Consider the following 57,313-nt stretch of genomic DNA (forward strand, 5'->3'; position numbering starts at 1 on the left):
TGTACGCGGCCATCATCGTCAAGCGGGTCGACGCGCAAACGCGCGCCAAGACCAGCCTCAACGAGCTGTTGCGCGACTGAACGCGCTTGGGGTGACGAGGCGGCACCACCATGGGTCCGATGGAGCAACTGCTGCGGCTGATGGCCGACAAAAAGGCCTCTGACATCTATTTGTCGGCCTCGGCGCCCGCGCTCATCAAGATCAACGGCGTGACCATGCCGGTCAACGCCCAGCCGCTGCCGGCCGACGGACCGTACCGGCTGCTGGCCGAGGTGGTGCGCTCCGACCAGTTGCAGGAATACGACCGCACGGGTGAGCTCAACATCGCCATCCCGATGGAGGGCGTGGGGCGCTTTCGTATCAGCGCGATGCGTCAGCGCGGCACCTGCGCGGTGGTGGTGCGCTTCATCAGCGGCCAGATTCCCAAGGTGAGCGAGCTTGGCATTCCGCCGGTGCTGACCCAGATGATCATGGCCAAGCGCGGCTTGATGCTGGTCGTCGGCGCCACCGGGTCGGGCAAAAGCACGACGCTGGCGGCCTTGCTGGACCACCGCAACGAGCACACCACGGGCCACATTCTGACGATCGAAGACCCGATCGAGTACCTGTTCAAAAACAAAAAATCGGTCGTCAACCAGCGCGAAGTCGGCACCGACACCGAATCGTTGCAGGTGGCGCTGAAAAACGCCCTGCGCCAAGCCCCCGACGTGATCCTGATCGGCGAGATCCGCGACCGGGAGACGATGTCGCAGGCGATCGCCTACGCCCAGTCGGGGCACCTGGTGCTGGCCACGCTGCACGCCAACAACAGCTACCAGGCGCTCAACCGCATCCTCAACTTCTACCCCGTCGAGGTGCGGCCGACGATGCTCAACGACCTGGCCTCGTCGCTCAAAGCCATCGTGTCGCAGCGGCTGCTGCGCACCGTGGACGGCGGGCGCGTGCCGGCCGTGGAGGTGATGGTCAACACGCGCCTGATCAGCGAGCTGATCGAAAAAGCCGACTTCTTCGGCGTGCGCGAAGCGTTGGAAAAATCGATGGCCGAAGAATCCCAGACCTTCGAAGCCGATTTGGCCCGGCTGATCCTGGCCGGCCGTATCACGCGCGAAGAAGGGCTGGCCTACGCCGACTCCCCCACCAATTTGCTGTGGCGGCTGCAAAACGACGACCGCGCCCGAGCGCTGGCGCAGACCGCCGCCGCGCCCAGCGAACCCGGCAAGGGCAGCGGCCCCTCGTTCGAGGGCTTTTTGCCCCCCAACCCCTGAGCGCGGACGCGCCGACCGCGGCCGCTGCGTACCCCCCATCCACCATGACCGACACCCTGCGCCTGGCTGAGGCCCTGATCCGTTGCCCCTCCGTCACCCCCGACGACGCTGGCTGCCAAGCCCTGATCGCTGAGCGTTTGCAGGCGCTCGGGTTTGCGTGCGAGACCATCGTCAGCGGGCCCGACGACTTCCGGGTCACCAACCTGTGGGCGCTGCGCCCCGGCGCCACGCCCAACGCGCCGGTGCTGGTGTTCGCGGGCCACACGGACGTCGTCCCCACGGGCCCGCGCGAGCGCTGGAGCAGCGACCCCTTCACCCCCACGGTGCGCGACGGCAAGCTGTACGGCCGTGGCGCGGCCGACATGAAGGGGTCGCTGGCGGCGATGGTGGTGGCCTGCGAGCGGCTGCTGGCGCAGCACCCCAACCCGCCGCTGGCGCTGGGCTTTTTGCTCACCAGCGACGAAGAGGGCCCGGCGCGTGACGGCACCGTCGTCGTGTGCGACGTGCTGCGCCAGCGCGGCCAGCGGCTGGACATGTGCATCGTGGGCGAGCCCACCAGTGTGCAGCGCACCGGGGACATGATCAAAAACGGCCGCCGGGGTACGATGAGCGGCCGTCTCACCGTCCACGGCGTTCAGGGCCACATCGCCTACCCCCACCTGGCGCGCAACCCCATTCACCTGCTGGCGCCGGCGTTGGCCGAGCTGGTCGCCACCCGCTGGGACGACGGCAACGACCACTTTCCCCCCACCACCTGGCAGGTCAGCAACATCCACGGTGGCACAGGCGCCACCAACGTCATCCCCGGCACCGTGGTGGTGGACTTCAACTTCCGCTTCAGCACCGAATCCACCCCCGCGGGCCTGCAAGCCCGGGTGCACGAGGTGCTGGCACGCCACGGCTTGCGCGCGGGCGAGGACTACACGCTCGAATGGACCGTGGGCGGGCTGCCCTTCCTGACCCCCACGGGGCCGCTGGTGGACGCGGTGCGCGCGGCCATCGCCGACGTCACGGGGCTCGCCACCGAACTGTCCACCAGCGGCGGCACCAGCGACGGGCGCTTCATCGCGCCGATTTGCCCGCAGGTCGTCGAGCTCGGCCCGCCCAACGCCAGCATCCACAAAATCGACGAGCACGTGGCGCTGGACGACCTGGAGACGCTGACCGCGGTCTACCTGCGGGTGATGCAACGGCTGGTGGGGCTGGCATGAGCGGTGGCATCACCCTCGCGGCGTTGCTGCAGCAGGCCGAGGCGCGCTTGCAGGCGGCCGGCGTCAGCTTCGGCCACGGCACCACCTGCGCGCGCGACGAAGCCGCCTGGCTGGTGCTGTGGCGGCTCGGCCTGCCGTTGGACCTCGACCTGGACGCCCACGGCCAGCGCCCGGTGACGCCCGAGCAGGCCGCTGCGGTGGCGGCGCTGATTGAGGAGCGCATCCGCACCCGCAAGCCCGCGGCGTACCTGACCGGCGAGGCGTGGCTGCAAGGTGTGCCCTTCGATGTGGACGAGCGCGTCATCGTGCCGCGCAGCCTGCTGGCCGAATTGATCGCCGCCGCGCCGCAGGCCGACGCGCTCGACCCTTGGCTGTCGCCCGACACGCGTCGGGTGTTGGACATGTGCACCGGCAACGGGTCGCTGGCGGTGTTGGCCGCGATGGCATGGCCCGACGTCACGGTGGACGCCAGCGACATCAGCACCGGCGCGCTGAGCGTGGCCGCCCGCAACGTCACGCGCCACGGGTTGCAGCATCGCATTCGGCTGTTGCACGCCGACGGGTGGCGGGGGCTTGAGGGGCGTTACGACCTGATCCTGTGCAACCCGCCCTATGTCAACCGCGCCAGCATGGCCGCGCTGCCCCCCGAGTACCGCGCCGAACCGGCGCTGGCGTTGGATGGCGGCGACGACGGCATGGACTTTGTGCGCCACCTGCTGGCCCACGCCGCGCAGCACATGACCGAGCATGGTGTGCTGGTGCTGGAAATCGGCCACGAACGCGCGCACTTCGAAGCCGCCTTCCCCACGCTGCCGGTGCACTGGCTGCACACCAGCGCGGGGCCCGACGCCGTGCTGCTCGTCACGCACGAGGCGCTCACCCTGGCGCAGCCCGACTTGCCGGCGGATCCGCGCGCGAGCACCCCATGATCACGCTGCGCAACGTCACGCTGCGCCGCGGCGCCAAGGTGGTGCTGGATGGCGTCGACCTGACCCTGCACGCGGGCGACAAGGTTGGCCTGGTGGGGCGCAACGGCACCGGCAAGTCCAGCCTGTTGGCGCTGCTGCGCGGCGAACTGCACGAGGACGCAGGTGAAGTCGCGCTGCCGCGCCACTGGCGCGTGGCCCACGTCGCGCAGGAGATTCCCGACAGCGAACAACCCGCGACCGACTTCGTGCTCGCGGGCGACACCCGGCTGGCCGAAGCCCAGGCCCAGCTTGCCCAAGCCGAAGCCGGTGGCGACGGCGAGGCCATCGCGCTGGCGCACACCGCGCTGGCCGACGCTGGCGCCCACGACGCCCGCGCCCGCGCCCAGAGCCTGCTGCTCGGGCTGGGTTTTGCCAGTGCCGAACTCGAGCGGCCGGTCAACCACTTCTCGGGGGGCTGGCGCATGCGGATGCAGCTGGCGCGGGCGTTGATGTGCCCGGCCGACCTGTTGCTGCTGGACGAACCCACCAACCACCTGGATCTGGACGCCTTGGTGTGGCTGGAAGGCTGGCTGCAGCGCTTCGAGGGCACGCTGCTCGTCATCAGCCACGACCGGGAATTCCTGGACGCCGTCACCCGCATCACGTTGCACCTGGAGCACGGCCGCCTGCAGCGCTACGGTGGCCACTACAGCCACTTCGAGGCCCAGCGCGCCCAGCACATGCAGCAGCAGCAAGCGGCGTGGGCGCGGCAGCAGGAGCGTGTGGCGCGGCTGCAGCGCTTCGTCGAGCGCTTCCGCGCCAAGGCCACCAAGGCACGGCAGGCGCAAAGCCGCCTCAAGGCCCTGGCGCGCATGGAGCGCGTGGCGCCGGTGCTGGCCGACAGTGCGGTGGCCTTTGAGTTTGCGGATCCCGGCGACATGCCCAACCCGATGCTGACGCTGCACGACGTCACCGTCGGTTACCGCGATGCGGCGAACCAGGCTTGCCCGATCGTCGAGGGCATCCGCGGCAGCGTGCTGCCCGGGCAGCGCATCGGCATCCTGGGCGCCAACGGACAGGGCAAATCCACGTTGGTCAAGACGCTGGCGGGCATGCTGCCACCGCTGGTCGGGCGCCTGCACGTGGGGCGCGGTCTGCGCATCGGCTACTTTGCCCAGCACGAGCTGGACGTGCTGCGCGCCGACGAAACCCCGCTGCAACACCTGCAGCGGCTGGCGCGCGACACCGAGGCCGCCGGCGCGTTGCTCAGCGGACAGAGCACGCGCGAGCAGGACCTGCGTACGTTTTTGGGCAGTCTGCAATTCGAAGGCGATGCCGCACTGCAACCCGTGGGGACGATGAGCGGTGGCGAAAGGGCGCGCCTGGCGTTGGCCTTGCTGATCTGGCAGCGCCCCCACCTGCTGCTGTTGGACGAGCCCACCAACCACCTCGACCTCGCCACGCGCGAAGCGCTGGCGCTGGCGCTGACCGGCTTTGAGGGCACGGTGCTGCTGGTCAGCCACGACCGGGCGCTGCTGCGCTCCGTGTGCGACACCTTTTGGCTCGTCGGCGGCGGTCGGCTGCAACCGTTCGACGGCGACCTGGACGACTACCAGCGCTACTTGCTGGAGCAGGCCCGACAGCGTCGCGAAGCGCTGGCGTCCTCCGCCGCGGCCTCGGCCAATCCTGCGACGCCCTCACCCACCCCGCAGCAGCGCCGACGTGAGCAGGCCCAACGCCGCCAGCACTTGGCCAACCAGCTGCGGCCCTACCAGCGCGAGCACGCGGCCCTGGAAGCGCGGCTCGACGCCCTCAGCGCCGAACAGGACGCGCTGCTGGCGCAGTTGGGTGCCGCCAGCGACGCCGCGACCCGGGCCGAAGCCGGGCGGCGACTGAAAGCCGTGCAGGCCGAGCTGGCCGAGGTTGAGCAACGCTGGCTGACGGTGGCCGAGGCGATCGAGGCGCTGCAACGCCAGGCCGCCGCCGACGCGGCGGCCCTACCCTGACCCTGCGATGGCTGACCCGCGCCCCACGCCCCTCGACGCACTGCCGCCCCTGCCAGCGGCTTTTGCCGACTTGCTCGACGCCTTGCTGCCTGCGGCGTGGCGCGACACCGTGCTGGCCAGCTACACCGAACCCAAGACGGTGGTGTGGCGCCTCAACCCCCTGCGCGGCCACGACCCGGCGCAGGTGCTCCCCGCCCTGGCGGCGCTGGCGCCGCGGCCGATCGACGCCGCGCTCGGGGTGTACGAGGTCGAGCCGCACTGGCGCAGCGCGTTGACCCACCACCCACTCGTCGAGCAGGGCGTGATCTATATTCAGGGGCTGGCCAGCATGGCGGCGGTGTGGGCGTTGCAACCCCAGCCGGGTGAGGAGGTGCTGGACCTGGCCGCCGCGCCCGGGGGCAAGACAGCGCTGATGGCGACGCTGATGGGCAACCAAGGCCGCATCGCGGCGGTGGAGCCGGTGCGGGCGCGCTTTCACCGCATGCGCGCCAACCTGCAGCGGCTGGGTGTGCGCTGCGCCCAGCCGTACCTGAAAGACGGCACGGTGGTGGGGCGGCTGGTGCCGCAGCGCTTCGCCCGCGTGCTGCTGGATGCGCCGTGCTCGTCGCAGGCGCAGTTCACGCGGCTCGACCCCACGTCGTGGCAGCATTGGAGCCCGCGCAAGGTGCGCGCCAGCGCCGCGCTGCAAGCGCGCTTGATCCACTCCGCAGCCGAGGCGCTGCGCCCCGGCGGGGTGTTGGTGTACAGCACCTGCTCACTGTCGCCCGAGGAAAACGAATGCATCGTCGACGGGCTGCTGCGGGCACGCGACGACATGACGTTGGAGCCGCTGCCGTGGCCGGTCGAATTGCCGGCGCTGCCCGGACTGACGGCTTGGCACGGCCAAACCTTGCACCCCGACCTGTCACTGGCGCGGCGTATCCTGCCCACGCGGCGCACCGACGCCTTCTTCATCGCCCGGCTGCGCAAGCGCGGTGCTTGACGGCCCCCATCAGCCGACACGGGTGCGTTGCCCCACGGCCAGCGCCGCCACCACCGCCAACAGCAGGGTGACCGCGCCGCCGGCCAACGTGGCCGCGTACCAGCCGTGGTCCATCAACAGCCCGAACACCAGCGGCGCCACGGCAAACCCGGTGTCCAGCCCCGAGTACACGGTACCGTACACGCGCCCCGTGGCGCCCTTGGGCGTGGCGCGACGGATCAGCAGGTCGCGGCTGGGGCCACCGATGCCCACCGCCAACCCCGTCACGGCCAACGCGGCCATCGACCCCACCCCACCCAACCAACCCGTGGCGGCCAGCAGCATCAGCAGGGCGCCCGCCGCCATGGTCAGGGCCACCACGCGGTCCACGGCCGCCGCACGCGCCGCCACCCAGCCCCCCACCGCCATGCCCACCGCGCCGGCCAGCATGTACGCCGTCACGGTCAACGTGGCCGTCGGCAGCGGCACCGCGTGCACCACCTGCAGGATCGACACCGCGTAGGTCTGCACCACCGCCAGCGTCATCGTGGACAGCAGAAAAAACCCAAAACACCACCACACCACCGGCAAGCGCAGAAACGCCAAGTCGTCGGCGACCCGGTGCTCAGCGCCGCGGCGCACCACGTCGGTGCGCAGGTGGTCGCGCTGCCACCACAGCACCCCCAGCACGACCACGTAGACCCCCGCCGCAGCCCAGTACGCGCTGCGCCATTGGTCCAGCGTGGCCACGCCAACCAAAAACACCGGCGCCAGCGCCCAACCCAGGTTGCCCGTGAGGCCATGCACGCTGTAAGCGTAGCCCAGCCGCGGCGCCGACACACGCTGGTTCAAGATGGAAAAGTCCACCGGGTGAAACGGCGCGTTGCCCACCCCTGCCAACACCGCCGCCACCAACAGCCCGGCGTACCCTTGGGCTTGGGCCGCCGCCAAGGCCGATCCGAGAAAACACACGATGGCCGCAAACAGCACCGGCCGTGCCCCGACCCGATCCACAACGAACCCGGACAGCGCCTGCCCCACGCCCGAGATGACGAAAAACACGCTCGTCAGCACCCCGACCTCGGCGTAGCTCAGCCCAAACTCGCGCATGAAGATGGGAAACAGCGGCGCCAGCAGCAGGTGCGAAAAATGCGACGTCGCGTGCGCCAGCCCGACGAGCGCCATCACGGTGGCGTCCCGTCCCCAAGGCACGGGCGCGGCGGCGCCGGGAACGGCGGCTGCGGCGGTGGTGGTCGTGTTCATGGGGTTGGATGCTACGCCATCGGACGCTGGCGTGTCGGCACCGTGGCGACAACGGGCACAATAGCCGGGCCATGAACATCGTGATCCTCGACGATTACCAAGACGCCGTGCGCAAACTGGCGTGCGCGCGCAAGCTCGACCCCTACCCGGCCAAGGTCTACACCAACAACGTCAAGGGGGTCGGGCAGCTGGCCGTGCGCTTGCGCGACGCCGACATCGTCGTGCTGATCCGCGAGCGCACCCACATCACGCGGGCGTTGCTGGAAAAGCTGCCGCGCTTGAAGTTGATCGCGCAAACCGGCGGCGTCGGCGCGCACATCGACGTGCAGGCGTGCACCGAGCACGGCGTTGCGGTGGCTGAAGGGGTGGGGGATCCCGTGGCCCCGGCCGAGCTGACGTGGGCCTTGATCATGGCCGCGATGCGCCGCATCCCGCAGTACGTCAGCCACCTCAAGCACGGGGCGTGGCAACAGTCAGGCCTCAAAGCCGCCTCGATGCCGCCCAACTTTGGTCTGGGCCAGGTGCTGCGTGGGCGCACGCTGGGCATCTGGGGCTACGGCCGCATCGGGCGCCTGGTGGCCGGGTACGGGCGTGCGTTTGGCATGCGGGTGTTGGTGTGGGGCAGCGAAGCCAGCCGCGCGCAGGCCCGTGCCGACGGTTGCGAGCCCGTGGACGACAAGGACAGCCTGTTCACGCACAGCGACGTGCTCAGCCTGCACCTGCGCCTGAGCGACGCCACCCGCGGCTGCGTGCGGTTGGACGACTTGTCGCGCATGAAACCGACCGCGCTGTTGGTCAACACGGCGCGCGCCGAGCTGATCGAGCCCGACGCGCTGGTGGCCGCGCTCAACCGCGGCCGGCCAGGCATGGCGGCGGTGGATGTGTTCGAGAGCGAACCGATTTTGCAGGGGCACGCGCTGCTGCGGCTGGAAAACTGCGTGTGCACGCCGCACATCGGCTTTGTCGAGCTGGACAGCTACGAAAAATATTTTTCCGCCGCGTTCGACAACGTGGTCAACTACATCAAGGGCACCCCGACCAACATCGTCAACCCGGGTGCGCTGCACGTGCGGCGCTGAGACCGAGCGCCGAGCGCTCAAGAGGCCGACTTGCCGTCGGGCGCCGCCGGGGCGCCAGGCGGCTGCCAGCCGCTGAAGTCGAAGTCGATGACGTGGTCGTCGTCGGCCGCCGGGGCAGTGCCCTCGGTCAACGGCAGCAGGGGCAGCAAGTCCAGCATGCCGTGCAGCGTGATCAAGTCGTCGAACGCCGCCACCGTGCGCACCTGCAACGGGCTGCCCGCGTCACCCGGCTGGGACGCCAACGCGGTTTCGATCAGATGCCGGGCCTCAGCCCCGGGCCAGTGCGCTTGCAGCGCTTGCAGCAGCGCGCCGTCGTCCAGCAACGTCGCGCGCCCGTCATCGGGCGCCAGCAGGCGGTGGTAGTGCTGCTCGTAGGTGACCTGGGCCAGACGCGCGTCCAGACCGTTGAGCTTGGCCACGTACCACCAACGCAAGTACGGTGCCTCGCTGGCCCCGGGGTGGGCCAGCACAAAGCTGCGCAGGGCCGCCACGGCATCCGCCGCTTGCCCAAGGTCTTCGAAAAACGTCACCCGTTCCCACAATTCATGCAACGCGGCGAAGTCCAGCGCCGCCGCCGGCGGCGCGGCCTCGGGGGTTGCGTGGCCGCCACCGATCGGCCCAGCGGCCACGCGCTGCACCGTGCCATCCGCTGCGGAGGGAAGCGATGTGGCGTCGGTGTCCCCAAAGACGCTGCCCCCGTCCCCCCCGAGCACGACCGATTCATCCGCCACCGGTTCGGCGGGCACGGGCGCGGGCGCGGGGCTGTTCACGACGCTTGGGGCTGGCGCAGCGGCGGCCGGCGGCGACGCCGCGGCCGGCGTGGCGGGGGCGGCCCACCACGGCACGGCCGCCAGCGTCGTGCCGCGGCGCCGGGCCCACCCCAGCGCGCCCAGCAGCAGACCCACCGCCCCCGCGACGGCGGGCCACAACCACACGGGCCAGCGCTCTTCGCGTGCCGCGGCAAGCTCGCGGTTTAGGCCTTCCACGGCCGCGAGCAGGCGCTGCTGCTCCTGCCGCAGACGTTCCAACTCCTGCTGCACCGCCGGGGGCACGGCCGTGGGTTCGGCCGCTGGCGGGGCGGCCGCCCCGCTGGTTGCCGGCACCCCGCCCTCAGCCGAGGCCCCGGGCGTCACGGGCCCGACGGCGGGCTGGGGCGCCACCTCAACGGGGTCGAGCTTGAGCCGTGGTCCGGACGGCGCGGCGGGCGGCTCGACCGCCGCGCGCACCCCACCGGCCGCCTGCGGCCGGGGCGCGGCGGCGGACACCGGCGGGGTTTTGCTGGCCAACCGGGTGACCCCTGGCGGACGCGCCGCGGGCGGTGGCAGCCGCACAGGCGTTTCGGGCTCGGTGGGCGCCGCCGCACTGTCCGCCCCTGGTCGCACCGCGCTGGCCGCCCGCACCGCCGGGGTCGGCGCGGGCGCCCCCGACGGCACTGCAGGTGCCGCGACCGCCGGTGCTGCGGCCGGCCGCAGCGGTTCCAGATCCGCCAGCAGCGTGTAGCTGCGCGCCAGTGCCCCTTGGCACCCCACGCGCACGTCCACACCGACGAACGGCTCGTTGACCGGCGCCCGCGCCCGCACCCGCAGGCCACTGCCGCGCGGATCGTCGCGCACCACGGTGAGGGTGACCTCACTCGCTGGCAACGCCGTGTCGCCGTAGCGCACCGTGGCCTGCGCGCACAGCGCCGCCGCGTCGTCGGCGCTGAGGCTGCTTTGCACCACAATATCCAGCGGACGCCCGATGATCACCGCGCCGCCCACCCCACCCAGCGACTGCGCCGCCACGCCCGCGGCCAGTGGCAGCAAGGCGGCGGCCGTCAGGCAGCCCCGGGTGCGGTTATGCTTGATGTCCATTGCGTTGATCTTCAGCGGACTCCGATGGCCAATTCTGGCATATCCGCGCCCACATCCCTTCGGTTCACCATGAGCACCCCCGACCAACGTCTCACTTTTCGCAACATCGGCATCGTCGGCACCGGCGCCATGGGGCGAGGCATCGCCCAAATCGCCGCCCAGGCGGGCGCCACGGTGCACATGCTCGACGCCCAACCCAGCGCCGTGGAGGCGGCCTGCCACGCGCTGCGCGACACCTGGGACAAGCTCGTGGCCAAGGGACGCTTGGAGGCCTCGGCAGCCGCCGCGTGCGCCCAACGTCTGGTGCCGGTGACCGAGGTGGCGCAACTGGCGCCGTGCGAGCTGGTCATCGAAGCCATCGTCGAGCGGCTCGACGCCAAGCAGGCGTTGTTCGCGCAGCTCGAAGACGTGGTCGCTCCCGACGCGGTGCTGGCCACCAACACCTCGTCGCTGTCGGTCACCGCGATCGGCAGCCGGCTGCGGGCGCCGCAACGGCTGGCCGGGTTTCACTTTTTCAACCCGGTGCCGCTGATGAAGGTGGTCGAGGTCGTGCGCGGACTCAAAACCGACGCGGGCGTGGCCGAGCGGCTGGCGGCGTTTGCGCGCGACATGGGCCACACGCCCGTGCTGGCGCAAGACACCCCCGGCTTCATCGTCAACCACGCCGGGCGCGGCTACATCACCGAAGCGCTGCGCATCGCCGGCGAGCGCGTGGCCGACTTCGCCACCATCGACCGCATCCTCAAGGACCAAATGGGCTTTCGCCTTGGGCCGTTCGAGCTGCTGGACCTGACCGCGCTGGACGTGTCGCAACCGGTGATGGAGTCGATTTACCACCAGTACTACGAGGAGCCGCGTTTTCGCCCCAGCGTGATCGCCGCGCAGCGCTTGGCCGGCGGTGTGCTGGGGCGCAAGGTGGGCGAGGGTTTTTACCGCTACGTCGATGGCCAGGCCCAAGTGCCGCCGGAGCCGCCGTTGCCCACGGTGACGTCGCTGCCGCCCGTGTGGGTGCCCGGGCGTGCCGCTCGCCGTGCCGAGCTGCTGCAGCTGCTCAACGATCTGGGGGCGACCATCGAGACCGCCGCGCAGCCTTCGGCCGACGCGCTGATCGTCGTGGCGCCGCTGGGGCATGACGTGACGACGGTGGCCGCCGTGGAACGGCTCGACCCCGGGCGCACCGTCGGCATCGACATGATGCTGCCCGATGGCGCGGTCAAGCGCCGCGTGCTGGCCACCAACCCGGCCACCCGCAGCGACATGCGCGCCGCCGCGCAGGCGCTGTTCGCGCGCGACGGCAAGGCGGTCAGCGTCATCCGCGACAGCGGCGGCTTCGTCACGCAGCGGGTCGTGGCCACCATCGTCAACATCGCCGCCGACATCTGCCAGCAAGGCATATGCACCCCCGCCGACCTGGAGACCGCAGTCACGCTGGGCCTGGGCTACCCTGCCGGGCCGCTGGCCATGGGCGACCGCGTGGGCGCGGCCAGCGTGCTGGAAATCCTGTTCAACCTGCAAACCGTGTATGGCGACATGCGCTACCGGCCTTCGCCGTGGCTGCGCCGGCGCGGTGCGCTGGGCCTGAGCCTGCTGCACACGGAGGATTGAGGGCATGACCGCCACGCTGCAAAGCCACACCCACGGCAACACGCTGCTGTTGACCATCGACAACCCGCAGCAGCGCAACGCGCTGGCCCCCGAAATCTACGTCGCCGGCATCGAAGCCCTGATCGCCGCCGAGCGCAACCAGGAGGTGCGCTCGGTCATCATCACCGGCGCTGGCGGCACGTTTTGCGCCGGTGGCAACCTGCAGCGCCTGCTGGCCAACCGACAACAGCCCCCCGAGGTGCAGGCCGAAAGCATCGACGCGCTGCACGGCTGGATCGAAGCCGTGCGCAGCTTTCCCAAACCCGTCATCGCGGCGGTGGAAGGCGCCTGCGCCGGAGCGGGGTTTTCGCTGGCGCTGGCGTGCGACCTGCTGGTGGCGGCGCGCAACGCGGTGTTCGTGATGGCCTATGTCAACGTCGGCCTGTCGCCCGACGGTGGGGCGACCTGGAGCCTGCTGCGTCAACTGCCACGCGCCACGGCGTTGCAGCTGCTGATGCTGGGCGAGCGCACCGACGCGGCCCGGCTGCACCAACTGGGCCTGGTCACCACGTTGACCGACCCTGGGGCGGCGCTGGCCGAGGCCTTGGCGCTGGCCGAACGCCTCAACGCGCAGGCGCCCAACGCGCTGGCCAGCATCAAAACGCTGGCCAACGACGCCTGGGATCACAGCCTGAGCCGCCACTTGCGGGACGAGCGCGAACACTTCGTGCGCAACCTGCACCACCCTAACGCGGGCGAGGGCATTCAGGCGTTCCTGGACAAACGCAAGCCCCAGTACCGATAAACCTTCCTCGGTCGCACAGGAGACAACCGATGCACGTGCAGTCGCTCACACGACAACCGCTGGATGAACCGATGCTGACAATGGAAGAACGCGAGGCGATCAACCACGGTCGCTGGTTTAGCAGCCTCTCACCTTCGTTGCGGCACGACATCCTGCGATGCGCCTTTGTCAAACGGTACCAAGACGGCGAGCTGATTTGCGCGCGCGGCGACCCGCCCTCGATGTGGAGCGCGGTCGCCAAGGGCGCGGTGCGGGTCAGCTCGACCTCGATCACCGGCAAACAGATCACGCTGACCTACGTGGAGCCGGGCGTGTGGTTTGGCGACGTGGCGATGTTCGATGGCGATGCGCGCACGCACGACGCCTACGCGCATGGCGCCACCACCCTACTGTGTGTGGCGCGCAGCGACTTTCGCAAAATCCTGGACCAGCACGTCGAGCTGTACGAAGCGCTGCTGCGTCTGCACGCACGGCGCATCCGCACGCTGTTTGGCCTGGTCGAAGACCTCAACACCTTGCCGCTGCGTGCGCGCCTGGCCAAGCAACTGCTGCACCTGGCGCGGTCGTACGGGGTGCCGTGCCTGGCGCACGGCGACGAAACCCGCATCGGGCTGCACCTGGCGCAAGAGGAATTGGCGCAACTGCTGGGCGCGTCGCGCCAGCGCGTCAACCAGGAACTCAAGACGATGGAGCGCGAAGGGGCCATTCGCATCGAGCCCGGCGGGCTGGTGGTGCGCGACCGCGGCCTGCTGATGCGCATCGTCGAAGCCGAACCTTGAACCTGGGCGTGGCGGTGCGGCCGCGCCCCGCCACGCGATGACCACCGACACCCCCTCCCCCACCGGCACCCCCGCCGCCCACGCGCTGGATGTGGCCGCGCTGCAGGCATGGCTGCAGCAGCACCTGCCGGGCTTCACCGGCCCGTTGCGCGTCGACAAATTCCCCGGCGGGCAATCCAACCCCACCTACCGCCTGACCACGCCGCAGCGCACCTACGTGATGCGCGCCAAGCCCGGCCCGGTGGCCAAGCTGCTGCCTTCGGCGCACGCCATCGAGCGCGAATTCCGCGTCATGCAGGCGCTGGCGGCCACCGCCGTGCCGGTGCCACGCATGCTGCTGCTGTGCGAGGACGAAGCGGTCATCGGTCGCGCCTTTTACGTGATGGAGCACGTTGAGGGCCGGGTGCTGTGGGACCAGTCGCTGCCCGGGATGGACCCCGAGCAGCGGCGCGCGCACTACCTGGCAATGAACCGCGTGCTGGCCGCGCTGCACACCGTGGACGTGCACGCCGTGGGCCTGGACGACTACGGCAAACCGGGCAACTACTTCGAGCGCCAGATCGCGCGCTGGAGCAAGCAGTACGTCGCCTCCATCACCGACCCGATCCCCGAGATGGACGCGTTGATGGCGTGGCTGCCCGCCCACCTGCCGGATCTGGCGCGCGACGAACGCCTGGTCAGCATCGTGCACGGCGACTACCGGCTCGACAACCTGATGTTCCACCCCACCGAGCCCCGCATCGTCGCCGTGCTGGACTGGGAGCTGTCGACGCTGGGCCACCCGTTGGCGGACTTCAGCTACCACTGCATGTCGTGGCACATCGAGCCGGGGGCGTTTCGCGGCATCGCCGGGCTGGACCTGGCGGCGCTGGGCATCCCGTCCGAAGACGAGTACATCGAACGCTATTGCGACGCCACCGGCTTGGCCACGCCGGCGCAACTGCGCCAAGCCTGGCCGTTTTTGATGGCCTACAACGCCTTTCGGCTGGCCGCCATCCTGCAAGGCATTGCCAAACGCGTCGAGCTGGGCACCGCCTCCAGCGCCCAGGCGCGCGCCAGCGCCGCCGGTGCGCGCCCCATGGCGCAGCTGGCGTGGCGTTTTGCCCAACAAGCCACCTGAACACCCCAACCGCCGGAGAACCGCCATGGACTTTGCCTACAGCCCCCGCGTGCAAGCCCTGCGCGAACGCCTGATGGCGTTCATGGACGAGCACATCTACCCCAACGAGGAACGCTTCGAGGCCGAGGTCGAGGCCAACCGCGCCGCCGGCAACGCCTGGGTGCCTACGCGCTTGATCGAAGAGCTCAAACCCAAGGCGCGCGCGGCGGGGCTGTGGAACCTGTTTTTGCCCAACTCGCCCAGGGCGCCGCAGGGCCTGAGCAACCTGGAGTACGCGCCGCTGTGCGAAATCATGGGGCGCGTGCCGTGGGCCGCCGAGGTGTTCAACTGCTCCGCCCCCGACACCGGCAACATGGAGACGCTGGAGCGCTACGCCAGCGAGGCGATCAAGGATCGCTGGCTCGAGCCGCTGCTGCGTGGCGAGATCCGCTCGGCGTTTTTGATGACCGAACCGGAGGTCGCCTCGTCCGACGCCACCAACATCCAGTGTCGCATCGAGCGCGACGGCGACCATTACGTCATCAACGGGCGCAAGTGGTGGTCGTCTGGCGCCGGCGACCCGCGCTGTGCGGTGTACATCGTGATGGGCAAGACCAACCCCGACGCGCCGCGTCACGCCCAGCAGTCGATGATCGTGGTGCCGGCCGACACCCCCGGCATCCGCGTGGTGCGCGCGCTGTCGGTGTTCGGCTACGACGACGCCCCGCACGGCCACATGGAAGTGGAGCTGACCAACGTGCGCGTGCCGGTGGACCATATCCTGCTGGGCGAGGGCCGTGGCTTCGAGATCGCGCAGGGACGCCTGGGCCCCGGGCGCATCCACCACTGCATGCGATCCATCGGCGCGGCCGAGCGCGCCTTGGAGCTGATGTGCCAGCGCCTCAACAGCCGCGTGGCGTTTGGCAAGCCCATCGCCGCGCAAACCATCTGGCACGAGCGTATCGCCGAGGCGCGCTGCATGATCGAGCAGGCCCGGCTGCTGGTGCTCAAAGCCGCCTACATGATGGACACCGTCGGCAACAAAGCGGCCAAGGCCGAAATCGCGATGATCAAGGTCGTGGCCCCCAACGTGGCGTGCAAGGTCATCGATTGGGCCATCCAGGCCTGGGGAGGCGCGGGTGTGTCGCAGGTCACGCCGTTGGCGCGCAGCTACGCCCATCAGCGCACGCTGCGCTTGGCCGACGGCCCCGACGAGGTGCACCGCAACGCCATCGCCAAGCTGGAACTGGCCAAACACCTGGTCCGCGCGCCCGAGGTGGAGATGCCGATCACGCGCGGCTGTTGACACGGCCGGCGGCGTGCGCGCCCACGGTCGGCGCGCCGCCGCCCACCTCAAAGGTTGCTTGAGGCCCGCACCTCGGCCAGCGTGGTCAGCCCCATCAGCACCTTTTCGATGCCATCCTGGCGTAGCGTGCGCATGCCTTCGCGGATGGCCTGGGTCTGGATCAGGGCCGGCTGCGCACGGGTCTGCACCAGGTGACGCACCTCGGCGCTGGTGGCCAGCAGCTCGTGCAGCGGCAGCCGGCCTCGGTAGCCGGTTTCACCGCACTCGCGACACCCGGGCGCGTGCGACAGCATCAAAGCCCCATCGCGGCTGAAATGTTCCTGCCAATGCGCCAGCAGGCGCGTTTCGTCGCGCAGCGGGTGGTCCGGCGGCAGCTGGGCCTGGTAGTCGCGCATCAGTTCGTGCAACCGCGCCTCTGGAACCGGCTCGTGCTGCACACACGCCGGGCACAGCCGTCGCACCAGGCGTTGCGCCAAAATGCCTTGCAGCGAATCGGCAAACGAAAACGGATCGACCCCCAGGTCGTGCAGGCGCAAAATCGTCTCCGCCGCCGAGTTGGTGTGCAGCGTCGACATCACGAAATGCCCGGTCAGCGACGCCTCGATGGCCATCTCGGCCGTTTCCGGGTCGCGGATTTCGCCCACCATGATGACGTCCGGGTCCGCCCGCAACAGCGCGCGCAGCGCCGCCGCAAACGTCCAGCCGATCTTGGGGTTGACCTGGATCTGGCGCAAACCGCGCTGGGTGATTTCCACCGGGTCTTCGGCGGTCCAGATTTTGCGGTTGGGGGTGTTAAGGCGCTGCAACGCGGCATGCAGGGTGGTCGTCTTGCCCGAGCCGGTGGGCCCCGCACACAGAAACAGCCCGTACGGGCGCGTCAAGATCTCTTCGATGACGCTCAGGTTGCGCGCACTCAGGTGCAACCCCGTCAACGGCAGCGTGGCGGTGGACTGCAGCAGGCGTATCACCACGTCCTCCAGGCCGCTGCTGGTCGGGATGGTGGCCACGCGCAGCTCGATCGGCAGGCCACCAAAACGCATGAAGTGGATCTTGCCGTCCTGGGGCTTGCGCCGCTCCGAGATGTCGAGGTCGCTCATCACCTTGATGCGCGCCACCAGCGCGTTGCGGTAACTGGCCGGCAACTCCAGGTAGGGCCGCAACTCGCCATCCACCCGGAAACGAATGATCACATGGTCGCGCCCGGGGTAAGGCTCGATGTGGATGTCGGAGGCCCGCTGGTGGAAGGCTTCGATGATCATCGAATTGACCAGCCGCACCAGCGTGTTGTCCGATTGTTCGATCGGGCGCTCGGCGCTGTCGTCCTCACCCGCACCGCTGACCAGCTCGGCCGCGAGCTGCCAGGCCTCGACCGCGCGCTCGGCCGCGGTGGCTTCCGTACCCTGACCGGCGGGCGCCTTGGCTTCCCGCGCGGGCCCGAGACCCGCCTGGCGATAGACTTGGGCGATGCGCTCCGGCAAGTCCACCGCGCTGCCCACGACCGGCAACACCTTGCGCTGCGCCGTGAACTCCAGCTCGTCGATGGCCTTGAATTGCAGCGGGTCGGCCATCGCCACCACCAGCGAGTTGCCCACCAGGGCCAGCGGCAGCACCCGCAGCCGGCTGGCCAGCGCCGCCGGAACCAAACGCAACGCCTCCGGATCCACGGGGTAGTGCCGCACGTCGACGAACGGATAGCCCATCTTGCGCGCCAGGGCGACGCGCAAATCTTCCGGCTGGATCAACCCCATCTCGACCAGCGTTTGCCCCAGGGGTGTCCCCTTGGCCTTTTGCTGTTGCAAAGCGCGCTGCAGTTGTTCGGCCGTGATCTTGCCCAGGCCGATCAGCGCCTCGCCGATGGGCACGGGCTTGAGCGTGGCCTGGCGCTGCAACGCCTCTTGCAATTGCTGTGGGGTCTGCACCGTGACCGCCACGGGTTCGGTCACCGCGGCGTCGCTGGCGTCGGCGTCCTGCAGCAAACTGGCACCAAAATCGGAGTCGGCCAGCAACCCACCGTCACCACGCTGCAGTTGGTAGTTGGTGATGGCGCTGCGCGGGATGAAGACCCGCTCGGGATCACCCTCGCGCGCCGGTTTGGGGAAAATCCACAGCCCGTCGGTGGTGCGCCGGCAGTCGTAACACAGGCCGGCGTACACGGAGCCGTCGCGCAGCTGCACCGCAAAGGACTGCAACGCTTCGTCGCCAAACCCGGACAGCGGGCCTGTTGGCGCGGCGATCGGGTCGATGCGCAACCGTTTGATCTGGTTGAACCGCAACGCCAGCGCCTTGGCGTGTCCATCGGGCAGCAACTTCAGCCCGCCGTTGCCGAATTCGAGCACGAAACCCGGCACCACGCGCTCGTTCCACCCTTCCACGACGCCGTGCAGCGCCCGCTCGCCCACACGGTAGGTTTCGTCGGTGGTGCGCCCGGGCACCGTGTAATGCGTCGCTGCCGTCATGTCGCTCCTCCCAACCCGAAGCGTTTGCGGGCCTCGGCCCGCGCCACCGTCAAATCCCGATGATCCACTGAATCACATTTTTAGCCACAAACCCCAACATGCCTAGCGACAGCACCAAAAACAGGATGAAGGTGCCAAACTTGCCCGCCTTGGATTCGCGCGCCAAGTTGAACACGATGAACAGCATGTACAGGATGAACGCGCCGACGCCAAACGTCAAGCCGAACTGCGCCACCTGCGCCTCTGTGTAACCAAACAGCGTACCTTCCATCATGCCCTCGGCGCGCGCACGGGGGTGATGAGACCGGCGCGTTCGAAATCCCGGTAAGCGTGCCAACTGGCGTAGGCCAGCAGCGGCACCACAACGATCAAACCGACCATGGCCAGCGCCATGCCCAAGCCCACCAGCACGGCAATCACCACCGCCCACAGCCCCATGACGACAGGCTGCGCGCCCACCGCGCGCCAGCTCTCGCCCACGGCGCGCCACAGTGGCGTGTGGGTGTCCACCATCATCGGCAGTGCCATCACGCTGGAGGCAAACACCGGTGCGGCCAGCCACGCGCCCAGCAGCAACCAGACTTCGAACAGCCCGATGTCGGGGGCCAGCACCACATGGCGCACGAAATCCAGCGGCCGCTCGATGGGCACGGGCGCCCACAACGTGATCAGCGCCGCCGAGGTCAACACCCAGCCGGTGCCGGCCAACGCCAACAGCAGGCCAAAGGTGATCAGGCGCCGGTCACCCGACGCCCACAGGGCCATCACCTCTTGGCAGCACACCTTTTGGCCACGTTCCAGGTACCAACTGACGGCGTACAGCCCCGAAGCCAGCACTGGCGCGATGATCAAAAACCCGGAAAACGCCCCCGCCAGCAGCCAGAACCGGTCGCGCAGCGCCACCAGCACGATGATGCCAAACAGCGCCATCAGCGACCCGTGCAGCACACCAGGCAGCGGGTTGGCCGCGTAGTCACGGGCGCCGCGTTGCAGCCAACGCAGCGGCGACCACAGGTCGATCGTCACTTCGGGGCCGGGCATGGCCGTGTGCGCATCATGGGGCATGGGTCGGGGTCTCCTCGTCGTAGGGCATCGTGGGCCGGTCGTGGCCCTGCATTGGATCACAAGACGGCCGTCGTGACCTCGCCGTCCTGCTCGGGGGCCAGCGCGCTGGCCAGCAGCGTGCGCGTGTACGGATCGCGCGGGGCGCGCAACACCTGCTCGGCGTCGCCCGCTTCGAGCACCTGGCCGGCGCGCATCACCAGCACCTCGTGGGCCAGCGCCTGCACCACCTCGACGTCGTGGGTGATCAGCAGGTACGCCAGGCCTTGCTCGCGTTGCAGCCGCAACAGCAACTGCAACACCTGCTGCTGCACCGTCACGTCCAGGGCGCTGGTCGGCTCATCCAGCACCAGCACGCGTGGCCGCACCACCAGCGCGCGCGCCAGGGCGATGCGCTGGCGTTGCCCACCGGACAACGCGTGCGGGTAGCGCTGCAACCAGGCCGCCGCCTCGTGCGGCGGCGTGTCGGCGTCGAACAGCCCGACCTCGCGCAACGCCTGCACGACCCGCCTCTGGCGCTGCCCGGCGTCGAGCTGCGGCTCGTGCACGCGCAACCCCTCTTCGACGATTTGCTGCAACGTCAACCGCGGCGACAGCGAGGAGAACGGGTCCTGAAACACGACTTGAATGTGGCGGCGCAGCGCCCGGTCGGCGGCGTCCCCCTGCCAGCGCTGCCCCAGCACCCGGATGTCACCTTCGGCAGGCAACAACCCGAGCGCCGCCAGCGCCAGCGTCGATTTGCCGCTGCCCGACTCCCCCAGCACCGCCAGCGTGCGCCCGCCGCGCAGCGTGGCGCTGACGCCACGCACCGCCTCAAACCAACCGCGCTGCCACCAGCCACGCCAACCGGGCTTGGACACGGGGTAGCGCACCCGCACGTCGTGCAGGGTCAGCACCGGCGCATCGTCGTCGGCCGCGGGCCGCAGCCGGGCGGGATCGCGCCGCGGTCGGCTGGCCAGCAGGCGTTGGGTGTAGGGGTGCGCCGGCGCCGTCATCAGTTGGCCGGTCGGGCCGCTTTCGACCACCTGGCCCTGCTGCATCACCACCACGCGGTCGGCAAAACGACGCACCAGGTGCAGGTCGTGCGTGATCAACAGCACCGCCAGCCCGTGACGGCGACGCAGCTCGTGCAGCAGTTGCAGCATCTGCACGCGCAGGCTGGCGTCCAGCGCCGTCGTAGGCTCATCGGCCACCAGCACGCGCGGCTGCAACGCCAGCGCCTGCGCGATCAGCGCACGTTGGCGCTGCCCGCCGCTCAACTGGTGCGGGTATTGGCGGGCGCGCCGCGCCGGGTCGTCCAGCCCCACCTCGGCCAGCACCTGCTCGGCGCGCGCCCAGGCGCTGCGCGCGTCCAGGCCGCGCTTGGCCCGCAGGGCCTCGGCGATCTGCTCGCCCACCGTGTACAGGGGGTTGAGCGCGGTCATCGGCTCCTGAAATACGTACGCCACCGCCTCGCCCCGCAAGGCCCGCAGACGTCGCTCAGGCACGGCCAGCACCTGCTCACCCTGCAGCCACACCTGTCCCTGCACGCGCACTTCGGGCAGCAGCCGCATCAGCGCCAGCGCGGTGACGGTCTTGCCCGACCCCGACTCACCCACCAGCGCCAGGGTTTCGCCGCTGGCCAGCTCGAACGACACGTCCCGCACCACCACCCGGTCACCGAAGGCGACCGACAGGTCGCGCACCTGCAGCAGCGGGGTGGGGTTCGTCACAGGTGCCATCGTCAGTCGGCCTTGCGGGGGTCGAGCGCGTCGCGCAGCGCGTCGCCCATGAAGGTCAGCAGCGTCAGCGTCAGGGTCAGCACGCCAAAGGTGGACAGCGAAATCCACCACGCGTCGATGTTGGCCTTGCCCTGCGCCAGCAACTCGCCCAGGCTGGGGGTGCCCGGCGGCACGCCCAGACCAAGAAAATCGAGCGAGGTCAATGCCAGGATGGCCGCGCTCATGCGAAACGGCAAAAACGTCACCACGGGCGTGAGGCTGTTGGGCAGGATATGGCGCCAGATGATGGCGCCGTGCCCCAGCCCCATGGCCCGCGCTGCGCGCACGTAGTCGAGCTGGCGGTTGCGCAAAAATTCGGCGCGCACGTAGTCGGCCAGGCCCATCCATCCAAACAAGCTCAGCAGCACCAGCAGCAGCGCCACGCTGGGAGCAAACAGCGCGCTGAAGATGATGAGCAGGTACAGCTCGGGCATCGACGACCAGATTTCGATCAGGCGCTGCAACGTCAGGTCGATGCGTCCGCCGAAGTACCCCTGCACCGCGCCGGCCAGCACGCCCAGCACGACGCCGGTGGCGGTCAGCGCCAGCGCAAACAACACGCTGATGCGAAAGCCGTAAATCAACTGCGCCAGCAGGTCGCGCCCACGGTCGTCGGTGCCCAACAGGTTGGCGGCGCTGGGTGGCGCGGGGTGTGGGCCGGGCGCCCAATAGTTCAGCGCCCGCGCACCGTAGGGGTTGGGCGGGTACAGGGCCCAGTTGCCATCGCGGGTCAGGCGCGCACGGATGTCCGGATCGAGGTAGTCGGTGGGGGTGTCGAAGTCTCCGCCGAACGTCGTCTCGGGGTAGTCGTGCAGCAGCGGCACGTACCACTGGCCCTGGTAGCGCACCAGCACCGGCCGGTCGTTGGAGATCAACTCCGCCGCCAGGCTCAGCGCCACCATCGCCGCAAACAGCACAAGGCTCACCAACCCCAGCCGGTGGCGTGCAAAGCGCCGCCACGCGCGCCGCGCGGGGCTGAGCGTGGCCAGCGCGGTTTCAGTCGAACTTGACACGCGGATCCACCCAAACGTAGCACAGGTCGCTCACCAGCTTGGTGAGCAGCCCAATCAGCGTGAACAGGTACAGCGTGCCCAACACGACGGGGTAGTCGCGCCGGATCACGCTCTCGTAGCTGAGCAGCCCCAGACCATCGAGCGAAAACAGCGTCTCGATCAGCAGGCTGCCGGTGAAAAACGCCCCCACGAACGCCGCCGGGAAACCCGTGACGATGGGGATGAGCGCGTTGCGCAGCACATGCTTCCACAGGATCTGACGCTCCCCCAACCCCTTGGCACGCGCCACCAGCACGTACTGTTTGCGGATTTCCTCCAGCACCGCGTTTTTGGTCAGCATCGTGGTCACGGCAAAGCTGCCCAGCACCATCGAGAGCACCGGCAGCGTGATGTGCCACAGGTAGTCCACGATGCGCGCGCCCCATGAGAGCTCGTCCCAGTGGTCGCTGACCAAACCCCGCAGCGGGAACCACTGCAACTGGCCCCCGAACACCACCAACAGCGCCACGCCCAGCACGAAGCCCGGGATGGCGTACGCCACCAGCACCACGATGGAGGTGACAACGTCGAACCGGCTGCCGGCGCGCACCGCCTTGGCAATGCCCAGCGGCACCGCCACCGCGTAGCTGATGACAAACGTCCACAACCCCAGGCTCATCGACACCGGCAGCTTCTCCACGATCAACTGCGCCACCGGCTTGTTTTGGAAAAAGCTCTGCCCCAAATCGAAGCGGGCGAACTGCCCCAACATCTGCACAAAGCGCTCGTGCGCCGGCTTGTCAAAGCCGTACAGCGCCTTGATTTGCTCCAGCCGCTTGGGATCCACCCCTTGCCCACCGCGGTAGGCCATGCCACCTTCGGCGCCGTGGCCCAGCCCCGCACGCGCTTCGGCCAGGTACTGGTCCACCGGCCCACCGGGCACAAACTGGATAACAACAAACGTCACCAGCAGAACCCCCAACAGCGTGGGCACCATCAACAGCAGGCGCTTGAGGACGTAACTCCACATGGTGACCCCGATCCTAGCGTGCGCCGCGCGCCTCGGGGCGCGCCCACCACGTTTCGATGGCCCAGCCCTCGCCGCTGGCGTAGGGCGGCATGTGGGCGGGACGGTCCAGCCGCCAGGCGTTGTACGCCATGCGGTGCGTGGGCGCGGACCACTGCGGGATCAGCACGTGCAGATGCGCCACCGCCCGGTCCAGCGCGCGGCAGGCGGCCAAAAAGTCCTCCTCGCGCTTGGCCCGCACCATGCGCTCGATCAGGTCGTCCACCGCCGGGTTGGCCAAGCCGGTGAAGTTGCCCGAATCCTCGGTGCGCGCGGCGGCGCTGCCGAACAGGTCGGCGTACTCGGCCCCGGGGCTGTGCGTGCCGCCGAACGCCAGCGTCACGATGTCGAAGTCGAACGTGCGCAGCCGCTGTTGGTACAGCGCAAAGTCCACCGCACGGTAGCGCAGTTGCACCCCGATGCGCGCCAGGTTGTGCTGCCACGGTGTGACCACCCGCGCCCCCGCTTCGTTGCTGTCGAGGTACTCCAGCACCAGCGGCTCGCCGCGCGCGTTGCGCAGGGCGCCGTCGCGGTAGGTCCAGCCCGCCTCACGCAACAGAGCCTGCGCGGCCTTGAGGTTGGCCCGCAGAGCCTGCGGCGTGCCGGCGCGGGGCGGTTCGGCCATCGGCCCCAACACCGCCGGCGGCAGCGTGCCCAGCCACGGCCGCAGCAGCCGCGCCTGGGCTTCGTCCGGCTCGCCTTGCGCGGCGCAGGCGGTGTTGCCAAACAAACCACGCACGCGCTCGTAGCTGCCATAAAACAGCCGCTCGTTCATCCACTCGAAGTCCAGCGCCAGCGCCAGCGCCTGGCGCACGCGGATGTCGTCCAGCGGTGCGCGGCGTGTGTTGAGCACGTAGCTCTGAAAACCCGTGGGCAGGCGGTGGCGGAACTCGGCCTTGACCAGCTCGCCGGTGTCGAACCGCTTGCCCTTGACGCGCCGCGCCCAGTCACCGGCGGAAAAAAACCGCATCAGGTCGAACTCGCCCGCTTTCAGTGCCTCCAGCCGCGCGGTGTTGTCCTTGTAGATCTTGACCGTGATGCGGTCGAAATTGAACGTGCCGCGGCGCACCGGCAGGTCGCGCGCCCAGTAGTGGGGGTCACGCACGTAGGTGATGTCGCGCCCGAACTTCACCGGCCCGATGCGGTACGGCCCGCTGCCGATGGGGTGGTCCATCACGACCTCGTTGAACGGCTTGCGTCGGCCCGTGGCTGGGTCCACGCCCCAGTCGCGGCTGAAAATCGGCAGCCCACCCACGGTCAGCGGCAGCTCCCGGTTGGGCTGGCGGAAGCGAAACCGCACCGTGCGCTCGTCGAGCACGTCCACGCCCGCCACATCGGCCAGCAGCGTTTTGTACACCGGCGAGGTGTGCGGCCCGACCAGGGTCTCGAACGTGTGGCGCACGTCCTCGGCCAGCACCGGCTTGCCGTGGTGAAAGCGCGCCTCGCGCCGCAGCCGAAACGTGGCGCTGAGGCCATCGGGAGCCACCTGCACGTCCTCGGCCAGCAGTCCGTAGGCGGCCCCCACCTCATCGGCCGCCCCCACCAGCAAGGTGTCGAACACCAGGTCACTCACGTACGCCGGGGCGTTGCCGCGCAGCGTGAAGGGGTTGTATTTGTCGAAGGTGGATGCGCGCGAGTTGCTGACCAGGCGCAGCTCGCCGCCCTTGGGGGCGTGCGGGTTGACGTAGTCGAAATGGGCAAAGTCGGCCGGGTACTTGAGGTGCCCCCACAGCGCGTAGCCGTGCGCCGCCCAGGCGACCGGCAGCGCCAGCCACGCCCAGGCCCCGAGCAACCACACCCCGGCCGCCACACGCCAGCGGCGCACGCCGCCGGGCCAGGTCTGCCCCGTCCCGGGCGGCGTGCGCGTGCGGGGCCCGACCCCGTCGGTGGCCGGCACGCCACCCGGCACGGGCCTGCCGCGCGGGGGCAAACGGCGATCGCTCGCGTTGACATGCATGCGACAATTCTGCAGGAAATTCCGAACTCGACGAGGAGCGCACACGATGGGTTTTCTGGCCGGCAAGAAGCTGCTGATCACCGGGGTATTGTCCAACCGCTCAATCGCCTACGGCATCGCGCGTGCCTGCCACGCGCAGGGGGCGCAGTTGGCCTTCAGCTACGTGGGGGAGCGCTTCAAGGACCGTATCACCGAGTTTGCAGCCGAGTTCGGCTCCAGCCTGGTGTTCGAGTGCGACGTGGCCGACGACGCCAACATCGAGCGCCTGTTCGCCCAGCTCAGCGAACACTGGCCCACGTTCGACGGCTTCGTGCACAGCATCGGCTACGCGCCGCGCGAGGCCATCGCGGGTGATTTTCTCGATGGCCTCAGCCGCGAGGCCTACCGCACCGCGCACGAAATCAGCGCCTACAGCTTTCCGGCGATGGCCAAGGCGGCGCGCCCCTACCTCAACGACAACGCCGCGCTGCTGACGCTGACCTACCTGGGCGCGGTGCGCATGGTGCCGGCCTACAACACCATGGGGCTGGCCAAGGCCAGCCTGGAAGCCAGCGTGCGCTACCTGGCCGAGTCGCTGGGCAGTCAGCGGCGCGGCTGGCGCGTCAACGCCATCTCGGCCGGCCCGATCAAGACGCTGGCGGCCAGCGGCATCAAGGGCTTCAGCAAAATCCTGCACGTCGTCGAAAACAACGCCCCCATCCGCCGCAACGTCACGATCGACGACGTCGGCCACACCGCAGCGTTTTTGCTCAGCGACCTGGCGGCCGGCATCAGCGCCGAGGTCATCTATGTGGATGGCGGCTTCAGCCAGGTGATGGGAGGCATCACCCTGGGCGACGCCGAAGGCGGCTGACCGCGTGCAGCCCGGGGCGGCCTGCACGCCCGCCGGCGCGGCGGGCGCGCGGGGTCACTTGAGGTTACCCAAGTACGCGGCCACCGCTTCCAGCTCCAGCTCGCTCAAGCGGTGCGACATCACGCGCATGATGGCGTTGTCCCGACTGCCGCCGCGCTCTTTGAACGCTTGAACTTGGCGCACGATGTACTGCGGATGCTGACCGGCCAGCCGCGGCAGTTCCGTGGTGCCCGCGGCACCCGGCCCGTGGCAGGTGGCGCACGGCGGCAAGCCCGAGTGACGGTTGCCGCGCTCGTAGACGAACCGCCCCACGGCCAACAGCAGCTCGTCACCGCTGGGGGTGTGGCCCGGTTTTTGGCGCGCGTAGTACTCGGCCACCGCCTCGATGTCGCTGTCGCTGAGGCCTTTGACCTTTTCGGTCATCGCGGTGTCCTTGCGCTCGCCACGCGCAAACGCCTTGAGCTGGTTGGCCAGGTACTGTGGGTTTTGCCCTGCCAGGCGCGGAAAATTGGCCGCCACGCCCTGCCCGCATGGACCGTGGCAGACGGCGCAACGGTCGCGAGCGATCACCTCGCCCACCACCAGCGGGTCGGTCGATTGCGCTTGCGCCCCCCCCACCACCACCCCAAGGCCCAACGCCGCCACGAGGCGGCGCACACGGGTTTGCCAAACGGTGCTCATCGCAGGACTCCTCCAGGTCGTTCGCAGGGCGGCAGCGCCCTGCCACGCATCCTAGGGAAACCCCGCATACGGATGTTGATCGAGGTCAACATCCGCGCTTGCGCATGCAACAATGGTCGCACCGCGGCGGCCGGGTCAGCGCCGCGCGGGGGGCAGATCGGTGCACGCGCCGTGGGCGGCCTCGGCCGCCAGCCCGATGGTTTCACCCAACGTCGGGTGCGGGTGGATGGTGCGGCCGATGTCCACCGCGTCCGCCCCCATCTCGATGGCCAGCGCCACCTCGCCGATCATGTCACCCGCGTGCACGCCGACGATGCCGCCGCCCACGATGCGGTGCGTGGCCTTGTCGAACAGCAGTTTGGTGAACCCTTCGTCGCGCCGGTTGGCGATCGCGCGTCCCGAGGCGCTCCACGGAAACAGGCCTTTGTCCACGGCGATGCCTTGCGCCCTGGCCTGGTCTTCGGTCAGGCCGACCCAGGCGATTTCGGGGTCGGTGTAGGCCACACTGGGCACGACGCGGGCGTCGAACGCGGTGCGCGCGAGCTGCTCATCGCCCAGCAGCTCGCCCGCGATGACCTCCGCGGCCACATGACCCTCGTGCACGGCCTTGTGCGCCAGCATCGGCTGGCCCACGATATCGCCGATGGCGAAGATGTGCGGCACGGCGGTGCGCATCTGGCGATCGACGCGGATAAAGCCACGCTCCTCCACCGGCAACCCCGCAGCCTCGGCGCCGATCTTGCGCCCATTGGGCGCGCGCCCCACGGCTTGCAACACCAGGTCGTACACGCCCTCGCTGCGGCTGCCGTCGGCCGCTTCGAACTGCACGCGGATGCCATCGGCCGTGGCCTCGGCCGCCACGGTGCGCGTGCGCAAGCGGATCGCGTCGAAGCGCGGCGCATTGAGGCGCTGCCACACCTTGACCAGGTCGCGGTCGGCACCGGGCATCAAGCCGTCTTGCATCTCGACCACCTCCAGCCGCGCGCCCAACGTGCTGTAGACCGTGCCCATCTCCAGCCCGATGATGCCGCCGCCGATGATCAACATGCGCTCGGGCACCCGCGACAATTGCAGCGCGCCGGTGGAGTCGACCACGCGCTCGTCCTGCGGCAAAAAGGGCAAGCGCACCGCTTGTGAGCCGGCCGCCACGATGCAGCGTTTGAACGCGACCACCTGTTGGCGACCGGTCTTGTCCTGGCCGGCGCCGGTGGTTTCCTCCACCGCCACGTGGTGCGGCCCAACGAAGACACCGTAGCCACGCAGCACCGTCACCTTGCGCATCTTGGCCATCGCGGCCAGACCCGCTGTCAGCTTGCCGATCACGCCGTCCTTGTGCGCGCGCAGGCCGGCCAGGTCGATCTGCGGCGCGCCGAACGTCACACCGGCGCCGGCCAGATGCCGCGCTTCGTCGATGACCGCGGCCACATGCAGCAACGCCTTGCTGGGAATGCAACCGACGTTGAGGCAGACCCCGCCCAACGACGGGTAGCGTTCCACCAGCACCACCTTCAGGCCCAGGTCGGCCGCGCGAAACGCGGCCGAGTACCCGCCGGGGCCGCCGCCCAGCACCAGCACGTCGCACGCAAGGTCCACCGCACCGTCGTAAGAAGCGCGGCCAACCGCCGCCGACGTCCCCGCGTCCGCCGCGGGGGGCATGGTCGTTGCAGGGGCGGCCGCTGGCGTCGCCGCGGCCACGGGCGCCGCAGCGGCGCTGCCCGCCGGTGCTGGCGCCTGCGCCGCCTCCGTTTGCAGCAGCGCAATCACCGAGCCCTCCGACACCTTGTCGCCCAGCTTGACCCGCAGCTCCTGCACCACCCCCGCATGGCTCGACGGTATCTCCATCGACGCCTTGTCCGACTCCACCGTAATCAGCGACTGGTCAACCTCCACCCTCTGCCCAGGCTGCACCAGCACCTCAATCACCGCCACATCCTTGAAGTCCCCAATGTCCGGTACCTTCACTTCCACCAGCGCCATGGTTACCCTCCCCTCTCAGAGTACGATGCGACGGAAATCGGCCAGCAATTGACCGAGGTAGGCGTTGAAGCGCGCCGCGGCCGCGCCGTCGATGACGCGGTGGTCCCACGTCAGCGACAGCGGCAACATCAGCCGCGGCACGAACGTCTGGCCGTTCCACACCGGCTCGGTGCGCGCCTTGCACACCCCCAGGATGGCCACCTCTGGCGCGTTGATGATGGGCGTGAAGTAGCGCCCGCCGATGCCGCCCAGGCTGGTGATGGTGAACGTCGCGCCGCTCATCTCTGCGGGGCTGAGCTTGCCGTCGCGGGCTTTTTTGGCCAGCTCGGCCGTTTCCTGCGCGATCTGCAGCACGCCCTTGCGGTCGGCGTCGCGCACCACCGGCACCACCAACCCGTTGGGCGTGTCGGCGGCAAAGCCAATGTGCCAGTAGTTTTTGAGGATCAGCGCCTCGCTGCCACCTTCGACGTCGAGCGAGCTGTTGAACTCGGGGAATTTTTTCAACGCCGCCACGCAGGCCTTGATCAGAAAGGCCAGCATCGTGACTTTGATGCCCTGCTTTTCGTACTCTTTGTTGAGCTGGACGCGGAAGGCCTCCAGCTCGGTGACGTCGGCGTCGTCGTGGTTGGTGACGGCGGGGATCATCACGGCGTTGCGCATCAGGTTGGCGCCGCTGATGCGCTTGATGCGGCTGAGCTCACGCCGCTCGATCGGGCCGAACTTGGCAAAGTCCACTTTCGGCCACGGCAGCAGGCCCAGCGCCGCGCCGTCGCCACCTTGCGCGGCTGCAGGCGCAGCGGCTTTGGCCAGCTGCGCGCGGGTCTGCTGCTCACCGCGCATGACGGCCCGGGTGAAAGCCTGCACATCCTCGGCGGTGATGCGCCCTTTGGGGCCGCTGCCACGCACCTCGTCCAGTGGCACGCCAAGCTCGCGCGCCAGCTTGCGCACCGACGGCGACGCGTGGGGCAACCCCACCGGCGCACGGGTCGGCTCGTGTGCCCCCACCCCGGCTGGCGCCGGCGGGGGGGTGAGCGCCGCCGGTGCGGCAGGGGCAGCAGGGGGCGTTGCAGCCGCAGGCGCCGCGGCCGCAGCCGCCGGCGAGGTTGCGGCCTCAGCCACCACCGCAGCGGGCGCCACCACACTGGACAGCGGCGCCGGCTCGCCCTGCGCCACCGCACCCTCGACCTGCAGCAGCGCAATCACCGACCCCTCCGACACCTTGTCCCCAAGCTTGACCCGCAGCTCCTGCACCACCCCCGCATGGCTCGACGGTATCTCCATCGACGCCTTGTCCGACTCCACCGTGATCAGCGACTGGTCAACCTCCACCCTCTGCCCAGGCTGCACCAGCACCTCGATCACCGCCACATCCTTGAAGTCCCCAATGTCCGGAACCTTCACTTCCACCACGGCCATGGTCACTCCTCCCTGCCCTCAGGCGTACAGCGGGTTGATCTTGTCGGCGTCGATGCCGTACTTGGCAATTGCCTCGGCCACGCGGCTGGCCGGCACGGCGCCCTGCTCGGCCAGTGCTTTGAGCGCCGCCACCGTGATGTAGTGGCGGTCGACCTCGAAGTGACGCCGCAGCCGCCAGCGGAAGTCGCTGCGGCCAAAGCCGTCGGTGCCCAGCACCTTGTAGGGGCGGCCGGCCGGGATGAAGGGACGGATTTGCTCCGCGTAGGCCCGCACGTAGTCGGTGGAGGCCACCACCGGCCCCGGGTGCTCGGCCAACTGGCGCGTGACAAACGGCACGCGCGGCTCGGCGGTGGGGTGCAACATGTTCCAGCGCTCGCAGTCGTGGCCCTCACGCGCCAGTTGCGTCAAACTCGGGCAGCTCCACACGTTGGCCGCCACGCCCCAGTCGCGCGCCAGCAGCGTTTGCGCTTCCAACGACTCGCGCAGGATCGCGCCACTGCCCAGCAGCTGCACACGCGGGGTCAGCTTCGGGCCCTCGCGCAACAGGTACATGCCTTGAATGATTTGCGCTTCCGTGCCCGGTTGCAGGCCCGGGTGGGCGTAGTTTTCGTTGAGCAGCGTGATGTAGAAAAAGACGTTGTCCTGCTGCTCGACCATGCGCTTGAGGCCATGGTGCAAGATCACCGCCACCTCGTGCGCAAACGTGGGGTCGTAGCTGATGCAGTTGGGGATGGTGGCCGCGATCATGTGGCTGTGGCCATCCTGGTGCTGCAGCCCCTCGCCGTTGAGCGTCGTGCGCCCCGAGGTGCCGCCCAGCAAAAAGCCGCGCGCCTGCATATCGCCCGCCGCCCAGGCCAGGTCCCCGAAGCGCTGGAACCCGAACATCGAGTAGTAGATGAAAAACGGGATCATGATGCGGTTGTTCGTCGAGTACGACGTCGCCGCCGCGATCCACGAGCTCATCCCCCCCGCCTCGTTGATGCCTTCTTGGAGGATTTGGCCGGCCTGGTCCTCGCGGTAGTACATCACCTGGTCTTTGTCCACCGGGGTGTACAGCTGGCCCTTGGGGTTGTAGATGCCGATCTGGCGGAACAAGCCCTCCATGCCGAAGGTGCGCGCCTCATCGACCAGGATCGGCACCACGCGTGGCCCCAGCGCCTTGTCGCGCAGCAGCTGCGTCAGGAAGCGCACGTAGGCCTGGGTGGTGGAGATTTCGCGCCCCTCGGCCGTGGGCTCCAGCAGCGCCTGGAAGTTTTCCAGCGCCGGCACCGTGAACTGCTCGTCGCTCTTGACGCGCCGCTTGGGCAGGTAGCCGCCCAACGCCTTGCGGCGCTCGTGCAGGTATTTCATCTCCGGCGTGTCGTCGGCCGGCTTGTAAAACGGGATCTTGGGCAGCTCGCTGTCGGGGATCGGGATGTTGAAGCGGTCGCGGAAGTAGCGGATATCCTCGTCGCTGAGCTTTTTGGTCTGGTGCGCGGTGTTTTTGCCTTCGCCGGCGCGGCCCATGCCGTAGCCCTTGACGGTTTTGACCAGGATCACCGTGGGCTGGCCCTTGTGGTGGTACGCGCGGTGAAACGCCGCGTACACCTTGTGGGCGTCATGCCCGCCACGGCGCAACGCCCAGATGTCTTCGTCGCTCATCTTGGCCACCAGCTCCAGCGCCTTGGGGTGGCGGCCAAAGAAGTGCTTGCGCACATAGGCGCCGTCGTTGGCCTTGAACGCCTGGTAGTCGCCGTCGAGCGTTTCCATCATGATGCGCCGCAGCACGCCCTCTTTGTCGCGCGCCAGCAGCGGGTCCCAGTTGCTGCCCCACAGCAGCTTGATGACGTTCCAACCCGCGCCGCGGAACTCGCCCTCCAGCTCCTGGATGATCTTGCCGTTGCCCCGCACCGGGCCGTCCAGCCGCTGCAGGTTGCAGTTGACGACGAAAATCAGGTTGTCCAGCCCCTCGCGCGCGGCCAGGCCGATGGCGCCCATGCTCTCAGGCTCGTCCATTTCACCGTCGCCGCAGAACACCCAAACCTTGCGCCGCGAGGTGTCGGCGATGCCGCGCGCGTGCAGGTACTTCAAGAACCGCGCCTGGTAGATGCCCATGATCGGGCCTAGCCCCATCGACACCGTGGGGAACTGCCAAAACTCGGGCATCAGCTTGGGGTGGGGGTAGCTGGACAGCCCCTTGCCTTCGACCTCCTGGCGGAAGTTCAGCAACTGCTCTTCGGTGATGCGCCCCTCCAGAAACGCCCGCGCGTAGATGCCGGGCGCGCTGTGCCCCTGGATGTACAGCAGATCGCCCCCGTGGGTGCCGCCAGCGTCGGTGTCGTCGGCGTGCCAGAAGTGGTTGAAGCCGCACGCCAGCAGGTGCGCCAGCGACTGAAACGAGCTGATGTGCCCGCCCAGCTCGCTGCCGTCGGGGGACTCGAGCCGGTTGGCCTTGACGACCATCGCCATCGCGTTCCAGCGCATGTACGCGCGCAGCCGCCCCTCCAGCTCCAGGTTGCCGGGGCTGCGCTCCTCTTCGTCGGGTTCGATGGTGTTGACGTAGCCCGTGGTGGCCGAAAACGGCAGATCGATGCTGTGCTCGCGCGCTTCTTCGAGGAGCTGCTCCAGCAGGTAGTGCGCCCGCTCGGGCCCCTCGCGCTCGATGACCGCATCGAGCGCTTCGAGCCACTCGCGCGTCTCTTGGGGATCGGCGTCGGGGGCGACCAACGGGGAAATCGGGGTGTTCGGTTCGGACATGGCAGCGTCTCCACGGGGTGACACGACTCAAAGGGTACGGCGCGGCGGCCGGCTTGTCACGAAGTGTCGCACAAAAAACGCGTCTTTCCAAATGACGATGTTTTATTTCACTATATGGTATTTCGCGCATACCTTCCCACACACCCCCCACCGTCGGGGTCACACCACGCAGCACCGCCCCGACCGGCGCGGTGTTCGGGTTTGCCCTAAACTCCCCGCCACGATGGGCACGATGCACGAGCGCTCGACGGCGCCACCGTGGTGGCGTCGGCCGCTGCTGGCGTGGCAGCGGTGGTGGCACCGGCTGCCACCGCAGCAACAGGACCGGCTGGCCATGGCGGGGCCGGTGGTGTCGCTGCTGCTGTTTCTCGGCGCCATCGGGGTGGCGCTGGTGTATTTCACGCGCGAGGACGCGGCGCGCGAGCGCGAAGCGGTGGTGCGCGACACCGAGTACGCCCAACAGCGGCTGCGCCTGCGGTTGCTCGAGCGGCAAGAGCAGGCGATGCGGCTGGCGCGCGACATTGCCAACCGCACGGTGGAGGAGACCGCCTTCGTCGCCCAGGCCGAAAGCCTCGTGCTGCAACACCCGGAGCTCACCGCCCTGTACTGGGTGGACGCCTACCGCGAGGTCGTCACGGGCTACGGCGCCCCCACGTTGAATGGATCCACGCGCCGCGCGGGCGAGCGGCTGGCGCCTGGGCTGGGCGGCGGCGTCATCGAGCTGGCGCGCGACCTGCACCAGCCCATGTACTCCAAACCGCAGCGCAGCAGCGACGGCGGGTGGGTGCTGCTGCTGGCCGTTCCGTTCGAAAACCAGCGCCGCTTTGGCGGGGTCGTGTTGGCGGAACTGGCGCTCGACGCCCTGCTGCGCTACGGTGTGCCCCCCGAGCTGCTGGCGCGCTACACCGTCACGCTCGTGGACGACAGCGACCGGGTGCTGGCGGGCGACCCGCTGCCCCCACGCCCCCACGGCGTGTGGCCGCTGCTGCCGTGGGGCGCGCAGCCCCAGAGCCACGCCCTGGCCTTGTCGCCCGTGGGCAACAGCGTGCTGGTGCGGTTGCACGCGGTGCGCGGCGAGCGTGACCGCACCGCCGAGGCGCTGTTTTGGCTGGTGGGGGCGATGAGCGCGGCCACGCTGTGGATGCTGGTGGCCAACCTGCGCCACACGCGCCGTCGGCTGCAGGCGCAACGCGCCCTGTTGGCCGAAACCAACTTTCGCCGCGCCATGGAAAACTCCATGCTGACGGGCATGCGCGCGCTGGACATGCAAGGGCGCATCACCTACGTCAACCGCGCCTTTTGCGACATGACCGGCTGGAGCGAAGAGGAGCTGATCGGCGCCACCGCGCCGTTCCCGTACTGGCCCGAAACCGAGCACGAGCAGCTGATGGCGCGGCTGCAAGACGAAATCTCCGGCCGCAACACACCCGGCGGCTTCGAGGTGCCGGTCAAGCGCAAAAACGGCAGCATCTTCTACGCGCGCATGTACGTCTCGCCGCTGATCGACCCGCAGGGGCGGCAAACCGGCTGGATGACGTCGATGACCGACATCACCGAGCCGCGCCGCATCCGCGAGGAGTTGACGGCCTCGTACGACCGTTTCGCCACCGTGCTGGACAGTCTGGACGAGGCCATCTCGGTGGCGCCGCTGCACAGCCATGAGCTGCTGTTTGCCAACCGCATGTACCGCAACTGGTTCGGCGACGGCTCGGCGGGGCACGAGCGGTTACTGGAGTTGTGCGCCGCGGTGCCGGTGCTGCCGGCGCAGGACGTCAACGACCACGTGGATCACCTAGTCGGCCTGCCCGCCGACGCGCTGGTGGAAGCCGTCGCCGAGCACGCGCAGATCCACGTGCCGGAACTGGGCAAATGGCTGGAGCTGCGCACCCGCTACCTCACCTGGGTCGACGGCCGCCTGGTGCAGATGCTGATCGCCACCGACATCACCGCGCGCCGTTTGGCCGAGGAGCAAGCGCAGCAGCAAGCCGAGCGCGCCGCCACGGCCAGCCGTCTGATCACGATGGGCGAGATGGCCTCCAGCGTCGCACACGAGCTCAACCAGCCGCTGACAGCGATCAGCAACTACGCCAACGGTCTCATCAGCCGCCTGCGCAGCGGCCGCGCCGATCCCGAGGACATGCTGGTGGCGCTGGAAAAAACCGCGCGCCAAGCGCAGCGCGCGGGCTCCATCATCCAACGCATCCGCGCCTTCGTCAAAAAGAGTGAACCGCAACTCACCCTGGCCGACGTCGGCCAGATCGTGGCCAACGCGGTCGAATTGGCCACCATCGAGCTCAAGCGCCATCTGGTGCGCCTCAACGTCTACCAAGCCGAGCGGCTGCCCGCGTTGATGGTGGACCCGATCCTGATCGAGCAGGTGTTGATCAACCTGCTCAAAAACGCCGGCGAATCCATCCAATGCGCCCAACGCCCGCCCGGCCAGCGTCAGGTCGAGCTCACCATCACGCCGCGCCGCCTCGACGAGCGCGATGGGGTGGAGTTCGTCGTGCGCGACAACGGCTGCGGCATCCCGCCCGAACAGCTTGAGCGCATTTACGACGCCTTTTACAGCACCAAGGCCGATGGCATGGGCATCGGCCTGAAGTTGTGCCGCTCGATCGTCGAGTCGCACCATGGCCGGCTGCACGCGCGCAACCTCTACAATGGCAGCGTGGTGGCCGGCTGTGAATTCAGTGTCTGGCTGCCCGCGGCGGCCGCGCCAGCGCCCGACGCGGACACGCGCGGCGCCCTCACCTTGCCCACACTAGGATGACGATGAGCCTGAACCCGAAACGCGGAACCGTTTACGTGGTCGATGACGACGAGGCCGTGCGCGACTCGCTGCAGTGGCTGCTGGAGGGACAGGACTACCGCGTGCGCAGCTTTGAATCGGCCGAGGCCTTTTTGGCTCGTTACGACCCGCGCGAAGTGGCCTGCCTGATCGCCGACATCCGCATGGGCGGCATGACCGGCCTGGAGCTGCAAGACCGGCTGCTGGAGCGGCAGTCGCCCTTGCCAATTTGCTTCATCACCGGCCACGGCGACGTCCCCATGGCGGTGGCGTCGATGAAAAAAGGGGCGGTGGACTTCATCCAAAAACCGTTCGACGAAGCGCAGTTGTTGGCGCTGGTGGACAAGATGCTGCAACGCGCGCGCGAAGCCTTCGCCGTGCACCAGCAAGCCGCCACCCGCGAAGCCCTGCTGGCCAAGCTGACCACGCGCGAGTCGCAGGTGTTGGAGCGCATCGTTGCCGGTCGGCTCAACAAACAAATCGCCGACGACCTCGGCATCAGCATCAAGACGGTGGAGGCGCACCGCGCCAACATCATGGAAAAGTTGGGCGCCAACACCGTGGCCGACCTGCTCAAGATCGCACTGGCGCCCGTGCCGCCAACCAAGGTTTGAACCGATGACCGCCCAACTGATCGACGGCGTGGCGCTGGCCCGCCAATGGCGCGCCCGTGTCGCGGAGCGCGCTGCTGCCCTGGCCGCGCGCGGCCACCGCCCCGGTTTGGCCGTGATCCTGGTCGGCGACGACCCCGCCAGCCAGGTGTACGTGCGCAACAAAGTCAAGGCCTGCGGCGAAGCCGGCATCCATTCGGTGCTGGAAACCTACCCGGCCAGCCTGACCCAAGACGAGCTGCTGGCGCGCATCGCGGCCCTCAACGCCGACCCCACCATCCACGGCATCCTGGTGCAGTTGCCGCTGCCGCCCCACATCGACGCGCAGCGCGTTATCGAAGCCATTGCACCGGCCAAGGACGTCGATGGTTTCCATGTGGCCAACGCCGGCGCGTTGCTGGTGGGCCAGCGTGGCTACTGGCCGTGCACGCCGTACGGCTGCATGAAGATGCTGGAGCACATCGGCATCGAGCTGCGCGGCAAGCACGCGGTGGTCATCGGCCGCAGCAACATCGTCGGCAAACCCATGGCCCTGCTGCTGCTGCAGGCCAACGCCACGGTGACCATCTGCCACAGCGCCACGGCCAACCTCGCGCACCACACGCGCCAGGCCGACGTCATCGTGGCCGCGGTGGGGCGCCCGCGCATGCTCACCGCGGACATGGTCAAACCCGGCGCGGTGGTGCTGGACGTCGGCATCAACCGCCTGCCTGACGGCAAACTGTGCGGCGACGTCGACTTCGACGCCGTGCGCGAGGTCGCCGGCTGGATCACCCCGGTGCCGGGCGGCGTGGGGCCGATGACGATCGCGATGCTGCTGCTCAACACCGTCGAGGCGGCCGAGCGCGCAGCAGGCTGAGCCCTGCCAAGTCGCCGGGCGGGCACGCCAGCCCGGGTGGGCGGTCAGGCCGGGACAAACATGTACTCGACCACGCTGTGCGCGGGGGGCGGCGCCACGCCGTCCTGCCGCAGCCCATCGAGGTGAAATTGAATGGCGGCCAGCAATTCCGCTTCTGTCTCCTCGACCGTCGCCCCCGTGGCGATGCAGCCGGGCAGATCAGGCACGTAACCAGAATAATTGTTGCCGGCTTTTTCAATGACGATCGCGTAGCGCATGGCTTCAACCTTTCAGGGCTGCCTGCTTGAGGATGCTGTTAAGCGTCGCCGGTGCAAGATCGTCGCTTGGCTTGCCAGCAACCGTCACCCGCCCGGGCTTGGACGGATGCTTGAATTGCCGGTGACTGCCTCGCGTCGCCACCAACTGCCAACCGTCGCGCCGCAGCAGCTCCAGCACCTCGCTGACTTTCATGGGGCAAGTATGCCATGCCTTCTCTCGGAGGCGCCCGGCACCACCACCCAGGCCGAGGCTGGAGCGATCAACCGGGCGGTCGCCGCCCCGCGAACCACCACAGCGCGCGCAGCGCGCACAGCCACTGCAGCAGCACCAGCGCACTGCCCACGCTGTGCCACAGCGCCAGGCTGGCGCCGGTTTGGCGGGCCGTCAGGATGCGCTGCGCCACGCCAAACTCCTGCACCAACCCAGCCAGCGCCCCCAGCAGCAACCACGGCAACAGCGCCCAACTGGCATCGCCCGCTTGACCCCGGCCGCGCTGCGCGCGCCCCCACAGCAACAACAGCAGCGCCGCGACCACACTCAACCACGATTGGTACTGGAACAAGCGCGCCGCGAACCCTCCGGCCACGGCCGGGTTGTTGAAGTGCGCAAACACCAGCGGCACCGCCCCAAAGCTCCAGGCCGTCACCGCGCCCCACCACAGCGCCGCCACCAGCAGCGGCCAGCGTTGCGTCCAGGCTTGGGCAAGCTGAGGCACGGCAGCCGCCCTCACTCGTAGCGCACGGCCACGATTTCGTACCGGCGCACGCCGCCGGGCGCCTGCACCTCAGCCACGTCGCCTTCCTCCTTGCCGATGAGGGCGCGCGCGATCGGGCTGGACACGTTGATCAACCCCAACTTGAGGTCGGCCTCGTCCTCACCGACGATTTGGTAGGTGACGGTCTCGCCGCTGTCTTGATCCTCCAGCTCGACGGTGGCGCCAAACACCACCTTACCGCCGGCGTCGAGCGACGCCGGGTCGATGACCTGGGCCGCGGCCAGCTTGCCCTCGATTTCCTTGATGCGCCCTTCGATGAAGCCCTGGCGATCCTTGGCGGCGTCGTACTCGGCGTTCTCGCTCAGGTCGCCCTGCGCACGCGCTTCGGCGATGGCCTGGATCACGGCTGGACGCTCGACGGTCTTGAGGCGGTGCAGCTCCTCCTTGAGCTTGTCGGCACCACGTTTGGTCAACGGAATGGTCGGCATGGGGTTCGTCCCTACAAAAGCAAACCGCCGAACGTTGCCGGTCGGCGGTGCGGTCGTCGAATGCCGTGATGATAGCGCCAAATCGGCGCGGCGCCATCAGGTCAACTGGGCATGGAGCTCGGCCAGCGAGTGCACCGGCAGGTCGTCCATGACCTTCATGCCCTCGACGGCGGCTTCGGCCCCGAAGATGGTGGTGAAGGTGGTCACACGGTTGGCCAGCGACGCCACACGGATGTAGCGCGAGTCGGCAATCGCGTTGCGGCGCTCCTCCACGGTGTTGATGACCATGGCGATTTCGCCGTTTTTGATCATGTCGACGATGTTGGGCCGCCCTTCGGTGACCTTGTTGACCACCGTGCAGGCGATGCCCGCGGCCTGGATCGCCGCGGCGGTGCCGCGCGTGGCCACGAGCTCAAAGCCCATGGCCGCCAGCTCGCGCGCGATGGGCACCACCCGCACCTTGTCGCTGGGCTTGACCGACAAAAAGATCTTGCGCACCGCATCGGTTGGCCGCGGCAGGCGCACGCCGGCGCCGAGCTGGCTTTTGACAAACGCTTCGCCAAACGTGCGGCCCACGCCCATCACCTCGCCGGTGGACTTCATCTCCGGCCCCAGGATGGTGTCGACGCCGGGGAATTTGACGAACGGGAACACCGCCTCCTTGACGCTGAAGTACGGCGGGGTGACCTCGCGCGTGATGCCCTGCGCCGCCAGCGTCTGCCCCGCCATGCAGCGCGCCGCCACCTTGGCCAGCGGGATGCCCGTGGCCTTGGAGACAAACGGCACGGTGCGGCTGGCGCGCGGGTTGACCTCCAGCACGTAGATCACGTCTCGCTTGGCGCCGCCGTCGTCCACCTCCTGGATGGCGAACTGCACGTTCATCAGCCCCACCACCTGCAAGGCCTCAGCCAGCGCCGCAGTCTGCCGCTTGATCTCGGCCACCGTGGCCGCGCTCAGGTAGTACGGCGGCAGCGAGCAGGCCGAGTCGCCCGAGTGCACCCCCGCCTGCTCGATGTGCTCCATCACGCCGCCGATCAGCACCTGCCCGCTGGCGTCGCGCACGCAATCGACGTCGCATTCGATGGCGTCGTTGAGGAAGCGGTCCAGCAGCACCGGCGAGTCGTTGCTGACCTTGACCGCTTCGCGCATGTAGCGCTCCAGGTCGCGCGGCTCGTGCACGATCTCCATGGCACGCCCGCCCAGCACGTAGCTGGGACGAACCACCAACGGGTAGCCCAGCTCGGCCGCCTTGGCCATCGCTTCGTCCTCGGTGCGGGCGGTGGCGTTGGGGGGCTGCTTGAGCCCCAGCCGGTGCAGCATTTGCTGGAAGCGCTCGCGGTCCTCGGCGGCGTCGATCATGTCGGGGCTGGTGCCGATGATGGGCACGCCCGCGCGCTCCAGCCCCAGCGCCAGTTTCAGCGGGGTCTGCCCGCCGTATTGCACGATGACACCCTCGGGCCGCTCGACGGCGACGATTTCCAGCACGTCCTCCAGCGTCAACGGCTCGAAGTACAGCCGGTCCGAGGTGTCGTAGTCGGTCGAGACGGTTTCGGGGTTGCAGTTGACCATGATGGTCTCGAAACCGTCTTCGCGCAGCGCCAGCGCCGCGTGCACACAGCAGTAGTCGAACTCGATGCCCTGGCCGATGCGGTTGGGGCCGCCGCCGAGCACGATGATCTTGCGCCGCTGGCTGGGCTGGGCTTCGCACTCGTCCTCGTAGGTCGAGTACATGTAGGCGGTGTGGCTGGCGAACTCGGCCGCGCAGGTGTCCACGCGCTTGTACACCGGGCGGATGCCCAACGCGTGGCGGCGCGCGCGCACCGCGTCTTCGGTGCTGGCCAGCAGCTTGGCCAGCCGCCGGTCGGAAAAGCCTTTGCGCTTGAGCGTGCGCAGCGTGGCGGCGTCCAGCGCCTGCAGCGCCTGCGCCCCGTGCTGGGCGGTGTGGCGATCCAGCGCCAGCTCGATCTGCACGATCTCCTGGATCTGCGCCAGGAACCACTTGTCGATTTTGGTGAAGTGGTGCACCTCGTCCAGCGTCCAGCCGGCCGCGAAGGCGTCGCCCACGTACCAGATGCGCTCCGGCCCCGGTTCACCCAGCTCGCGCTCCAGCGTTTCGCGGTCCTGGGTTTTTTCGTTCATGCCGTCCACGCCCACTTCCAGCCCGCGCAAGGCTTTTTGGAAGCTTTCCTGGAACGTGCGACCGATGGCCATGACCTCGCCCACCGATTTCATCTGCGTGGTCAGGCGGTCGTTGGCCTGCGGGAACTTCTCGAACGCAAAGCGCGGGATTTTGGTGACGACGTAGTCGATCGTGGGCTCGAACGACGCTGGCGTGGCGCCGCCGGTGATCTCGTTGCGCAGCTCATCGAGCGTGTAGCCCACGGCCAGCTTGGCCGCCACCTTGGCAATCGGGAACCCGGTGGCCTTGGACGCCAGCGCCGAGGAGCGGCTCACGCGCGGGTTCATCTCGATGACGATCATGCGCCCGTCGCGCGGGTTGATCGCGAACTGCACGTTGGAGCCACCGGTGTCGACACCGATTTCGCGCAGCACCGCGATCGAGGCGTCGCGCATGCGCTGGTACTCCTTGTCGGTCAGCGTCTGCGCCGGCGCCACGGTGATCGAATCGCCCGTGTGCACGCCCATCGGGTCGAGGTTTTCGATCGAGCACACGATGATGCAGTTGTCGGCGCGGTCGCGCACGACCTCCATCTCGAACTCTTTCCAGCCCACCAGCGATTCTTCAATCAACAGCTCGCTGGTCGGCGAGGCTTCCAGCCCGCGCTTGCAGATGGTTTCGAATTCTTCCGGGTTGTAGGCGATGCCGCCACCGGTGCCGCCCAGCGTGAAGCTAGGGCGGATCACGGCCGGAAAGCCCACCACCCGCTGCACCGCCCACGCCTCTTCCATGCTGTGGGCGATGCCTGAGCGCGCCGATTCCAGGCCGATGCGCGTCATCGCCTCCTTGAACTTTTGCCGGTCTTCGGCCTTGTCGATGGCCTCGGGGCTGGCGCCGATCAGCTCGCACTTGTATTTGTGCAACACCCCGTTGCGCCACAGGTCCAGCGCGCAGTTGAGCGCGGTTTGCCCGCCCATCGTCGGCAGGATGGCGTCGGGGCGCTCCTTGGCGATGATTTTTTCGACCGTCTGCCACGTGATCGGCTCGATGTAGACCGCGTCGGCCGTGGCCGGGTCGGTCATGATCGTGGCCGGGTTGCTGTTGATCAGGATGACGCGGTAGCCCTCCTCGCGCAGGGCCTTGCAGGCCTGCACGCCGGAGTAGTCGAACTCGCACGCCTGCCCGATGACGATGGGGCCGGCGCCGATGATGAGGATGCTGCGGAGGTCTTGTCGCTTGGGCATGATGTCGAGCGGAATGCCTGACGGGTGGTTCGATCAGGGGGAGGTCGCGCGTGCCAGGCGCACACCAAAACCGATGAACACGCCACCCACCACGGCGTTGAGCACCGCGGCCAGCTGGCGGCGGGCACGAAAAGCCTGCGCCAGCCGGTCACCGGCAAAGATCAAGGCACTGAGGTACAGCGCGCTGGCCACCTGCACGATGGTCCCCAGCGCCACGAAACTGATCACGGGCCAGGGGTAGGCGGGGTCCACGAACTGCACAAAAAACGAGATGAAGAAAAAGATCGCCTTGGGGTTGAGCAGGCTGATCGACAGCGCGCGCCGAAACGGGCTGCCCAGCGCTGCGCGCCACCCGTTGCTGGGCAAGGCCGGCTCGGCGGCGGGCGTCGTGTCCACGCGCACGGGGCCGGCTGCGCCTGCGCGCCAGCCCTGCCACGCCCCGCGCAGCAACCCCAGGCCAATCCAGGCCAAGTAGGCCGCGCCTGCGTACTTGACCGCCATGAACACCCACGGGTTGGCCGTCAGCACCGACGCCAAGCCCGCTGCCGACAGCGCCATCAGGATGGTGTCGCCGACGAACACGCCGCACGCCGCCTGGTAGCCACGCCACACGCCGTGGCGCGACGCCACCGACAGCACGTACATCGAATTCGGCCCCGGCAACAGCACGATGACGATAGTGCCGATGACGAAGGTGGTCAGGTCGGTGATGCCCAGCATGGCGTGTCCGGTTGGCGTTGCGGCGCGGCGTTCAGGCGGCCTGGTGCGCTTGCATCAGGGCGACGAAGCGGTCGAACAGGTAGGCGATGTCGTGCGGACCGGGACTGGCTTCGGGGTGCCCCTGAAAGCCAAACGCCGGTCGGTCGGTGCGGGCGATGCCCTGCAGCGTGCCGTCGAACAGGCTGACGTGGGTGGCGCGCAGGTGCGCCGGCAGGCTGGCCTCGTCGACGGCAAAGCCGTGGTTTTGGCTGGTGATGCTGACACGCCCACTGTCCAGGTCCTTGACCGGGTGGTTGGCGCCGTGGTGGCCAAACTTCATCTTGAACGTGCGCGCCCCACTGGCCAGCGCCATGATTTGGTGTCCCAGGCAGATGCCAAAGGTGGGCACGCCGCGCTCGATGATGGTGGCGGCGGCCGCGATGGCGTAGTCGCACGGCTCGGGGTCGCCGGGGCCGTTGGAGAGAAACACGCCATCGGGGCGCAGCGCCAGCACGTCAGACGCGGGCGTTTTGGCCGGCACCACGGTCACGCGGCAGCCGCGCTCGGCCAGCATGCGCAAGATGTTGCGCTTGACGCCAAAGTCATAGGCCACCACGTGCCAGCGCGCCGCGGTCAAACGGCCGTAGCCGGGCGTGCCGTCGTCGCGCTGCAAGCGCCATTCGGTTTCGGTCCACTCGTACGGCTGCGCCGTGCTGACCACCTGCGCCAGGTCCAACCCGGCCATGCTGGGGGCCCCACGCGCCGCGGCCACGGCTTGGCCACGCACCTCGTCGGTGATGGCCTGCCCGACCTCGAGAGCGACGATGGCGCCGTTTTGCGCCCCGTGCTCGCGCAACCGGCGGGTCAACGCGCGGGTGTCGATGCCCGCGACGGCCACGACCCCCTCGCGGCGCAGGTACGCGCTCAGGGCTTGTTCAGCACGGAAGTTGGAGTGCAACAGGGGCAGGTCTTTGATGATCAGGCCGGCGGCCTGGATGGCGCCGGACTCCACATCCTCGGCGTTGACGCCGACGTTGCCGATGTGCGGGTACGTCAGCGTCACGAGCTGTTGACGGTAGCTCGGGTCGGTGAGGATTTCCTGATAACCGGTGATGGCGGTGTTGAACACCACCTCGCCGCAGGTGCGACCGGGCGCGCCGATCGACACCCCCTCAAAGACCGTGCCGTCGGCAAGCGCAAGGAGGGCGGGTGCAACAACGGGAAACACGGTGCGGGACTCCAGGAGGAATGGGGACACCGACGGTGGCGCTTGGGCGCCGACCGCCCATGGCCCGCAGCACGCAGGTTGCGCGCGCTGTGGGGTGGCGGTGTCGGGTCTGGATAAACTTTTTGATTATAGCCGTCGCTCGCTGCGCCGCAGCATAGGGCCGTCGTCGGGTGGCGCGTGCCCCCCACACGCCACGGCGCTGGCGTGCAGGCAGATCGCCGCCGCGGCGGCCACGTTGAGCGACTCTTGCCCACCTGGCTGCGCGATGCGCACGCTCAGGCTCGCCTGCCGCAGCAGCGCGGCGTCGACGCCCTGCCCTTCGTGCCCGAACACCCAGGCGCACGGCCACGGCAACGGCGCTTGGTGCAACCACACGCCGGCGTGCGAGCTGGTGGCCAGCAGTGGCACGCGCAACGCTGCCAGCGCCGCGCGCTCCACACCCTCCAGCAAGCGCAGCGCAAAATGCGCCCCCATGCCCGCGCGCACCACCTTGGGCGACCACAACGCCGCGCTGCCCTTGAGCGCCACGACCTGCCCGAACCCCATGGCCGCCGCGGTGCGCAGGATGGAGCCGACGTTGCCCGGGTCTTGCACCCGGTCCAGCACGACGGTGGGCGCGACCGCACTCAGATCAGGCACGGCGGGCAGAGGGGCCAGCGCCCCCAGGGCGGTCGGGCTGGCCAGGGTGCTCAACTGTCCCATCAGCGCCGGGGTCATCCACCACAGCGGCACCTCGGCGGGCAGCCCCTGCTTGCGCAGCTCGGTCAGCAGCGGCGCCGCCGCGGGTGTCAGCGCCACCGCCTTCGGCCGCTGCCCGCTGGCCAGCAGCGCACGCACCAGATGGTCACCTTCCAGCCACACCACCCCTTCGCGGCGGTAGGCGCCGGCATCCTCGACCAGGCGACGCAGCCGCTTGAAACGCGGGTTGTCGCGCGAGGCGATCGGCTCCGTCGGCGCGGCGCCGGTCATGCCACCGCCTCCTGGGCGGCCAACACGCGCGCCACGGGAGCGAAACTGCGCCGATGGGCCGGCGTCGCCCCCAGGCGACGCAAGGCCGCCAGATGCGCTGCGGTGCCGTAACCGCGGTGGCGGTCGAAGCCGTACTGCGGGTACGCGGCGTGCAGCGCGTCCATCAGCCGGTCGCGTGTCACCTTGGCCACGATGGAAGCCGCGGCGATGGCCGCCACCGTGGCGTCCCCACGCACCACCGCCTCGGCTGGCATCGGCAGGTGGGGGACCCGGTTGCCATCCACCCGCACCCGCGCCGGCGCGCATGGCAGGGCCGCGACGGCCCGCTGCATCGCCAGCAGGGTGGCTTGCAAAATGTTGAGGCGGTCGATTTCCTCCACCGTGGCCACCCCCACCCCAACGCCAACCGCGTCGGCGTGGATGCGCTCGAACAGCCGCTCGCGCTGCAAGGCGGTCAGCGCCTTGGAGTCGGCCACGCCGTCGATCGGACGTCGCTCGTCCAGAATGACAGCGGCCGCCACCACCGGGCCGGCCAACGGCCCTCGCCCGGCTTCATCGACCCCGGCGACCAGGCCACCCGCGCCCGGCGTCCACAGGTCGAGCTGAACGCTGGTCCGGGCCACGCGTCGGGTGGTGCTCATGTCGCCCCCTCCAGCATGGGGCGCAGCACCTGCAGCGCCGCGCCGACGGTGTCGCGGCGCAGCTCGTCGTGCAGCGCCGCGAAGCGCTGCTGCAGTGCCCGCCGTCGCGCCTGGGTGGCAGCATCATCGGCCAGCCACGCCAACGTCGCCTGCGCCAGCGCTGCGGGTGTGGCAGCGTCCTGCAGCAGTTCCGGCACCACGAAGTCGCGGCACAAAATGTTAGGCAAGCCCACCCACGGCTGGCGCATCTTGCGCCGCGTGATCCACCACGACAGTGGGTGCATGTGGTACGCGATCACCATCGGGCGTTTGAACAGCGCGGCTTCCAGCGTGGCCGTGCCGCTGGCCACGAGCGTGACGTCGCACGCCGCCAGCGCCGTGTGCGACTGCCCATCAAGCACCTTCACCCAGGCGCTGGCCGCCGCCCGCTGCAGGTGCTGCAGGATCACGCTGCGCAGCGCCGGCACCGCCGGCAGCACGAAGCGCAGCGCAGGCCGTTGCTGTCGCATGCGCTGGGCGGCGGCCAGCATGCGCGGCAGCAGGTGGTCGATTTCGGCGCGCCGGCTGCCCGGCAGCAACGCCACCACAGCCGCGTCCATCGGCACGCCCAGCGCCTGGCGCGCGGCGGCCTGGTCGGGCTGCGCCGGGATGACACTGGCCAGCGGATGGCCGACGTAGGTGGCGGCGATGCCGTGCTCGGCCAGCAACGCCGGCTCGAACGGAAAAATGCACAGCACATGGTCACAGGCACGCCGAATCAGCTCCACACGCTCGGGCCGCCACGCCCAAATCGCGGGGGCGACGAAGTGCACGGTGCGCACACCGGCCGCGCGCAGGTCGGCTTCCAGCGGCAGGTTGAAGTCGGGCGCATCAACCCCCACGAACAGCGCCGGCCGCTCTTGCAACAACCGCTGCTTGAGCGCGCGGCGCATGGCCACGATGGCGCGGTAGTGCCGCAGCACCTCCACGTAGCCACGCACGGCCAGCCGCTCGCTGGGCCACCACGCTTCGAACCCCTGCGCCTGCAGCGCGGGCCCGCCGATGCCTGCGGCGCGCAGCCCCGGCCAGTGCGCACGCAACCCCTGCAGCAGCTGCGCGGCCAGCACATCGCCGGAGGCCTCGCCGGCCACCAGCGCCATCCAACGGCTGGCGTTTGCGCTCATCGCCGCTGCCCTGCCCTCCACGCGGTGCCCCACGCTGGGCTCACGCCTCGCCGCCACGACGGCTGCGCACGATGCCGCGTTGCGGATCGACTCCAGCCAAAAACGCCCGCATCAGCGCCACGTCGTCCTGGGCCGCGGGGTAGCGCTGCGCCAGCGCGGCGATGCGCTCGTCCGCCTGCGGCAACGTCAGGCCCTCGCGGTACAGGGCCTTGTGCATCGCCTTGACGGCCGCGATGCGCTCGGGCCCAAAGCCGCGACGGCGCAGGCCCTCGAAATTCATCGACCGGGCCTGCGCCGGCTGCCCCTGAGCCATCACGAACGGTGGCACGTCGGCAAACAGCAGCGCGCACATCGCCGTCATCGCGTGCGCGCCGATGCGCACGAACTGGTGCACCACGGTGAAGCCGCCCAAAATCACCCAATCGCCCACCTGCACGTGGCCGGCCAACTGCGCGTTGTTGGCAAAAATGCAGTGGTTGCCCACCACGCAGTCGTGCGCCAGGTGGGTGTAGGCCATCATCCAGTTGTCGTCACCCAGGCGCGTCACGCCACCACCCTGCACGGTGCCAATGTGGTAGGTGCTGTATTCGCGGATGGTGTTGCGCGCACCGATGACGAGCTCGCACGGCTCGCCTGCGTATTTTTTGTCCTGGCTCGGCAGCCCCAAGCTGACAAACGGGTAGATGCGGTTGTGCGGGCCAATGGTCGTGCGGCCCTCGATCACGCAGTGCGCCGCCACGCGTGTGCCGGTGCCGATGCGCACGTGCGGGCCAACGATGGTGTAGGGCCCGATCTCGACGTCGGTGTCCAGCTCGGCGCGCGGGTCGACCAGCGCGGTGGGGTGGATGGTGGCCATCGGCAGCGTGCCCCTGGGCTCAGGCGATCGTGCGCATGGTGCACATGAGTTCGGCTTCGCAGGCCACTTCGTCGCCCACGCGGGCGACCGCACCGAACTTGAAGATGCCCGCCTTCATGCGCTGCAACGTGACCTCCATCACCAACTGGTCACCGGGCTCCACCGGGCGCTTGAAGCGCGCACCGTCGATGCCGGCAAAGTAGTACACGGTCTTGTCGTCCGGCGTCACGCCCAGCGTGTCAAACGCCAGCAACGCCGCGGTTTGCGCCAGCGCCTCCAGCATCAGCACGCCCGGAAACACCGGCCGGTGCGGGAAGTGCCCGGTGAACACCGGCTCGTTGATCGTGACGTTTTTCAGCGCCCGAATCGAGACGCCCTTGTGGATGTCCAGCACGCGGTCGACCAGCAGGATCGGGTAGCGGTGCGGCAGTTGCTTGAGGATCTGATGAATGTCCATCGTCATGGTGCAGTGCGTCGTTCCAGGACCTTGAGGCGCTCGCGCAGCGCGTGCAGCTGGCGCAGCGTGGCGGCGTTTTTTTCCCAGGCGCGATTGTCGTCGATGGGGAAGATGCCGCTGTACTGCCCCGGCTGCAGGATCGAGCGCATCACCACCGAGGCGGCCGAAATGTGCACGTGGTCGGCCAGCTCCAGGTGGCCCAGCACGATGGCGCCGCCGCCCAGCGTGCAAAAGGCGCCGATGCGCGCCGAACCCGCGATGCCCACACAGCCCGCCATCGCGGTGTGGCGCCCCACGCGCACGTTGTGACCAATCTGGATCAGGTTGTCGAGCTTGACACCATCCTCCAGCACCGTATCGCCCAGCGCCCCGCGGTCGATGCAGCAGTTGGCGCCGATTTCCACATCGTCGCCGATGCGCACCGCGCCGAGCTGCTCGATTTTGTCCCAGCGGCGGCCACCCTCATGGGGGACGGGCGCAAAGCCAAAGCCATCGGCGCCGATGACGGTGCCACCGTGCACGATGCCGCGCGCGCCGATGCGGCAGTCGTACCCCAGCACCACGTGCGCGCCCAGTCGCGTGCCTGGGCCCACATGCGCGCGGGCCTGCACGTGGGCGTGGGCGCCGATCTCAGCCCCAGCCTCCACCGTGGCGCCGGCTTCGATGACGGCAAACGGACCGACGTGCGCCTCGGCATCGACCCGCGCCCCGGGGTCGATCCAGGCGCTGGGGTGCACCCCCCGCCACGCGGGCCGCGGCTGCACGTGGGCGCGCCACCAGCGCGTCACGGCGGCAAAGGTCGCGTAGGGGTCGGGCACCACCCACGCCGCCCACCCTCCGGGCGGTGGGTCGGGCCGTTGCAGGACCTGCGGCGCCAACGCTGGGCTTGCGATCACCGCCCCGGCACGGCTGGCCTGCAACTGCGCCTGGTAGCGCGGGTGCGCCACGAAGGACAGGCCGTGCTCATCGGCGTCGGCCAAGGCGGCCAGGCGCTGCACCCGGCGCGCTGCGCAGCCTTCGAGCTGCCCACCCAGCGCTTGAACCAGTTCGGCCAAGGGCACGCCGCCGCGCGACGACGCGGTTGCTTCGACTGCATCCATGGGCATGCCCGTTGCGCGCCCGCGCACCCTCAGCGCGCGTTGTTGAGGCCGTTGATCACCTTGTCGGTGATGTCGTGCTTGGGCGCGATGTACACGGCCTCTTGCAGAATCAAGTCGTATTTTTCGCTTTCGGCGATTTGCTTGATGACGCGGTTGGCGCGCTCAATGACCTGCTGCAGCTCTTCGTTGCGCCGCTGGGCAAGGTCTTCCTGGAACTCACGACGGCGGCGCTGGAAATCACGCTCCAGCTCGGCCAATTGACGCTGCCGGGCGCTGCGCTGGCTCTCCGACAGCGTCGGGGCGTCTTTTTCCAACTTTTCCGTGGCTTGGCGCAACTGGTTGCCCAGCGCCTCGAGGTCACGCTCGCGCTTGCTGAACTCCTGCTCCAGGCGTGCCTGCGCCGCCTTGGCGGCGTTGGAGTCGCGCAGGATGCGCTCGGTGCTGACAAAACCGATCTTGAGGTCTTGCGCCCAGCTTGCGGCGCCGGCCGCCGCCAACGCGGCCACGAGCGCCACGCGGGCGCCCCAATGACGGGTCATCGAAATCATCAGAATGCGGTACCGATTTGGAATTGCACGGTTTGCGTTTTGTCGCCGGGTTGCTTGCGCACCGGCTTGGCAAACGCGATTCTAAGGGGCCCCACCGGCGAGATCCAGCTGATGCCAATCCCCGCCGAGGCGCGCACGTCCGACAGCGTGAACTTTTGGTCCGGCCCGTAGACGTTGCCGACGTCGACGAAGCCGAACATGCGCAGCGTGCGGTCGTTGCCCGCGCCGGGAAACGGCGTGATCAGCTCGGCGTTGAGCAGCGCCATCTTGGTGCCGCCCAGGTAAGCCAGGTCGCTGCTGCCGACGATGGCGCTGGTGGCCCCCAGCGTGCCCTGTTCGAACCCGCGCACCGAGCCCAGGCCACCGCCGTAGAAGTGCTTGAACAGCGGCACCGGCTTGCCCCCCAGCCCTTTGGCCCACCCCGCCTCCGCATTGAAGGCCAGCGTAAACTTTTTGTTCAGCGGCACGTACTGCTGGTACTGCACGCTGCCCTTGATGTAGCGGGTGTCGCCCGCCACGCCCAGCTCGCCGTTGACACGACGCAGCACCCCCTGGGTGGGCACCAACGCGCTGTCGCGCTCGTCGCGCGCCCACCCCACCGTCAGCGGCACCGACAGCGGCGAGTCGCCAAAGCGCGCGATGAAGTCGTTGTACGCCACCGGCATGCGGTTGCCCGGCTCGATCTTGGTTTGCTCGACCCCGATGCCGAAAAACACCGTGTCGACCTCGGTGAACGGCACGCCGAACCGGATCGCCGCACCGGGCGTGACCAGCCGGTAGTCGCCGTCTTGCGCGTTGTACGGCCGCGTGGTGCGGTAGTACAGGTCGACGCTGCGCGACACCCCGTCGTCGGTGAAGTACGGGTTGGTGGTCGACAGCACGAATTGCCGGTTGTACTTGCTGGTGTTGACACTCAAGCCCAGGTAGTTGCCGGTGCCAAAGACGTTTTCCTGCTGGATGCCGGCCAGCAGCGACAGCTTTTCCGCCTGCGAATAACCCGCCCCCAGCGTCAGGTTGCCGGTGGGCTTTTCGGTCACCTTGACGATCAGGTCGACCTGGTCGGGCGCACCGGGCACCTCCTGCGTTTCGATGCCAACCTCGGTGAAAAAGCCCAGCCGGTCGACGCGGTCGCGCGACAACCGGATCTTGTCGCTGTCGTACCAGGCCGCTTCGAGTTGGCGGAACTCGCGCCGGATGACTTCGTCGCGAGTGCGGTTGTTACCTTCGATCTGGATGCGGCGCACGTAGGCGCGGCGCGACGGTTCGGCACGCAGCGTGATCGCCACCAGGTTGCGCTCACGGTCGAGCTCGGGCAGCGCCTCGACGCGCGCGAAGGCGTAACCGAACTGGCCAAAGTACTCGGTGAACGCCTTGACCGTTTGCTCCACCTGCTCGGCGTTGTAGGGTTGCCCCGCACGGATGCGCACCAGACGCTGGAACTCTTCCTCGCGCCCCAGGTACTCACCCTCCAGCCGAACGCCCGACACGACGTAGCGCTGACCCTCGGTGATGTGGATCGTCAGCGCCAACGACGACTTGTCGGGCGACAACGCCACTTGCGTGGAGTCGATGCGGAACTCCAAAAAGCCGCGCGTCAGGTAGTACGACCGCAGCGTCTCGAGGTCGGCGTTGAGCTTGGCGCGCGAGTAGCGGTCGCTTTTGGTGTACCAGCTCAGCCAGCCGCCGGTGTCGAGGTCGAACAGGTCGAGCAAATCCTTTTCGGCAAACGCGCGCGCACCCACGATGCGAATCTCGCGGATTTTGGTCACGTCGCCTTCGACGACGTTGAAGTTGAGGTTGACGCGGTTGCGCTCGATGGGGGTGACGGTGGTGGTGACCTGCACCGCGTACATGCTGCGGTTGAGGTACTGGCGCTTGAGCTCTTGCTCGGCGCGGTCGGCCAGCGCCCGGTCGAACGGACGCCCCTCGGTCAAGCCAATGTCGCGCAGCGCCTTGCGCAGCACCTCGTTGTCGAATTCCTTGACCCCGGTGAAGCTGACGTCGGCCACCGTCGGGCGCTCCTCGACGATGACCACCAGCACGTCGCCATCGACCTGCAGCCGCACGTCGGAAAACAGCCCCAGGCCGAACAGCGCGCGGATGGCCGCCGCCCCCTGTTCGTCGCTGTAGCGGTCACCCACACGGAACGGCAACGAGGCGAAGACCGTGCCGGGCTCGACGCGCTGCAGGCCTTCGACGCGGATGTCACGCAGGGTGAAGGGTTCGACCGCCCACGCGGGCAAGGCTGTGGCCAAGGTCGCCAGCCACAAGCCGGCGCGGGCGCGCCAGGGGCGCGGGTGTGTGCGTTTCATGCGCTTGCAATCCGGGGCCGCCGGGACCAAGGCTTAGCCCAGCAGCCGAGTCAAATCGTTGACGATGGCCAGCGACATCAGCGCCGCCAGCACCACCATGCCAGCGCGTTGCAGCCGCGCCATCCACGCTGGCGACGGCGGCCGTCCGACCACCGCTTCCCACAGATAATACATCAGGTGCCCCCCGTCCAAGACGGGCAGCGGCAGCAGGTTGAGCACCCCCAGGCTGGTGCTGACCAACGCCAAAAACGTCACAAACGCCACCCAGCCCAGCGCCGCCGACTTGCCGGCGTAGTCGGCGATGGTCAACGGGCCGCTCAGGTTGCGCAGCGACGCTTCACCCACCACCATGCGCGCCAGCATTTGCAGCGACAGCGCGCTGACCTCCCACGTGCGGCGCACACCGTGCGCCAGCGCGTCCAGCGGTTCGTCGGCCACCACGATGAGTGCCGGCGGCGCGCCAATCATCGCACCCACCCGGCCCACCCAGGCATCCCCCTGACGCTCGGGCCGCGGCGTCACGTCGAGCTCCAGCGTCCGCCCCGCGCGCTCGACGCGCCAGCGTTGGGTGCGCGGCTGGCCTTGGGCGTCCACGGACGTGCGGATCCAGGCGCGCAGTTGGGCGGCGTCCTCCACCGGGCGTTCGTCCACGGCCAGCACCCGGTCACCCTCGCGCACGCCAGCGGCGGCCGCCGCCCCGTCGGGCAGCACCTCGCCCACCACCGGCGCCGACCACGGCGCCACCAGCCCAATGCGCTGCACCAGCTCGGCGTCCACGTCGCGCGCCTGCAACTGGGCCAGCGGCAACGGCACCGAGCGCGTGGCCAGCTCCGGCGCCGGACCCAGCAACAGCGTGACGTCGCGCCGCTGCAGGGCGGCCTGGGTCAGTTGCCAGCGCAATTCGTCAAAGGAACGCACCGGTTGGGCCGTGTCGTCGTCCTCGATGCGCACCGCGGCAACGCGCTCGCCGGCGCGCAGCCCGGCCTGCTCGGCCACCGAACCGGGCGCGGGGCTGCCCAGCACCGGTTCGGCCTGCGGCACGCCCCACCACGCCACCCACGCGTACAGCAGCACCGCCAGCCCGAGGTTGGCCAGCGGCCCCGCGGCCACGATGGCGGCGCGCTTGCGCAGCGGCTGGGCGTCGAACGCCAGGTGCCGCTGCTCGGGGGGCACCGGCCCCTCGCGGCCGTCGAGCATGCGCACGTAGCCGCCCAGCGGCAGCGCCGCGACGACAAACTCGGTACCCGCGCGGTTGCGCCAGCGCAGCAAAGGCCGCCCAAAGCCAATCGAAAACCGCAGCACCGGCACGCCACAGGCCACCGCCATGCGGTAGTGCCCCCACTCGTGCACCGCGATCAGCAACCCGATCGCCACCAAAAACCACAACACCGTTTGCATGGTGCCAAGTGTCGCATGCCGGCGCCAACGGTGTCGGCGCGCAGGTCACTGGGCCGCGCGCCGCACCTGCTGCCAGGCCACCGCGCGTGCCTCGCGGTCCAGCGCCAGCAAGTCGTCCAGACTGGCCGGTGGCGTTGGCGTGTAGGCCTCCAGCGTGGCGCGGTTGACGCGATGGATGCGGTCAAAACGCAAGAGCCCCTGCAAAAACGCCTCGACCGCGACCTCGTTGGCGGCGTTGAGCACCGCGGTGGTGCCCGGGGGGGCCTGCAACGCCTCCCACGCCAGCCACAGGCCGGGGAACCGCTGCGGGTCGGGGGCCTCGAAGGTCAGCGCCCCCAGGCGCGTCCAGTCCAGCGCCTCGGCCCCGGATTCGATGCGCTGGGGCCAACCCAAGCCGTAGGCGATCGGCACGCGCATGTCGGGCGTGCCCAGCTGCGCCACCACCGACCGGTCGCGGTACTGCACCATCGAGTGCACGACACTTTGGGGGTGGATCACCACCTCGATGCGCTCGGGCGCAAAGCCAAACAGGTAGCGCGCCTCGATGACCTCCAGCGCCTTGTTCATCATCGTGGCCGAGTCGACCGAGATCTTGCGCCCCATGACCCAGTTGGGGTGGGCACAGGCCTGCTCTGGCGTCACCTCGCCCAGCGTGGCCGGGTCACGCTGCCTGAAGGGACCGCCGGAGGCCGTCAGCACGATTTTGTCGACCCGCTCGCCCCAGGTCGAGGGGTCTTCCGGCAAGGCCTGAAAAATGGCCGAGTGTTCGCTGTCGATCGGCAGCAGCTGCGCGCCGCCCGCGCACACCGCGCTGATGAAAAACTCCCCCCCCACCACCAGCGCTTCTTTGTTGGCCAGCAACAGCCGCTTGCCCGCGCGCGCCGCGGCCAAGCACGGCGCCAGCCCCGCCGCGCCGACGATGGCGGCCATCACCGTGTCCACCTCCGGCGCAGCGGCGACCTCGACCAAGCCTGTGCTGGCCGGCAGCACCTGCACGCCTTCCACCGCCCAATCGGCCAGCGCCGCACGCAACGCGTCGACGTGCTCATCGCTGATCACCGCCCAGCGCGGCCGGTGTTGGGCGCATTGCTGCGCCAGCCGCTGCACCTGACGCGCGGCGCTGAGGGCCACCACTTCGAAGCGCTGCGGGTGGCGCGCCAGCACGTCCAGCGTTTGCTCGCCGATGGAGCCGGTGGCGCCCAGCACCGCCACGCGTTGGCGCGTACCGGGTCGAGTCTCACTGTGCATTCAGCCCCCCTGCCACGTCAACGCCGCCAGCGCCGCGGGCAGCACCGGCAGCAGCGCGTCGATACGGTCCAACACCCCGCCGTGGCCGGGCAACAGGCCGCTGGAGTCCTTGACCCCGGCGCTGCGCTTGACCAGCGATTCGAACAAATCCCCCGCGATGCTCAGCGCGGTCAGCAGCATCAGCCACGCCAGCGCCCCCGCCGCGCCACCCCGCCCCAGGCGGGCATAAAAACCATCGGCCAGCCATGGGCCCACCGTGGGCCAATGGGCAGCCCACGTCCACAGCCACGCCAACGCCAGCACGGCGGCTGCCCCACTCACCGCCCCTGCCCATGTTTTGCCGGGGCTGATCGTGGGCGCCAGCTTGCGCCGTCCCCAAGCACGGCCGCCGAAATACGCGGCGATGTCCGCCACCCACACGAGCAGCAACGCACCCAGCAACACCGCCACACCTTGGGTGTGCAAGGTCACCATCGCCCACCAGGCCAGGGTCAGGGCGGCCACGCCCACCAGCACCCGCACGCCGCGCGGCCAAGCGCCCCACGCATCGACCCCCTGGCGCAGCACCAGCGCCAGCAACACGACCCAGCCGGCGGTGGCCGCCCACCACACCGCAGCGGGCAACGCCACCCCACCCCAGCGCCACCACACCCCCCCAAGGGCCAGCGCCAGGCCGGCGCCAAGCGCCCCCGCCGCGGCGCCACCCACCCCACACAGGCGCGCCCACTCCCAGCCAGCCGCGCCCATCAGCACCAGCGTCAGCACGGCAAAGGGGCCACTGCCGCCGGGGTAGAACAACGCCGGCAGCAGCACGGCCAGCAGCACGACGGCGGTGATGACCCGTTGACGCAACACGGTAGGCCGCTTCCGGTGGGCTGGGCTTCAGGCTGCCGCCGCTTGCTCGGGCGTACGGCCAAACCGCCGCTGACGTTGCGCGTAGGCGGCCAGCGCGCGCGCCAGCTCGGCCTCGTCGAACGCCGGCCACAGCGTGTCGGTGAAGTACAGCTCGCTGTACGCCAGTTGCCACAACACGAAGTTGCTGACGCGCTGCTCGCCCCCGGTGCGGATCACCAGGTCCGGGTCGGGCACATGGGCCAGCGCCAGCGCACCGGCCAGGCTGGCTTCGGTGATGGGCGCACCCTGCTGCGCCAGGCGCTGCGCGGCCTGCACGATGTCCCAGCGCCCGCCGTAGTTGAAGCACACGTTGAGGATGAGCGCCGTGTTGCCGGCGGTGGCGCGCTCGGCCTCGGCGATGCCCTGCACCAACTCTGGCGTCAGCCCGCTGCGCTCACCCACCACGTGCAGCCGCACACCCGCTTGCTGCAAGCGTGGCACTTCGTCGATGAGGGCCTGCGCCAGCAGGCGCAGGATGGCGCTCACCTCGTCAGGGGGGCGGGCCCAGTTTTCCGACGAAAACGCGAACACCGTCAGCACCCGCACGCCGCGCTCGGCGCACCACCCCAGCACGCGGCGCAGGGTTTCCATGCCCGCACGGTGGCCCGCCGCACGCGGCAGCAAACGCTGACGCGCCCAGCGCCCGTTGCCATCCATGACGATGGCGACATGGTGCGGCACCGACGACGTCCCCAACCCCCGCTCCTTGGCAACCCGTGCGTGGCCCGACACGCTCAAATCGCCATGATGTCGGCCTCTTTGGCCGCCACCATCTTGTCCACCTCGGCGATCATGCGGTCGGTGAGTTTTTGGATATCGTCCTGCGCCCGGCGCTCGTCGTCTTCGGAGGCGAGCTTGTCCTTGACCAGGCGCTTAACATGCTCGTTGGCGTCACGGCGCAGGTTGCGAATCGCCACCTTGGCGTGTTCACCTTCGGCCTTGACGACCTTGACCAGTTCACGGCGCCGCTCCTCGGTCATGGGCGGGATCGGCACACGGATCAGGTCGCCGTGCGAGGCCGGGTTGAGCCCCAGGTCGGACTCGCGGATCGCCTTTTCGATCTTGGCGCCCATGCCCTTTTCCCACGGCGCCACGCCGATGGTGCGCGCGTCCAGCAGGGTCAGGTTGGCCACCTGGCTGATCGGCACCATCGTGCCGTAGTACTCCACCTGCACCGTGTCCAGCAGCGCCGGGTTGGCGCGCCCGGTACGCACCTTGGCCAGGTTGGCGCGCAGCGCTTCGAGCGACTGCTGCATCTTTTGTTCGGCGGTCTTTTTGATCTCGGGAATGCTGCTCATGGTCGTGTAGGCCTCGCGTGGCTCGTGTCAGACGTGCACCAACGTGCCTTCGTCTTCACCCATGACGACGCGCTTGAGCGCGCCGGGCTTGAAAATCGAAAACACCCGCACCGGCAGGTTTTGGTCGCGGCACAGGGCAAAGGCGGTGGCGTCCATGACCTGAAGCTGGCGCACCATCGCCTCGTCAAAGCTGATGCGTTGGTAGCGTCGGGCGCTGGGGTCTTTCTTGGGGTCGGCGGTGTACACGCCATCGACCTTGGTGGCCTTGAGCACGAGCTGCGCGCCGATTTCGGCGCCGCGCAGCGCGGCGGCGGTGTCGGTGGTGAAAAACGGGTTGCCGGT

50 protein-coding genes (2 of these 50 only partly in view) are annotated in these 57,313 nt (G+C 69.0%); 16 read left to right on the forward strand and 34 right to left on the reverse strand.

Features of this window, described 5'->3' with window-relative positions; genetic code table 11:
* The 6 genes in view from dapD to EDC36_RS01680 are tightly spaced (at most 44 nt apart) and all read left to right on the forward strand, a layout consistent with a single transcriptional unit that may run on beyond the window.
* Positions 1-80: the end of a 2,3,4,5-tetrahydropyridine-2,6-dicarboxylate N-succinyltransferase gene (gene dapD, locus EDC36_RS01655; RefSeq protein WP_132961525.1), read on the forward strand. Its footprint begins 748 nt before the window's first position; the window shows 80 of its 828 coding nt (coding positions 749-828); its start codon lies off the left edge, out of view; the stop codon is at positions 78-80.
* Between the two features lie 30 nt (positions 81-110).
* Positions 111-1,265, forward strand: coding sequence for a PilT/PilU family type 4a pilus ATPase (locus EDC36_RS01660; RefSeq protein WP_132961526.1), 1,155 nt, complete (start codon positions 111-113; stop codon positions 1,263-1,265).
* Between the two features lie 44 nt (positions 1,266-1,309).
* A complete protein-coding gene (dapE, locus tag EDC36_RS01665; RefSeq protein ID WP_132961527.1) occupies positions 1,310-2,476 on the forward strand; it encodes a succinyl-diaminopimelate desuccinylase in 1,167 nt (388 codons plus the stop codon).
* A complete protein-coding gene (gene prmB / locus EDC36_RS01670; RefSeq protein ID WP_132961528.1) occupies positions 2,473-3,405 on the forward strand; it encodes a 50S ribosomal protein L3 N(5)-glutamine methyltransferase in 933 nt (310 codons plus the stop codon). The genes dapE and prmB overlap by 4 nt, the downstream gene beginning before the upstream one ends.
* On the forward strand, positions 3,402-5,390 hold the full coding sequence (locus EDC36_RS01675; RefSeq protein WP_132961529.1) for an ABC-F family ATP-binding cassette domain-containing protein: 1,989 nt from the start codon (positions 3,402-3,404) through the stop codon (positions 5,388-5,390). Before prmB ends, EDC36_RS01675 begins: the two co-directional genes overlap by 4 nt.
* 7 nt (positions 5,391-5,397) lie before the next feature.
* Entirely contained in the window at positions 5,398-6,372 is a 975-nt protein-coding gene (locus tag EDC36_RS01680) for an RsmB/NOP family class I SAM-dependent RNA methyltransferase (RefSeq protein ID WP_132961530.1), read from the forward strand.
* Between the two features lie 9 nt (positions 6,373-6,381).
* Here the strand turns inward: EDC36_RS01680 and EDC36_RS01685 are convergent, their stop codons facing one another.
* Positions 6,382-7,614 (reverse strand): MFS transporter, encoded by a 1,233-nt coding sequence (locus tag EDC36_RS01685; protein WP_243646429.1) that lies wholly within the window; start codon positions 7,612-7,614, stop codon positions 6,382-6,384.
* A 71-nt stretch (positions 7,615-7,685) separates the two neighbouring features.
* Between EDC36_RS01685 and EDC36_RS01690 the strand changes: the two genes are divergently transcribed.
* Positions 7,686-8,693 carry a D-2-hydroxyacid dehydrogenase family protein gene (locus EDC36_RS01690; RefSeq protein ID WP_132961531.1) on the forward strand — a complete coding sequence of 336 codons (1,008 nt, stop codon included), beginning with the start codon at positions 7,686-7,688 and terminating at the stop codon, positions 8,691-8,693.
* Positions 8,694-8,710: 17 nt separating this feature from the next.
* Here EDC36_RS01690 and EDC36_RS01695 read toward each other — a convergent pair whose 3' ends face one another.
* Positions 8,711-10,546 (reverse strand): hypothetical protein, encoded by a 1,836-nt coding sequence (locus EDC36_RS01695; protein WP_132961532.1) that lies wholly within the window; start codon positions 10,544-10,546, stop codon positions 8,711-8,713.
* Positions 10,547-10,615: 69 nt separating this feature from the next.
* Here EDC36_RS01695 and EDC36_RS01700 point away from each other — a divergent pair, with 69 nt between their 5' ends.
* From EDC36_RS01700 to EDC36_RS01720, 5 genes are read left to right on the forward strand one after another with little or no spacing between them, the layout of a single operon-like run.
* On the forward strand, positions 10,616-12,151 hold the full coding sequence (locus tag EDC36_RS01700) for a 3-hydroxyacyl-CoA dehydrogenase (protein ID WP_132961533.1): 1,536 nt from the start codon (positions 10,616-10,618) through the stop codon (positions 12,149-12,151).
* A 4-nt stretch (positions 12,152-12,155) separates the two neighbouring features.
* Positions 12,156-12,935: an oxepin-CoA hydrolase, alternative type gene (locus EDC36_RS01705; protein WP_132961534.1), complete on the forward strand. Its 780-nt coding sequence runs from the start codon at positions 12,156-12,158 to the stop codon at positions 12,933-12,935.
* A gap of 59 nt (positions 12,936-12,994) precedes the next feature.
* A complete protein-coding gene (locus EDC36_RS01710; protein WP_132961702.1) occupies positions 12,995-13,714 on the forward strand; it encodes a Crp/Fnr family transcriptional regulator in 720 nt (239 codons plus the stop codon).
* Positions 13,715-13,751: 37 nt separating this feature from the next.
* Entirely contained in the window at positions 13,752-14,834 is a 1,083-nt protein-coding gene (locus EDC36_RS01715; RefSeq protein WP_132961535.1) for a phosphotransferase family protein, read from the forward strand.
* 25 nt (positions 14,835-14,859) lie between these two features.
* Complete coding sequence (locus EDC36_RS01720) at positions 14,860-16,119, forward strand: acyl-CoA dehydrogenase family protein (RefSeq protein ID WP_132961536.1); 1,260 nt, start codon at positions 14,860-14,862, stop codon at positions 16,117-16,119.
* A 47-nt stretch (positions 16,120-16,166) separates the two neighbouring features.
* On the opposite strand, the gene EDC36_RS01725 is transcribed toward EDC36_RS01720, so the two are convergent.
* Genes EDC36_RS01725 through EDC36_RS01755 form a run of 7 tightly spaced genes read right to left on the reverse strand, consistent with a single transcriptional unit; the run spans position 16,167 to position 25,412 of the window.
* Positions 16,167-18,575 carry a GspE/PulE family protein gene (locus EDC36_RS01725; RefSeq protein ID WP_132961537.1) on the reverse strand — a complete coding sequence of 803 codons (2,409 nt, stop codon included), beginning with the start codon at positions 18,573-18,575 and terminating at the stop codon, positions 16,167-16,169.
* A 49-nt stretch (positions 18,576-18,624) separates the two neighbouring features.
* Positions 18,625-18,846: a DUF2788 domain-containing protein gene (locus EDC36_RS01730; RefSeq protein ID WP_132961538.1), complete on the reverse strand. Its 222-nt coding sequence runs from the start codon at positions 18,844-18,846 to the stop codon at positions 18,625-18,627.
* On the reverse strand, positions 18,846-19,640 hold the full coding sequence (locus EDC36_RS01735) for a DUF2189 domain-containing protein (RefSeq protein WP_132961539.1): 795 nt from the start codon (positions 19,638-19,640) through the stop codon (positions 18,846-18,848). The genes EDC36_RS01730 and EDC36_RS01735 overlap by 1 nt, the downstream gene beginning before the upstream one ends.
* A gap of 56 nt (positions 19,641-19,696) precedes the next feature.
* On the reverse strand, positions 19,697-21,358 hold the full coding sequence (locus EDC36_RS01740) for a dipeptide ABC transporter ATP-binding protein (protein WP_132961540.1): 1,662 nt from the start codon (positions 21,356-21,358) through the stop codon (positions 19,697-19,699).
* Positions 21,359-21,360: 2 nt separating this feature from the next.
* Positions 21,361-22,410, reverse strand: coding sequence for an ABC transporter permease (locus tag EDC36_RS01745; RefSeq protein ID WP_132961541.1), 1,050 nt, complete (start codon positions 22,408-22,410; stop codon positions 21,361-21,363).
* Positions 22,394-23,419, reverse strand: coding sequence for a microcin C ABC transporter permease YejB (locus EDC36_RS01750; protein WP_132961542.1), 1,026 nt, complete (start codon positions 23,417-23,419; stop codon positions 22,394-22,396). Before EDC36_RS01750 ends, EDC36_RS01745 begins: the two co-directional genes overlap by 17 nt.
* Positions 23,420-23,432: 13 nt before the next feature.
* A complete protein-coding gene (locus EDC36_RS01755) occupies positions 23,433-25,412 on the reverse strand; it encodes an extracellular solute-binding protein (protein WP_132961543.1) in 1,980 nt (659 codons plus the stop codon).
* A gap of 46 nt (positions 25,413-25,458) precedes the next feature.
* Between EDC36_RS01755 and fabI the strand changes: the two genes are divergently transcribed.
* On the forward strand, positions 25,459-26,265 hold the full coding sequence (fabI, locus tag EDC36_RS01760; RefSeq protein WP_132961544.1) for an enoyl-ACP reductase FabI: 807 nt from the start codon (positions 25,459-25,461) through the stop codon (positions 26,263-26,265).
* Positions 26,266-26,319: 54 nt separating this feature from the next.
* Here the strand turns inward: fabI and EDC36_RS01765 are convergent, their stop codons facing one another.
* The 4 genes from EDC36_RS01765 to aceE all read right to left on the reverse strand — a co-directional run bounded on the left by EDC36_RS01765 (position 26,320) and on the right by aceE (position 33,075).
* On the reverse strand, positions 26,320-26,946 hold the full coding sequence (locus EDC36_RS01765) for a c-type cytochrome (RefSeq protein ID WP_132961545.1): 627 nt from the start codon (positions 26,944-26,946) through the stop codon (positions 26,320-26,322).
* 135 nt (positions 26,947-27,081) lie between these two features.
* Positions 27,082-28,923 (reverse strand): dihydrolipoyl dehydrogenase, encoded by a 1,842-nt coding sequence (gene lpdA / locus EDC36_RS01770; protein ID WP_132961546.1) that lies wholly within the window; start codon positions 28,921-28,923, stop codon positions 27,082-27,084.
* Positions 28,924-28,938: 15 nt separating this feature from the next.
* Positions 28,939-30,339, reverse strand: coding sequence for a dihydrolipoyllysine-residue acetyltransferase (aceF, locus tag EDC36_RS01775; protein WP_132961547.1), 1,401 nt, complete (start codon positions 30,337-30,339; stop codon positions 28,939-28,941).
* Between the two features lie 18 nt (positions 30,340-30,357).
* Positions 30,358-33,075, reverse strand: coding sequence for a pyruvate dehydrogenase (acetyl-transferring), homodimeric type (gene aceE / locus EDC36_RS01780; protein WP_132961548.1), 2,718 nt, complete (start codon positions 33,073-33,075; stop codon positions 30,358-30,360).
* 232 nt (positions 33,076-33,307) lie between these two features.
* On the opposite strand from aceE, the gene EDC36_RS01785 reads away from it, so the two are divergent.
* From EDC36_RS01785 to folD, 3 genes are read left to right on the forward strand one after another with little or no spacing between them, the layout of a single operon-like run.
* A complete protein-coding gene (locus EDC36_RS01785; RefSeq protein WP_243646430.1) occupies positions 33,308-35,848 on the forward strand; it encodes a PAS domain-containing sensor histidine kinase in 2,541 nt (846 codons plus the stop codon).
* A 2-nt stretch (positions 35,849-35,850) separates the two neighbouring features.
* Positions 35,851-36,480: a response regulator transcription factor gene (locus EDC36_RS01790; protein ID WP_132961550.1), complete on the forward strand. Its 630-nt coding sequence runs from the start codon at positions 35,851-35,853 to the stop codon at positions 36,478-36,480.
* A 4-nt stretch (positions 36,481-36,484) separates the two neighbouring features.
* Positions 36,485-37,336 carry a bifunctional methylenetetrahydrofolate dehydrogenase/methenyltetrahydrofolate cyclohydrolase FolD gene (gene folD, locus EDC36_RS01795; RefSeq protein WP_132961551.1) on the forward strand — a complete coding sequence of 284 codons (852 nt, stop codon included), beginning with the start codon at positions 36,485-36,487 and terminating at the stop codon, positions 37,334-37,336.
* A gap of 44 nt (positions 37,337-37,380) precedes the next feature.
* Here the strand turns inward: folD and EDC36_RS01800 are convergent, their stop codons facing one another.
* The 21 genes from EDC36_RS01800 to pyrH all read right to left on the reverse strand — a co-directional run.
* Entirely contained in the window at positions 37,381-37,593 is a 213-nt protein-coding gene (locus EDC36_RS01800; RefSeq protein ID WP_132961552.1) for a type II toxin-antitoxin system HicB family antitoxin, read from the reverse strand.
* A 4-nt stretch (positions 37,594-37,597) separates the two neighbouring features.
* A complete protein-coding gene (locus tag EDC36_RS01805) occupies positions 37,598-37,786 on the reverse strand; it encodes a type II toxin-antitoxin system HicA family toxin (protein ID WP_132961553.1) in 189 nt (62 codons plus the stop codon).
* Between the two features lie 67 nt (positions 37,787-37,853).
* Positions 37,854-38,309 carry a DUF4149 domain-containing protein gene (locus EDC36_RS01810; RefSeq protein ID WP_132961554.1) on the reverse strand — a complete coding sequence of 152 codons (456 nt, stop codon included), beginning with the start codon at positions 38,307-38,309 and terminating at the stop codon, positions 37,854-37,856.
* 11 nt (positions 38,310-38,320) lie between these two features.
* Positions 38,321-38,797 carry a transcription elongation factor GreA gene (gene greA, locus EDC36_RS01815; RefSeq protein ID WP_132961555.1) on the reverse strand — a complete coding sequence of 159 codons (477 nt, stop codon included), beginning with the start codon at positions 38,795-38,797 and terminating at the stop codon, positions 38,321-38,323.
* A gap of 96 nt (positions 38,798-38,893) precedes the next feature.
* Positions 38,894-42,160: a carbamoyl-phosphate synthase large subunit gene (carB, locus tag EDC36_RS01820; RefSeq protein ID WP_132961556.1), complete on the reverse strand. Its 3,267-nt coding sequence runs from the start codon at positions 42,158-42,160 to the stop codon at positions 38,894-38,896.
* 33 nt (positions 42,161-42,193) lie between these two features.
* Positions 42,194-42,880 (reverse strand): leucine efflux protein LeuE, encoded by a 687-nt coding sequence (leuE, locus tag EDC36_RS01825; protein ID WP_132961557.1) that lies wholly within the window; start codon positions 42,878-42,880, stop codon positions 42,194-42,196.
* A gap of 31 nt (positions 42,881-42,911) precedes the next feature.
* Positions 42,912-44,087 (reverse strand): glutamine-hydrolyzing carbamoyl-phosphate synthase small subunit, encoded by a 1,176-nt coding sequence (gene carA, locus EDC36_RS01830; RefSeq protein ID WP_132961558.1) that lies wholly within the window; start codon positions 44,085-44,087, stop codon positions 42,912-42,914.
* Between the two features lie 126 nt (positions 44,088-44,213).
* A complete protein-coding gene (locus tag EDC36_RS01835) occupies positions 44,214-45,056 on the reverse strand; it encodes a TrmH family RNA methyltransferase (protein WP_132961559.1) in 843 nt (280 codons plus the stop codon).
* Complete coding sequence (gene rnhB, locus EDC36_RS01840) at positions 45,053-45,697, reverse strand: ribonuclease HII (RefSeq protein WP_132961560.1); 645 nt, start codon at positions 45,695-45,697, stop codon at positions 45,053-45,055. The genes EDC36_RS01835 and rnhB overlap by 4 nt, the downstream gene beginning before the upstream one ends.
* Entirely contained in the window at positions 45,694-46,860 is a 1,167-nt protein-coding gene (gene lpxB / locus EDC36_RS01845; RefSeq protein WP_185971184.1) for a lipid-A-disaccharide synthase, read from the reverse strand. The genes rnhB and lpxB overlap by 4 nt, the downstream gene beginning before the upstream one ends.
* 40 nt (positions 46,861-46,900) lie before the next feature.
* Positions 46,901-47,716, reverse strand: coding sequence for an acyl-ACP--UDP-N-acetylglucosamine O-acyltransferase (lpxA, locus tag EDC36_RS01850; protein WP_132961561.1), 816 nt, complete (start codon positions 47,714-47,716; stop codon positions 46,901-46,903).
* 19 nt (positions 47,717-47,735) lie between these two features.
* The gene (gene fabZ, locus EDC36_RS01855) at positions 47,736-48,173 is read right to left on the reverse strand and encodes a 3-hydroxyacyl-ACP dehydratase FabZ (protein WP_132961704.1); all 438 of its coding nucleotides are present in this window, start codon (positions 48,171-48,173) and stop codon (positions 47,736-47,738) included.
* A gap of 2 nt (positions 48,174-48,175) precedes the next feature.
* Positions 48,176-49,273 carry a UDP-3-O-(3-hydroxymyristoyl)glucosamine N-acyltransferase gene (lpxD, locus tag EDC36_RS01860; protein ID WP_132961562.1) on the reverse strand — a complete coding sequence of 366 codons (1,098 nt, stop codon included), beginning with the start codon at positions 49,271-49,273 and terminating at the stop codon, positions 48,176-48,178.
* Between the two features lie 29 nt (positions 49,274-49,302).
* Complete coding sequence (locus EDC36_RS01865; protein ID WP_132961563.1) at positions 49,303-49,821, reverse strand: OmpH/Skp family outer membrane protein; 519 nt, start codon at positions 49,819-49,821, stop codon at positions 49,303-49,305.
* A complete protein-coding gene (gene bamA, locus EDC36_RS01870) occupies positions 49,821-52,133 on the reverse strand; it encodes an outer membrane protein assembly factor BamA (RefSeq protein ID WP_132961564.1) in 2,313 nt (770 codons plus the stop codon). Before bamA ends, EDC36_RS01865 begins: the two co-directional genes overlap by 1 nt.
* A 33-nt stretch (positions 52,134-52,166) precedes the next feature.
* Complete coding sequence (gene rseP / locus EDC36_RS01875) at positions 52,167-53,531, reverse strand: RIP metalloprotease RseP (protein WP_132961565.1); 1,365 nt, start codon at positions 53,529-53,531, stop codon at positions 52,167-52,169.
* A gap of 45 nt (positions 53,532-53,576) precedes the next feature.
* Positions 53,577-54,779, reverse strand: coding sequence for a 1-deoxy-D-xylulose-5-phosphate reductoisomerase (locus EDC36_RS01880; RefSeq protein WP_132961566.1), 1,203 nt, complete (start codon positions 54,777-54,779; stop codon positions 53,577-53,579).
* Positions 54,780-55,634, reverse strand: a complete 855-nt coding sequence (locus tag EDC36_RS01885; RefSeq protein ID WP_132961567.1) for a phosphatidate cytidylyltransferase — start codon at positions 55,632-55,634, stop codon at positions 54,780-54,782.
* 27 nt (positions 55,635-55,661) lie between these two features.
* Positions 55,662-56,369 (reverse strand): polyprenyl diphosphate synthase, encoded by a 708-nt coding sequence (gene uppS, locus EDC36_RS01890; RefSeq protein ID WP_132961568.1) that lies wholly within the window; start codon positions 56,367-56,369, stop codon positions 55,662-55,664.
* 38 nt (positions 56,370-56,407) lie between these two features.
* Positions 56,408-56,971 (reverse strand): ribosome recycling factor, encoded by a 564-nt coding sequence (gene frr, locus EDC36_RS01895; RefSeq protein WP_132961569.1) that lies wholly within the window; start codon positions 56,969-56,971, stop codon positions 56,408-56,410.
* Between the two features lie 27 nt (positions 56,972-56,998).
* Positions 56,999-57,313 carry the 3' portion of a UMP kinase gene (pyrH, locus tag EDC36_RS01900; RefSeq protein WP_132961570.1) on the reverse strand. Its footprint extends 396 nt past the window's final position, so the window shows 315 of its 711 coding nt (coding positions 397-711); its start codon lies beyond the right edge, outside the window — the gene reads right to left on this strand; it ends in the stop codon at positions 56,999-57,001.

This window comes from Tepidimonas ignava (assembly GCF_004342625.1).
Classification (GTDB): domain Bacteria; phylum Pseudomonadota; class Gammaproteobacteria; order Burkholderiales; family Burkholderiaceae_C; genus Tepidimonas; species Tepidimonas ignava.

What these genes read in the sequence shown, in the direction of transcription:
- EDC36_RS01660 (WP_132961526.1), top strand. Translation starts at nt 111, where the DNA reads ATGGGTCCGATGGAGCAACTGCTGCGGCTGATGGCCGACAAAAAGGCC.
- dapE (WP_132961527.1), top strand. Translation starts at nt 1,310, where the DNA reads ATGACCGACACCCTGCGCCTGGCTGAGGCCCTGATCCGTTGCCCCTCC.
- prmB (WP_132961528.1), top strand. Translation starts at nt 2,473, where the DNA reads ATGAGCGGTGGCATCACCCTCGCGGCGTTGCTGCAGCAGGCCGAGGCG.
- EDC36_RS01675 (WP_132961529.1), top strand. Translation starts at nt 3,402, where the DNA reads ATGATCACGCTGCGCAACGTCACGCTGCGCCGCGGCGCCAAGGTGGTG.
- EDC36_RS01680 (WP_132961530.1), top strand. Translation starts at nt 5,398, where the DNA reads ATGGCTGACCCGCGCCCCACGCCCCTCGACGCACTGCCGCCCCTGCCA.
- EDC36_RS01685 (WP_243646429.1), bottom strand. Translation starts at nt 7,614, where the DNA reads ATGAACACGACCACCACCGCCGCAGCCGCCGTTCCCGGCGCCGCCGCG.
- EDC36_RS01690 (WP_132961531.1), top strand. Translation starts at nt 7,686, where the DNA reads ATGAACATCGTGATCCTCGACGATTACCAAGACGCCGTGCGCAAACTG.
- EDC36_RS01695 (WP_132961532.1), bottom strand. Translation starts at nt 10,546, where the DNA reads ATGGACATCAAGCATAACCGCACCCGGGGCTGCCTGACGGCCGCCGCC.
- EDC36_RS01700 (WP_132961533.1), top strand. Translation starts at nt 10,616, where the DNA reads ATGAGCACCCCCGACCAACGTCTCACTTTTCGCAACATCGGCATCGTC.
- EDC36_RS01705 (WP_132961534.1), top strand. Translation starts at nt 12,156, where the DNA reads ATGACCGCCACGCTGCAAAGCCACACCCACGGCAACACGCTGCTGTTG.
- EDC36_RS01715 (WP_132961535.1), top strand. Translation starts at nt 13,752, where the DNA reads ATGACCACCGACACCCCCTCCCCCACCGGCACCCCCGCCGCCCACGCG.
- EDC36_RS01720 (WP_132961536.1), top strand. Translation starts at nt 14,860, where the DNA reads ATGGACTTTGCCTACAGCCCCCGCGTGCAAGCCCTGCGCGAACGCCTG.
- EDC36_RS01725 (WP_132961537.1), bottom strand. Translation starts at nt 18,575, where the DNA reads ATGACGGCAGCGACGCATTACACGGTGCCCGGGCGCACCACCGACGAA.
- EDC36_RS01730 (WP_132961538.1), bottom strand. Translation starts at nt 18,846, where the DNA reads ATGGAAGGTACGCTGTTTGGTTACACAGAGGCGCAGGTGGCGCAGTTC.
- EDC36_RS01735 (WP_132961539.1), bottom strand. Translation starts at nt 19,640, where the DNA reads ATGCCCCATGATGCGCACACGGCCATGCCCGGCCCCGAAGTGACGATC.
- EDC36_RS01740 (WP_132961540.1), bottom strand. Translation starts at nt 21,358, where the DNA reads ATGGCACCTGTGACGAACCCCACCCCGCTGCTGCAGGTGCGCGACCTG.
- EDC36_RS01750 (WP_132961542.1), bottom strand. Translation starts at nt 23,419, where the DNA reads ATGTGGAGTTACGTCCTCAAGCGCCTGCTGTTGATGGTGCCCACGCTG.
- EDC36_RS01755 (WP_132961543.1), bottom strand. Translation starts at nt 25,412, where the DNA reads ATGCATGTCAACGCGAGCGATCGCCGTTTGCCCCCGCGCGGCAGGCCC.
- fabI (WP_132961544.1), top strand. Translation starts at nt 25,459, where the DNA reads ATGGGTTTTCTGGCCGGCAAGAAGCTGCTGATCACCGGGGTATTGTCC.
- EDC36_RS01765 (WP_132961545.1), bottom strand. Translation starts at nt 26,946, where the DNA reads ATGAGCACCGTTTGGCAAACCCGTGTGCGCCGCCTCGTGGCGGCGTTG.
- lpdA (WP_132961546.1), bottom strand. Translation starts at nt 28,923, where the DNA reads ATGGCGCTGGTGGAAGTGAAGGTACCGGACATTGGGGACTTCAAGGAT.
- aceF (WP_132961547.1), bottom strand. Translation starts at nt 30,339, where the DNA reads ATGGCCGTGGTGGAAGTGAAGGTTCCGGACATTGGGGACTTCAAGGAT.
- aceE (WP_132961548.1), bottom strand. Translation starts at nt 33,075, where the DNA reads ATGTCCGAACCGAACACCCCGATTTCCCCGTTGGTCGCCCCCGACGCC.
- EDC36_RS01785 (WP_243646430.1), top strand. Translation starts at nt 33,308, where the DNA reads ATGCACGAGCGCTCGACGGCGCCACCGTGGTGGCGTCGGCCGCTGCTG.
- EDC36_RS01790 (WP_132961550.1), top strand. Translation starts at nt 35,851, where the DNA reads ATGAGCCTGAACCCGAAACGCGGAACCGTTTACGTGGTCGATGACGAC.
- folD (WP_132961551.1), top strand. Translation starts at nt 36,485, where the DNA reads ATGACCGCCCAACTGATCGACGGCGTGGCGCTGGCCCGCCAATGGCGC.
- EDC36_RS01800 (WP_132961552.1), bottom strand. Translation starts at nt 37,593, where the DNA reads ATGCGCTACGCGATCGTCATTGAAAAAGCCGGCAACAATTATTCTGGT.
- EDC36_RS01805 (WP_132961553.1), bottom strand. Translation starts at nt 37,786, where the DNA reads ATGAAAGTCAGCGAGGTGCTGGAGCTGCTGCGGCGCGACGGTTGGCAG.
- greA (WP_132961555.1), bottom strand. Translation starts at nt 38,797, where the DNA reads ATGCCGACCATTCCGTTGACCAAACGTGGTGCCGACAAGCTCAAGGAG.
- carB (WP_132961556.1), bottom strand. Translation starts at nt 42,160, where the DNA reads ATGCCCAAGCGACAAGACCTCCGCAGCATCCTCATCATCGGCGCCGGC.
- leuE (WP_132961557.1), bottom strand. Translation starts at nt 42,880, where the DNA reads ATGCTGGGCATCACCGACCTGACCACCTTCGTCATCGGCACTATCGTC.
- EDC36_RS01835 (WP_132961559.1), bottom strand. Translation starts at nt 45,056, where the DNA reads ATGACCGGCGCCGCGCCGACGGAGCCGATCGCCTCGCGCGACAACCCG.
- rnhB (WP_132961560.1), bottom strand. Translation starts at nt 45,697, where the DNA reads ATGAGCACCACCCGACGCGTGGCCCGGACCAGCGTTCAGCTCGACCTG.
- lpxB (WP_185971184.1), bottom strand. Translation starts at nt 46,860, where the DNA reads ATGAGCGCAAACGCCAGCCGTTGGATGGCGCTGGTGGCCGGCGAGGCC.
- lpxA (WP_132961561.1), bottom strand. Translation starts at nt 47,716, where the DNA reads ATGGCCACCATCCACCCCACCGCGCTGGTCGACCCGCGCGCCGAGCTG.
- fabZ (WP_132961704.1), bottom strand. Translation starts at nt 48,173, where the DNA reads ATGGACATTCATCAGATCCTCAAGCAACTGCCGCACCGCTACCCGATC.
- lpxD (WP_132961562.1), bottom strand. Translation starts at nt 49,273, where the DNA reads ATGGATGCAGTCGAAGCAACCGCGTCGTCGCGCGGCGGCGTGCCCTTG.
- EDC36_RS01865 (WP_132961563.1), bottom strand. Translation starts at nt 49,821, where the DNA reads ATGATTTCGATGACCCGTCATTGGGGCGCCCGCGTGGCGCTCGTGGCC.
- bamA (WP_132961564.1), bottom strand. Translation starts at nt 52,133, where the DNA reads ATGAAACGCACACACCCGCGCCCCTGGCGCGCCCGCGCCGGCTTGTGG.
- rseP (WP_132961565.1), bottom strand. Translation starts at nt 53,531, where the DNA reads ATGCAAACGGTGTTGTGGTTTTTGGTGGCGATCGGGTTGCTGATCGCG.
- EDC36_RS01880 (WP_132961566.1), bottom strand. Translation starts at nt 54,779, where the DNA reads ATGCACAGTGAGACTCGACCCGGTACGCGCCAACGCGTGGCGGTGCTG.
- frr (WP_132961569.1), bottom strand. Translation starts at nt 56,971, where the DNA reads ATGAGCAGCATTCCCGAGATCAAAAAGACCGCCGAACAAAAGATGCAG.